Raw genomic sequence first — 57671 nt, 5'->3', positions numbered from 1 at the left:
TCTGGCGGTGATGCAACAAGCGGGTAAATACACCGACACTAATCCCGCGACAATGTTTACCTTAAGTGATATTGGTGTTTCTATGCACAGCTATCTGGATAGGATGGATGTGTTTACCCAATCTTTGGCGCGAGGTAGCAGCTTAAAAGGGGTGGAAATACGGCTGTTGGATGAGAAAGGGCAATTATTGTCAAAGGCGACGACGGACGATGATGGACACGTCAGCCTGGAGAAAAATGCGAAAGCGAAACTATTGCTCGCTACTCGTGACCACCAAACCAGTATGATTGATTTGGTATCACCGGCGCTGGATCTGTCTGAGTTCGATATTTCTGGCTCACAAGGGTACAGCAAACAGTTTTTTGTTTTTGGGCCTCGTGATCTCTATCGTCCGGGTGAAACGTTGATTGTTAATGGCCTATTGCGTGATGGCGATGGCCGCGCAGTGAAAAGTCAGCCGGTTAAAGTGGATGTACTGAAAACTGATGGTCAGGTAGTCCATAGTTTTGTCTGGCAACCTGAAAACGGATTGTATCAATATCGTTATGTGATCCCTCCCTCAGCGGCTACCGGCCTCTGGTCGCTACGTTTTGATTTGGGTGATAACAAACCCCGTTATTACAAGTTTAATGTCGAAGATTTTCTGCCGGAGCGTATGGCGCTGGAAATTAGCAGTGAGTCGCAACCGGTGATGAAAGACCACGATGTGGATTTCGCGATTAACGGCCGTTATCTATATGGAGCGCCTGCTGCATATAACCGCCTGCAAGGGCAATTATTCCTGCGTCCAGCTCGTGATGCGGTAGCAAAATTGCCTGGCTATGAGTTTGGGGCGGTTACAGAGGACAATCTTAGTCGCACATTGGATGAGTTTGATCTGGTTTTAGGGAATGATGGTAAAGCCGTAATTAATGTCAGTGCCGACAACTGGAGTTCAGTCTCTTCGCCGGTAAATGTCATTGTACAGGCCAGTTTGCTTGAATCGGCCGGCCGCCCGATAACTCGGCGGGTTGAACAGGCCGTTTGGCCGACAGAAAAGCTGGTGGGTATCCGTCCGCTGTTTAATCAGAAAGAGATTTATGACTATCGCGTAGGTCGTTATCAAAGCCGTTACAATGTGGATGAAAATTCACTGGCGCAATTTGCGCTGGTGTATGCCGATGCCAATGGAAAAAAATATGCTGCTAAAGATTTAACCGCCCGTCTGGTTTATGAACGCCGTGACTATTATTGGCGTTGGTCGGATGGTGAAGGTTGGCAATCAGGCTATGACCAGAAAGATTTGGTGATGGCGGATGAGCATATCCAGATTGCTCAAGATGGCACCGCAAAGGTTAGTTTTCCGGTTGATTGGGGTTCGTACCGTATTGAAGTGGTTAATCCAGAAAATCAATTAGTGACCAGCGTTAATTTCTGGGCCGGTTACTCATGGCAGGACAATACGGGTGGCACAGGGGCTGTTCGCCCTGATCAGGTGAAATTGTCTCTGGATAAACCGGCTTATCGGGTAGGCGAGAAAATAAAACTGCATATGGTCGCGCCACAGGCCGGTAAAGGTTATCTGTTGGTGGAATCCAGCGAAGGGCCGCTTTGGTGGCAAAAAATTGATGTGCCAGAACAAGGTTTGGATGTGGAAGTGCCAGTGAATAAAGAGTGGCGTCGTCATGACCTTTATTTAACCGCTGTGGTGGTGCGTCCAGATGATAAATCTCGTCAGGCGACACCGAAACGGGCCATTGGCGTGCTGCACCTGCCGTTGGCTGATGAAAAGCGTAAACTGGATTTAATGCTATCCGCACCGGAAAAAATACGTCCGAATCAAAATTTGACCGTTAAAGTCAAAGCGACGCCACAGCAAGGGCGGAAATTACCTAAGCAGGTTAATGTGCTGCTTTCTGCTGTCGATACAGGGGTGTTGAATGTCACGAATTTTAAAACCCCGGACCCCTATGAGGCTTTCTTTGGTCGTAAGCGTTACAGCGTCGATCAATATGATGTCTATGGTCAGTTGATTGAAGGTGAAGGCCGTCTGGCGAACCTGCGTTTTGGCGGTGATGGTGATGATAGCGCCCTTGAGCGTGGCGGTAGGAAACCATTAACCGAAGTTAAGATTATCGCTGAACAGGCACAGTCAGTGACATTGGATGAAAACGGCGAAGGGCAGATCGTTTTGCTAATCCCTGATTTCAATGGTGAGTTGAAGCTGATGGCTCAAGCATGGAGTGAAGATGAGTTCGGCCACGGAGAAAGTAAAGTTGTCGTTGCGGCGCCGGTGATTGCACAGATGGCATTACCTCGCTTTATGGCCGGTGGTGATAGCGCATTGTTGTCGTTGGATTTGACTAACTTAACTGAGCAGACGCAAAACTTGACCTTGAACTTTGCTGCTGATGACCTGATTAGGTTAGAGGGGGATGCTAGCAAAGAGATAGTACTGGAAAAAGGCAAACGTACCACCGTGGAGATCCCGGTCACAGCGCAGCACGGTTTTGGTCAAGGAGAGGTTTCCCTGACGATTAATGGTCTGAATCTGCCGGGTGAAAATGTGAAGCCGTACCAAAATAGTTGGAAGATTGGCGTGCGTCCGGCGCAGCCAGCGGAAACTGTTCTGTTCGCTAATGTTATTCATCCGGGGGAGGAGTGGCAGATGCCGTCGGATGCCTTGTCGGGTTTATCACCAGAAGGAGCCGAGGGGCAGTTGTTACTGAGCAGCCGTCCGCCGTTACAGATTTCACGCTATATTCGTGAATTGTACGCTTATCCGTATGGCTGCCTTGAGCAGACGATCAGCGGGCTTTACCCGTCACTCTATTCGAACAAAGCAGAGCTGAATAGCTTGGGCATCATGACGGAAGATGATGATAAACGCCGGGCAAGTATTGATGAGGGAATTATTCATCTGGTCAGTATGCAACGTCATGACGGTAGTTTTGCTTTATGGGATAAAACCGGTGATGAAGAGTATTGGTTAACGGCCTATGCTGCCGATTTTCTATTCCGTGCAAGTCAACGGGGTTATAGCGTACCTAAAGATGTGTTGACTTCTGCCAATAATCGTCTGTTACGTTATTTACAGGATAAGAGTGTTATTAACTATCCCTACAGCCAGGATCAGGAAGCAATGCGATTCTCGGTTCAGGCTTATGCCGGCCTGGTGCTTGCAAATCAACAGAAAGCGCCATTGGGTGCTTTGAGACAAGTTTATGAACGCCGTCAGCAAGCAGGTAATGGCTTGTCGCTGGTACAACTGGGCGTCGCACTGAAACTGATGGGGGATAATACCCGAGCAGATGAAGCGGTTCATTTGGGGATCAGCAAAAACCGTAATGATGATTTAGATTTAGGTGATTACGGTAGCGCCATCCGTGACAACGCAATGATTGTCGCGCTGTTGACTGAAAATAATATGTTGATAAAGGAACGTGATGAGAAATTACTGGCGCTGTCTGATGAATTATCATCTCGCCATTATTTTTCAACTCAAGAGAGTAATTCACTCTATCTGGCGGGACGTTTCTTTATCGATGTATTGGTGCAACCGTGGAAAGCGGTGTCTAATCAGTGGGATTCACCGATAAGTAGGGACAAACCTTATAGTGAGACGCTGTATCCACAGGATATTTTGCAAGGCGTCAATATCGATAACCTTGGCGACAGCACGCTCTATTCACGAGTGAATGTGGTGGCCTACCCACTGCGTTCTCCGCAACCTTACGCTAATGTGCTGAAAATTGAGCGTAGCTATTTGGATATAAAGGGTAATCCAGTTGCTATTGAACGTCTGAAAAGCGGTGAAATGGTGGTTGTGAAATTGGTGGTTAGTTCAGATAAACCCGTATCGGATGCTTTGGTTGTTGATTTATTGCCTGCCGGTTTGGAACTAGAGAACCAAAATTTGGCTAACAGTAGTGCTAAGTTGAGTGAGAGTGCCGCTAATCTGCAAGAGTTGATTGGCGATATGCAGCAGGCGACGATTCGCCATATGGAATATCGTGATGATCGATATGTGGCGGCAGTCGCGGTTGATCCTTCTCAGCCAGTGACGTTGCTCTATTTGGCACGTGCTGTAACTCCGGGTGTTTACACCATTCCTGCGCCACAGGTTGAATCTATGTATGTGCCTTACTGGCGTGCGGTGGGTTCTACACCAGAAAAACTGGAAGTTGTTCGCTAAAGTCTATCCGCCCTTATGCTTTGGCGTAGGGGCGGATTTCTCACCAGGTATCCATTGATGAAGAAAACGCATCGCCTTATATGGCTGATCGTGCTGTTGTTGTTTCTGATCCCGGCGGGTTTATGGTTGGCGGATAAAATTTGGCCTCTGCCACTGCATGAAGTCAAAATGGCGCGTATTGTCGTGAGTGAGGATGGTACGCCGCTTTGGCGTTTTGCCGATGATGAAGGCGTTTGGCGTTATCCGGTGACGTTGGATCAAGTATCACCGGAATATATTCAGGCATTGCTGACTTATGAAGATCGCTGGTTCTATAAACACCCGGGTATTAACCCGATTTCTCTGCTGAGGGCTGCCTGGCAGGATATTCGGGCAGGTAAAATTTTATCCGGCGGCAGTACTCTGTCAATGCAGGTCGCCCGGTTGATTGATCCCCATTCACGTACTTTTGGCGGCAAGTTGAAACAGATCTGGCGTACTTTGCAGCTTGAATGGCACTATTCTAAAAACGAAATTCTTGAGATGTATCTGAACCGTGCGCCGTTTGGAGGGACGTTACAAGGCGTCGGTGCGGCGAGTTGGGCGTATTTAGCGAAACCGCCCTCTGAACTCTCTGCGGGAGAGGCGGCTTTACTGGCTGTTTTGCCACAGGCTCCCAGTCGTTTAAGGCCAGATCGCTATCCTGAACGGGCACAGGCTGCTCGTGATAAGGTGTTGCAACGGTTGGCGCGGTATAAAATCTGGCCGGAAGAGAAGGTTGCTGATATTCGCCAAGAGACGTTGTGGCTGGCTCCTCGTCAGGCGCCACAGCTTGCCCCGCTTCTTGCCAGACGAATGGCGAAAGGCTCTCGTCAGGAGATCATTAAAACAACCCTTGATGTGGGATTACAGCGCCAGCTTGAAGATATGGCGGTGAATTGGAAGTACCAGTTACCAGAAAAAACGTCGATTGGCGTGTTAGTGGTTGATCATACAGACATGGCGGTGAAAGCTTATATCGGTTCGTTGGATCTGCGGGATGATAGCCGTTTTGGTCATGTCGATATGATAAGTTCATGGCGTTCGCCGGGATCAACCTTGAAACCATTTCTGTATGCAATGGCGCTGGATGATGGGTTAATTCATGGGGAATCACTGTTACAGGATGTGCCTCGCCGCTTTGATTATTACCGTCCGGGAAATTTTGACAGCGGCTTTCATGGACCGGTGAGTGCCAGTGAAGCGTTGGTTCGTTCACTGAATTTACCCGCCGTGCAACTGCTTGAAGCCTATGGCGCTAAGCGGTTTACCGCCAATATGCGTAATGTGGGAACGGTATTGCGTTTTCCTCCCGCTAGTGAACCTAACTTATCATTGATTCTTGGCGGCACGGCAGTTCGGATGGATCAACTGGTGGCGGCTTACACGGCGTTTGCTCGTCAGGGGAAGGTTTCTCCTCTCAGATTCACTCCACAACAGAAATTGCGTGATAGACAACTTTTTTCCCCCGGCGCGGCATGGATAGTGAGACGGATTATGGCTGGAGAGGCTTTGCCGCAACCTGATGATGTGTTGCCGGCACAGGTGCCGCTGGCCTGGAAAACCGGTACCAGCTATGGCTACCGTGATGCTTGGGCTATCGGTTTAAACGCGCGTTATACCATTGGTGTTTGGGTTGGCAGGCCGGACGGCACACCGGTTGTCGGGCAGTTCGGCTACGCGACGGCGATTCCCATCATGAATCAGATCAATAATCTGTTACTCGCTAATATGCGAAATGGGGCTAAACGAATCCCTGTTGATCCCCGCCCAGTAACTGTTAGTCAGGCCGTTATCTGTTGGCCGGGAGGGCAGAGTTTGCCGAAAGGAGATAATAATTGCCGTCAGCGTCGTCTGAGCTGGATACTGAATAATACCATTCCGCCTACGTTGCCTGCGGTAGGGCAAGAGGCCATTTCGGGTATTAATGAACAGGTATGGTTGGATAAAAAAGGTTTGCGTGTGGCCCCGGATTGTCCCGATGCTCAGCCTAAAAATATCGCTTTATGGCCAATTACTCTTGAATCATGGTTACCAGCACAAGAGCGTCGGGCGCAGCGTCTGCCACCGGCTAATACCGAATGTCCACCGTTGAAATCAGATGAGGCGCCCTTGTTGATCGTGGGTATTCATAATGGAGATGTGTTAAAGCGACTCCCCGGTTTTAACAGCCTTGATTTACGTATGACGACTCAAGGCGGTAGTGGTGGGCAGCAATGGTGGTTTCTAAATGGAGAGCAGGTAATGATCACAGAAAAAAATCAGGGATTTGTTCAGACTTTAACTCAACCGGGTAAATATCAGCTTAGTGTTTTGGATTTGGGTGGACAGGTTGATGCTGTCAATTTTACCTTGAAGTAAACGATTCAGGTAAAAGTGTGATTTGTACGAAAAAATGGTAATTTTCGCTAAGGAAAATTTAATGGAATGTTATGTTTTCTGTAGGCAACTGCTATTCGTGCCCCTATAATCAACGCCGCTTTTACCTCCGCTAAGGTTGCGGAATGAGTATTAACCGATTAACTTATCGGGAATGAAAAATTAAAATTATCAGTTGCTGAACGAAGAGCCAAGAGGTTATCCATGACGGTTGAACGTACTTTTTCTATTATTAAGCCTAACGCTGTGAAGAAAAATGCCATCGGGGCGATTTATGCTCGTTTTGAAAGCGCCGGGTTTGAAATTATTGCCGCCAAAATGCTTCACCTGACCCGTGAACAGGCTGAGGGCTTCTATGCGGAGCACAAAGGCCGTCCTTTCTTTGATGGTCTGGTGGAATTTATGACTTCTGGCCCAATTATGGTTCAGGTGTTGGAAGGCGAGAATGCAGTACAGCGTCATCGTGACCTGATGGGAGCAACTAATCCTGATAATGCATTAGCAGGTACTCTGCGTGCCGATTACGCGGATAGCTTCACTGAAAACGCGGTTCACGGCTCGGATGCGGTTGAATCTGCAAACCGTGAAATCGCCTATTTCTTCACAGAAGATGAAATTTGCCCACGTTAATTGATTTGCCGTTACCCGTAGCATCATTGCATTAAAGTTTGTACAATGCGGCGCCCCGTTGTTAATTCGACGGGGCGTTTGTTATTTGTCACTATGCTAAACTGATAGTGATATTCGAATTGAACTTCGCGTTGAATTCATCAACGCAGAGCCGAAAGTGTCACAACGAGGCAATATACAAAAATGTCCCAACCAAATACTGCGGCACAATTTGCTGCACCTGTCGTGTCTGAAACTCCAGAAAAGAAAGGCGGTAAAATTAACCTGCTTGATCTGAATCGTAAGCAAATGCGTCAGTTTTTCATTGATATGGGAGAAAAACCCTTCCGAGCTGATCAGGTGATGAAGTGGATGTATCACTACTGTTATGACGATTTTGAGCAGATGACCGATATTAATAAAATTCTGCGAGCAAAATTGCAACAAGTGGCGGAAATTCGTGCACCTGAAGTTGCGGAAGAGCAGCGTTCAGCCGATGGTACAATTAAATGGGCAATTACGGTTGGCGATCAGCAAGTTGAAACGGTTTATATCCCGGAAGATGATCGAGCGACCTTGTGTGTCTCTTCTCAGGTAGGTTGCGCACTGGAATGTAAATTTTGTTCTACCGCTCAGCAAGGGTTTAACCGTAATTTACGGGTTTCTGAAATTATTGGTCAGGTTTGGCGTGCCGCGAAAATTATTGGTTCACTGAAATCCAGTGGTCGCCGTCCTATCACCAATGTGGTGATGATGGGCATGGGAGAGCCTTTGCTTAACCTGAATAATGTGGTGCCTGCGATGGAAATCATGATGGATGATTTTGGTTTTGGTCTGTCAAAACGCCGCGTGACCTTATCCACCTCCGGTGTGGTGCCGGCACTGGATAAACTTGGCGATATGATCGATGTTGCTTTGGCGATTTCCTTGCATGCGCCGACAGATGATGTGCGGGATGACATTGTTCCTATCAACCGTAAATATAATATCGAGCAGTTCCTTGCCGGTGTGCGCCGCTATTTGACTAAATCCAATGCGAATCAGGGGCGTGTGACGGTGGAATATGTCATGCTGGATCATATTAATGACAGCGTGGAACAGGCGCATCAATTAGCTGAATGCTTGAAAGAGACACCGAGTAAGATCAATTTGATCCCGTGGAACCCGTTCCCGGGGGCGCCATATGGTCGTAGTTCCAACAGCCGGATTGATCGTTTTGCCAAGGTGTTGATGGAATATGGTTTCACCACTATTGTCCGCAAGACTCGCGGTGATGATATCGATGCCGCATGTGGTCAGCTTGCCGGTGATGTCATTGATCGTACCAAACGTACATTGAAAAAACGTCAGGCAGGTGAACCTATTCAGATAAGAACAGTCTGAATGGGAATGTGGGTATGTCGCTTCATGCAGTCACTGAAATGCATAAGTGAAATGCATAAGTAAAATAATAGTTACAATTGCGTATCTTTGGTCGGTGGGGATGGAATGATAAGGAAATCGTTATCGGGAATGATGGTGGTTGCTATGTTGTTGGCTGGATGTTCCAATCAACCAACAAACGGCGATCAACAGCGAAAAGTCGCGGCAGAAACCCGGATTCAACTGGGAATGGCCTATCTGGCTAAAGGTAATTTGTCCGCCGCCAGATATCACTTTGATAAGGTTTTACTGGCAAAGCCAGACCATTATCAGGCTCAATTAGGTATGGCGTTGTATGAGCAATATTCTGGTCAGCCGGAAGCTGCCCGCCAACGTTACAAAATGGCGATGCAGTATGCGCCAGGAAATGATACGGTATTGTATCATTACAGCGTTTTTCTCTGTGAGCAGGGGCAGTATGAAGAAGTTAAAACTCTGTTTACTGAGAGCCATGCTAACAGGCGTGTTTGTTATCAGTGATTTGCCGCTAGTAAAATAGCAAATCTATTTCGCCGCGCAGGCTATTGTGTAATTTAAAGATTATAGCAGGAGCCGGCGCGAAGTTTTTCACAACCTGAACAGTACCGCGTCTTCTTGCTAATGAATACTGAAACGACTCCAGAACAAGCTCATTTAACCGCAGGTCAGCTCCTGCGTCAGGCTCGTGAACAGCACGGGTTAACCCAGCAGACTGTAGCTGATCGCTTGTGTTTAAAACTTTCTACTATCCGTGATATTGAAGAGGACAATATTCCAGCCACGATGGTACCGACTTTCCTGCGTGGTTATGTTCGCTCTTATGCTAAGTTGGTGCAAATTCCAGAAACGGAAATTCTGGCAATTTTGGATAAGCATACTCCGGCAAAAACAGCGAAAGTTTCACCGATGCAGAGTTTTTCATTGGGTAAAAAACGTAAAAAACGCGAAAGTTGGTTGATGTGGATTACGTGGTTGATTATTTTAGTTGTAATTAGTTTGACGGGAGCATGGTGGTGGCAAAACCACACGGCTCAACAGAAAGAATTGATTTCGATGGTTGATCATTCGGCGGCTCAGATTGCTCAGAAAAAAGCTAAGGTGACTGAAAGTCACAAGTCGGCGCCACAGTTGCCGGCCAGCGAACAGGCAACAAGTGAGCCGTCAGTATCTGCGGCTGAAAATGCAGCGGCAGCGGATACTCATAGTCCGAATACTCATAGTCATAATAGTGAGGAAGTGACTCAATCTGTGCCATCAACTCAAAACCAAGTGGTGAAAACACCTGAAACTCAACTAGCAGGTAACGGGCCGCAAACTCAGACTGCGCCGTTGCCAGCTAATCAAGGGGCCATGCAAGTACCTAATGTGCCTGAAAATAATTCAACGGCAGTGGTTGACAGTAATAAATTGGTGATGAATTTTAAAGCATCCTGTTGGTTGCAAGTTGTGGATGCAAATGGAAAAACGTTGTTTAGTGGAACTAAACATAAGGGTGACCACCTGAGTCTTTCTGGCTCGTTACCTTATAATTTAACTATCGGCGCTCCGGCTGTAGTGGATGTACAGTTCCGGGGGCAAGTCGTCGATTTAAGCCGCTTTGCTAAAGCAGGCCGTATCGCGCGTTTTAAAGTACCAACAGCACAATAAAATGCCTGTTGCAGTAGGGCATAGTTGTAGTTTTATCAGTAAACACATGGAAGTATGGGAGATACACCTATATGCATAATGAATCGCCGATAAAAAGACGCAAATCTACGCGTATTTATGTAGGCAATGTGCCAGTCGGAGATGGTGCGCCCATTTCGGTGCAGTCAATGACAAACACACGTACTACAGATGTGGAAGCGACTGTTAAACAAATTAAATCGCTCGAGCGTGTTGGCGTTGATATTGTTCGCGTATCAATACCAACAATGGACGCCGCAGAAGCATTTAAGTTGATTAAGCAGCAAGCGAGTGTTCCTTTGGTCGCAGATATCCATTTTGATTACCGTATTGCGCTTAAAGTTGCAGAGTATGGGGTCGATTGTCTGCGTATTAACCCTGGCAATATCGGTAATGAAGCGCGTATCCGTGAGGTTGTGGCTTCTGCTCGTGATAAAAATATCCCAATCCGCATTGGTGTAAATGGCGGATCATTGGAAAAGGACATTCAGGAAAAATATGGTGAGCCAACTCCAGAAGCGCTGGTGGAGTCGGCTATGCGCCATGTGGATATTCTTGACAGACTTAATTTTGAACAGTTTAAAATCAGCGTAAAAGCGTCGGATGTTTTTCTGGCGGTTGGTGCCTATCGGTTGTTGGCTCAGAAGATTGATCAGCCGTTGCACCTTGGTATTACCGAGGCGGGTGGCGCACGTGCAGGCTCTGTAAAATCAGCCATTGGCTTAGGTATCCTCCTGTCAGAAGGTATCGGTGATACTTTACGTATTTCTCTGGCTGCTGATCCTGTCGAAGAAGTTAAAGTGGGTTTCGACATTCTGAAAGCATTACGTATTCGTTCCCGTGGTATAAACTTTATCGCTTGTCCAACCTGTTCCCGTCAGGAATTTGATGTTATTGGCACAGTTAATGCCTTGGAACAGCGCTTAGAGGATTTACTCACACCGATGGATGTTTCCATTATTGGCTGTGTGGTTAACGGGCCAGGTGAGGCGGAGGTTTCTACTTTAGGCGTCACCGGCGCCAGAACGAAAAGTGGTTTTTATGAAGATGGCGTTCGGCAGAAAGAGCGCCTCGATAATACTGATATGATTGATCAGCTTGAGGCTAAAATCCGTGCTAAAGCATCAATACTGGATGAAAATAAGCGCATTGGCATAAGTCAACTGGACAAATAATGTATCGATACTGGCTCATCGTTATGATGAGCCAGCATTGTTTTGTTTGTTAATTGAAGCTCGTCGGTATTCGCTTCTATAATCGACATCATTTTTGAATCATTAACTAGAGATAAAACGTGGCAAAAAATATCCAAGCTATTCGAGGCATGAATGACTACTTGCCGACAGATACGGTTATCTGGCAGCGTATCGAAACTATTTTGAAACGGGTACTGGCGGGTTATGGTTATAGTGAGATCCGCACACCGATTGTAGAGCAGACCCCGTTATTTAGACGGGCTATTGGGGAAGTCACTGATGTGGTTGAAAAGGAGATGTATACCTTTGATGATCGCAATGGTGAAAGTGTGACCCTGCGCCCTGAAAATACCGCAGGTTGTGTGCGTGCCGGTATTGAACATGGTCTGCTGTACAATCAGGAACAGCGCATGTGGTATTTGGGGCCCATGTTCCGTTATGAACGACCGCAAAAAGGTCGTTACCGCCAATTCTACCAGTTAGGGGCGGAAGTTTTTGGTCTTCAAGGGCCTGATATTGATGCCGAACTTATTTTATTGACTGCCCGCTGGTGGCGTGAGCTCGGTATTTTTGAGCATGTGACGCTTGAACTGAATTCCATTGGTTCGTTGGCGGCACGCGCCAATTACCGCGAAGCGTTGGTGGCATTTCTTGAGCGGCACAAAGATAAGCTGGATGAAGATTGCAAACGCCGTATGTACAGCAATCCATTACGTGTTCTGGATTCAAAAAATCCAGAGGTGCAGCAACTTCTTAATGATGCGCCGGAACTGTTTGATTATCTTGATGCCGAATCAAAGGAACATTTTGACAGCCTGTGTGCACTTCTTGACGGAGCGGGTATTAAGTACCGAGTTAATCCGCGTTTGGTTCGTGGTCTGGATTACTATAACCGCACGGTATTTGAATGGGTGACAACGGCACTCGGGGCTCAAGGGACGGTTTGTGCCGGTGGTCGGTACGATGGGCTGGTTGAGCAACTGGGAGGCCGGCCAACGCCTGCTGTGGGTTTTGCTATGGGGCTGGAGCGTCTGGTTTTGCTGGTGCAAGAAATTAATCCAGCATTTGCTGCGGAGCGGTCAGTTGCGGATGTTTATTTCGCTTCTTTTGGTGAAGGTAGTCAGCAGGCCGCATTGATTTTGGCTGAACAGGTACGTGATAGGTTGCCGCACTTGCGCCTAATAACAAACCACGGTGGTGGTAACTTTAAGAAGCAACTGGGGCGTGCGGATAAACAAGGCGCTAAAATTGCGCTGATCCTCGGTGAGGATGAGGTTCGTTCTGGTCAGGTAGCCATTAAAGATTTACGTACGGGTGAACAACAAACGTCGCTGCAAAGTGAAATTGCAGCTCGTTTGGCTGAACTGTTAGGTTAAGGAGAGACTCTGTGGAAGTCTATACCAATGAAAACGAACAAGTAGACGCAATCCGTCGCTTTTTTGCCAATAATGGTAAGGCCCTGGTTTTTGGGCTGGTATTGGGTGCCGGGGCGCTGATTGGCTGGCGTTATTGGCAATCTCATCAGACAAATCAGTTGCAGGAAAGCGCAGAAGCTTTTGAACGGGTAGATCGAGGATTAATTGCCAGTACAAAAGAGGGTCATGCTGCTGCTGAAAAATTTGCCAGTGAAACGAATAACAGTTATGGCGTGATGACGCACATGCATTTGGCACAACTTGCTGTTGAAAAGAGTGAGTTAACTAAAGCGGATCAGTTTTTATCTGCGGCTGCTGGTCAGGCAAAAAATGAGGATTTGCAGGCTCTGGTGAATATTCGCTTAGCCAGGGTTCAATTGGCAGAAGATAAAACGGATGCTGCATTGAAAACATTGGAACAGGTCAAAGGTTCCGGTTGGGTTGCCGTCGCAGAGGATATCCGCGGTGATGCACTGTTGAAAAAAGGTGATATTGCCGGTGCCCGCGCAGCGTACACCAAAGGTTTGAGTTCAGATTCGCCACAGGCGATCAAATCGATGTTAAATCTTAAATTGAATAACTTATCCAGCTAAGGGGAATTCTTTCAATGCAACTGCGTAAAACACTCTTGGTTGGTTTGGTAGCTTCTGTTCTGCTAGCTGGTTGTTCAAGTGAGCAAGACACGGTAACGATGTCACCGTTGCCAAAGGTCGAAAATCAATTTAACCCAAACGAGGTTTGGGATAAATCTGTAGGTGATGGTGTAGGCCGTTATTATTCTCATTTGACGCCAACCTGGCAGGGTTCCGCTGTTTATGTTGCTGATCGTCATGGCATCGTTAAGGCGTTGGACATTGATAGTGGTAAAGAGATATGGTCGGTGAATCTGGCTGAAAAAGCAGGTCTCCTCTCTTCCCGTATACCTGCATTGCTCTCTGGTGGTCTGACTGTTGCTGGGGATCATTTATATGTAGGCACTGAACGTGCCAAAGTTATTGCATTGGATACCAAAGACGGCCAAGTTGCCTGGCAATCTGACGTCGCCGGTGAAGCGTTGTCGCGTCCTGTGGTGAGTGATAGTTTGGTATTGATTCATACTAGCAATGGGATGTTGCAGGCATTAAACGAGTCAGATGGTAAAGTGCAATGGTCTGTTAATTTGGATTCGCCATCATTATCATTGCGTGGTGAATCAGCGCCTGCCGTGGCTTACGGTGCTGCCATCGTCGGTGGGGATAATGGTCGTGTCAACGCCGTCTTGATTTCTCAGGGGCAGTTGATTTGGCAACAACGTATTTCTCAGGTAACTAGCTCTACAGAAATCGGTCGTCTTAATGATGTTGATACGACACCGGTTATTTCTGAGGGCGTGATATATGCAATAGCTTATAATGGTAATCTGGTGGCGCTTGATATGCGTTCAGGCCAGATCCTCTGGAAGCGCGATTTGGGTTCAGTGAACGAGATGGTTGTTTCTGGTGATAATATCTATATTGTTGACCAAAACGATCGGGTTATGGGGTTGCGTCAAAGTGATGGCGTCACTTTGTGGACTCAGACAAAATTGCAGCACCGTAATTTAACCGCGCCTGAAATGTATAATGGCTATCTGGTTGTCGGTGACAGTGAAGGTTATCTGCACTGGCTGAATATGGATGACGGTAAGTTTGTCGCTCAACATAAAGTTGATAGTTCCGGTTTAATGAGTCGTCCGGTTGTAGCCAGTGATAAATTAATGGTACAGGCGAAAGACGGTACGGTTTATCTGTTTACTCGTTGAGTATTGCTTACTGCCTGTTTACCGGAAATAGAGTAAAGCGTTAGTTATAGTCCTACGGCTCCTGACGAGAACAGGAGCCGTTTCGTCTTTTTAGTGTTCTGTTGTAGATGAACAGTGGAGTACTAATTTCAAATTAAGTCATGAGGCATCAACAAATGATACCTGTCGTCGCTCTGGTAGGGCGCCCAAATGTGGGTAAGTCCACATTATTTAACCGTTTAACCCGTACAAGAGATGCGCTGGTAGCGGATTTTCCAGGTCTGACTCGCGACCGTAAATATGGTCGAGCTGAGGTTGAAGGGCAGGAGTTTATCATCATTGATACTGGTGGTATCGATGGCGCTGAAGAGGGTGTGGAAACCCATATGGCAGCTCAATCTTTGATGGCGATTGAAGAGGCCGATATTGTTCTGTTTATGGTAGATGCTCGCGCCGGACTTATGCCAGCAGACCACGCAATAGCAAAACATCTACGTAGCCGCGAAAGAGCCACTTTTTTGGTCGCGAATAAGACCGACGGTGTTGATATTGATACCGCTATTGCTGAATTTTATTCCCTCGGATTGGGGGATATCTATTCTATCGCTGCTTCTCATGGGCGTGGCGTCACCCAACTTATTGAACGAGTATTGTTACCTTTCTCAGGTAAAGGTGAAGAAGAAGAGGTTGAGCTGACTGAGGAAGAAGCCAACGCAGCTTATTGGGCAGAGCAGGAACAGAATGAAATTGAGATGGTAGAAGAGGAGGAGGATTTTGATCCGTCAACTCTGCCATTGAAATTAGCCATTGTCGGTAAGCCAAATGTGGGTAAGTCTACGTTGACTAACCGTATCTTGGGTGAAGAAAGGGTTGTGGTTTACGACATGCCCGGCACGACCCGTGACAGTATTTATATTCCAATGGAGCGCAATGGCCGTGAATATATCCTTATTGATACCGCAGGAGTACGTAAGCGCGGTAAGATCACTGAAACGGTTGAAAAATTTTCAGTCATAAAAACCCTTCAAGCGATTGAAGACGCTAACGTTGTATTACTGGTGATTGATGCACGTGAAGGTATTTCCGATCAAGATTTGTCACTATTGGGTTTCATTCTTAATAGCGGGCGTTCATTGGTCATTGCGGTCAATAAGTGGGATGGCATGTCGCAAGAAGATAAAGAGCGTGTGAAAGAGATGCTGGATTATCGTCTCGGTTTTGTTGACTTTGCCAGAGTACATTTTATCTCTGCTCTACATGGTAGTGGGGTAGGGAATCTGTTTGACTCGATTCTTGAAGCTTATGATTGCGCCACTCGCCGTGTCAATACTTCACTGCTAACCCGTATCATGCATATGGCCGAAGAAGATCATCAACCGCCAATGATCCGTGGTCGCAGGGTGAAAATGAAATATGCTCATGCCGGTGGTTATAATCCACCAATTGTTGTGATCCACGGTAATCAGGTAACCGATTTGCCTGATTCTTATAAGCGTTATCTGATGAACTATTTCCGTCGATCCCTAAAGGTGATGGGGACGCCCATTCGGATTCAGTTTAAAGAAGGGGCAAATCCCTATGCTGACAAGCGTAATACGTTGACACCAAATCAAATGCGTAAACGTAAACGTCTGATGGCGCATCTGAAAAAGCGTTAATACTAATTAGGAAAAGGGGGTGGTGATTAACCACCCTTTTTGTCGGCATCCCATATCTGGGCAATGATTTCTGGTGCATCTGACTCAGGAAGGGTGAAGTGGTGTTCTTCATTTCCATTGACGATACTAAGCAGATAATAATCTTGGTCAGGATATGGCTCTGATGGCATAGAATCGGAAAAGTCTTGTTCTATGGCTTGAAGAAATAACTGTTGTTGGTGTGAAGACAATGATTCTAAATTCACTGTTTTATCTTGGTTAAGGCCAGGTGTAGCGGCAAATCCTCCTTGTAGGGAAATTGTGATTTTACTATCAGTTGTGAGTTTGAGAGTTTTATTATTCATGATATACCAAATTTTTACGGTTATTTTTCAGGTCTCTTTAGTATAGCGTGAAATTCTTCGTTAACAATTTTGGTATCTTCTATTAGATATATTTTTTACAAGTCAGGTATTACAAATAATAAAATATCGCTGGCGTTAAACCAGCGATATATTTATGGATTACTCTTCAGTTTTATCTTTATCGCCGCCTTTATCGTCTTTATCGCCGCCTTTATCGCCTTTGTCGCCGCCTTTATCGCCCTTGTCGCCGCCTTTATCGCCTTTGTCGCCGCCTTTATCGTCCTTGTCGCCGCCTTTATCGCCTTTGTCGCCGCCTTTATCGCCTTTGTCACCGCCTTTATCGTCTTTATCCTCCTTCACTTTAACGCCCACTTCTGTCCAGCTATCAATCGCTGCTTTTTCAACATCCTCATCAAATAACTCACGAGCATGTTTAATTGTTAATTTAGCGAAAGCTACGAAGTTAGCATCACGTGCAAGATCTTTATCCAACAATGTGTTGTACCATATTTTTCCTGCTTTCTCCCAGGCATATCCACCTAATTTTGTCGCCAGATTATAGAAGGCTTTATTAGGAATACCTGAATTAATATGAACTCCACCATTGTCTCTATAAATCGGCAGATCTTTATAATTATCCATATGACCAGGCTGTGGATCTTTACCGAGAGCTTCATCATCATATGCGCTGCCGGGGTTTTTCATTGAACGAATCCCTACACCTTTAATATCTTTGCCCAGTAATCCACTACCTATAATCCAATCTGCTTCGTCAGCTTTTTGTTTTAGATAATGTTGTTTTACTAATGAGCCAAAAACATCTGCTATTGATTCATTCAACGCGCCAGACTGGAAGAAATAGACCAGATCCGCGGTTTTCTCAATAACGCCATGAGATAATTCATGGCCTATCACATCAATAGATGTCGTGAAATCATTGAAGGTTTTGCCATCTCCGTCGCCAAATACCATTTGTCCGTTGCCCCAGAATGCATTCATATATTCTTCGCCATAATGCACAGTGGCAATCAATTTCATTCCTTTATCATCTAATGAGTTGCGATTGAAAACTTCTTTATAGAAATTGTAAGTTGCTTCTAAATATCTATATGCGTTATCAACTGATTTATCTCCGTTATCTGGATCTCCTTCATCTCGTACTAATTTTCCTGGCAACTTGCGTTTATTTTCTGCATCGTGAATAGAACGATGTATAGTTGTATTGGTAACTTTATCGTCATCGCCGGAATCATCGGAAGATTCTCTAATAACATTGTCCAACATTAAACTCTGAGTGTGATTTAATGTCATTAATACTTTCTTCTTTTCATTGTCATTATTATAAATATTTTGAAGAATGTACGGCGGTATTACGCCTCTGTAGTTATTGTTTTGTATTTGCATAAAATATCTCCTGGAATAAATTTTTAGTTATTAATTAGAGGTACTCTTTAGGTACGGATTCATATTAAACATGTTTCCAGCAGATAGTCATCAGGTCCAACCTGCTTCTTTTATGTTAAGGGGTTGTTAACAATTTGTTAATGTTTTTTGTGTGAGGGATTATTGCATTGGCTGTAATAAAAATATAAATAGTTAGGAATAGTTTTTTATAATATTCCTAACATTGATAAAAGAATCATATCCAGTCTTTTACTGGTAGAAAGTCAGTATATAAAGCGGCTTCCGCAGATCCTGGTTCAGGGTGATAATCGTATTCCCAGCGTACTAATGGTGGCATGGACATTAAGATAGATTCTGTTCTTCCTCCACTTTGTAATCCGAACAAGGTTCCTCTGTCCCAAACGAGGTTAAATTCTACATAGCGACTACGGCGATATAGTTGAAATTGTCGTTCACGTTCACCCCATAATATGTTTTTCCTTTTTTCTACAATAGGTAAATAGGCAGAAAGAAAACCTTTACCTACATCTTGAGTTAAATTAAAACAATGTTCAAAGTCAGGCGTATTTAAGTCGTCATAAAATAAGCCACCAATTCCACGGGCTTCGTCACGATGTTTAATATAAAAATAATTGTCACACCATTTTTTATATTTTGGATAAACATCTTCTCCGTAGGGTTGACATATATTTTTGGCGATGGTGTGCCAGTGAATAGCATCTTCCTTGAAACCATAATAAGGCGTCAAATCAAAACCTCCACCGAACCACCATACCGGCGCTTCACCTTCTTTTTCTGCAATAAAGAACCGAACATTAGCATGACTGGTTGGTATATAGGGATTCAAAGGATGAATGACCAGAGAGACGCCCATTGCTTGATAATGCCGACCGGCCAGTTCAGGACGGAGAGCTGTTGCTGATGAGGGGAGTATGTCTCCTGATACATGAGAAAAATTAGCGCCTGCTTGTTCGAATATCGCGCCTTCTTTCATAATTCTACTACGGCCTCCACTTCCTTCTTCTCGTTGCCAGCATTGCTCCGTAAATTTCGCTTTGCCATCTGCCTGTTCCAGTTGTCGGCAAATTTCATCCTGTAATGAAAGGAAAAAAGACTTAATCTGATTAATGTTTGGTGTATTCATGATTCTTTCCCTATTATGATATGGTAAGCGTTATATTATAGATGTTAGTGGAAGAGAACGCATTTTCGTATTGATTCCGGTGTTAAAGCGGAGATAATGAAAAAATAGTTTTTTGATAAAAACAGGTTGGTTAGGGATGGAAGTTCGAGTATTTCGACAAGATGATTTTGAGGAAGTGATCACCTTATGGGAACGCTGCGATTTACTTAATTCTGGTGTTGATCCTGAAGTGGATATTGAGCGCAAATTAACTCATGATCCTGACCTGTTTTTAGTCGCGGAAGTGGCTGGTGAAGTGGTTGGGACGATTATGGGTGGTTATGATGGTCATCGTGGCTCTGCTTATTATTTGGGAGTTCATCCTGAATTCCGCGGTAGGGGAATTGCGAATGCATTAATTGCCCGATTAGAAAAGAAATTGATCGCCCGTGGTTGTCCAAAAATAGTTCTTATTGTTCCTGAAGATAATGATGCCACTATCTATATGTGTGAAAAACTGGAATATGAAGATCGTTATCAAGAGAGCGTTATTTTCAGTAAGCGTTTGATTGGCGATCAGGAATATTGAGTTTAGAATATGGCTGAGTGAAAGAATCCCACTCAGCCACAAGCCATTAGTTCAATTTAGTGACTTTTTTCACATCAATAGTCATGCCATTCCAATCTTTATCGACTTCACCTTCAAGACGGACTCTATCTTGGGGCGTTATCGTTTGGCCATTCCAGTATTTATGATCAACTTCGACTTCAATAATTCCTGCATTATCGCGGAATATGAAGTGATCACTGTGGATACGGGATTCAATATGTCCTTCCAGTACGACCCAACTGTCATCTCTCATATTTTTAACTTGTTGGGTGGTGGAAACTCTTGCATTGTGATCGACAAAACCACCTTGTGGTGCTGCTTGGACGGGAGGCTGTGTTGAATCGGGACCGGAAAAACCACCAAATTGCGTCTGTGAGGTTTGAGCTATTGACGGCATACTAAACAAAGTAATCAAGGCGGTGGTTATAAATATTTTTTTCATCATATTGACCTTACTAATAGTGATGATTTTTAGGGGGAGGTAATAATACCGCTAAGTTGTATTTTATCAATAAAATATTAATCTAAAGTGATTAATTTAAATATTCTCTGAAACTAACAATCAGATGTGATGTCTCAGTGCCTATCGCTGTATTGAGCTATAAGGGAACCAGTTATGCAGAAGTATATTTTAACTAACATGTTGTCAGGATTGCGTTTTATCACCATAAGTGGTGCATTGTTACTGGCCGGTTGTACGGGGTCATCGGGTTTTTCATGGTCGAATTTGTCTCCTTTTAGCTGGTTTGGTAGCCCCTTAAAAATCTCAGATCAGGGTGTAGGAGAAATAAATAGTCTGACAGCAATGAATAAAGAAGCAATAGAGAAGGGGTTGGATAGAAAGTACCACTTACGCAGCGGCATGGAAACAAAAAATGGTCAATTGGTGACACTCTTTCAAGCAATGGACGGTGATCAATTGAAGATAGCGCTATTTGGTCAGGCCGATGGAAAAATCAGTCATATTGAAGTGTTGGATGAAAATATTGAAACCGTCTGGGGAACAAAGGTTGGTATGCCATTTTCGGCACTTTATAGCAGGGCATTTAATGCTTGCCAAAACACGGTAGGTGAATCAGAGAAGAGCGCTATTGTCTGTGCATCCCCACAGAGCAGACATGTTAGTTATCTGTTTACAGGCCATTGGAGTGGTCCTGAAGGTTTGATTCCTTCTGATGATGTGCTGAAAAATTGGAAAGTGGAACGTATCATTTGGAAGCGATAAGCGTTCCTAATTAAAGCACCAACTGAGTCGGTTTAGGTTCCTCTTGCGGTGCCGTAACAGGCCCGCATTTTCCATTTAAAAGCCTTACTATTTCGCCAGCTTATTGCGTTTCATGCTTTCTAATTGCAATTTAGTATATTAAACGGTGATAGTTATCTACCCTGTTATAAATAAACTGGATACATTAGTTACTGGCGCGTTATTTGATGAAATAACGGATAAGGTGAGAAATGAAAAAGTATTCAGTAAAAAATACAATACTAAACGGACTGGTAGTAGTAACTTTATTAGGCAGCAGTCATGTCTTTGCTGTAGAGCTGTTAAACAGCTCTTATGATGTTGCGCGTGAGTTATTTTCTGTACTGAATTCTGAATTTGAAAAACAGTGGAATGAACAGTATCCACAAGACAAATTGATAATCAAACAATCCCACGCCGGTTCCTCCAAACAAGCACTGGCGATTCTTCAGGGATTACGGGCTGACGTGGTGACTTACAATCAGGTAACGGATGTGCAAATTTTGCATGATCGCGGCAAGCTGATCCCGGCTGATTGGCAGAACCGTCTGCCAAATAGCAGTTCACCTTACTATTCCACGATGGCGTTTCTTGTACGTAAAGGCAACCCCAAAAATATTCGTAATTGGGATGACTTGGTGCGTCAAGATATCAAATTAGTCTTCCCAAACCCTAAAACCTCCGGTAATGGCCGTTATGCTTATTTGGCCGCTTGGGGGGCTATTCAACAGGAAAGTGGTGGAGATCAGGGTAAAACTCGCGAGTGGATGAAGCGTTTTCTGAAAAATGTCGCTGTGTTTGATACTGGCGGTCGTGGGGCGACAACTTCATTTATTGAACGTGGTTTGGGTGATGTATTGATTAGTTTCGAATCCGAAGTAAACAATATTCGCAAACAGTATGGTGATGATAAATATGAAGTGATCGTTCCACCAGTAGGTATTCTGGCAGAATTTCCTGTAGCTTGGGTTGATAAACATATTGCGAGAAACGGTACAGAGAAAGCGGCTAAAGCTTATCTAAATTATCTTTATAGCCCACAGGCACAGCAGATTATTACCAACTTTAATTATCGTGTCAGTGATAAAAACGTGATGGCTCAGCAGAAATCCCGTTTTCCAGAAACTAAGCTGTTTCGATTGGAAGATCAATTTGGTGGTTGGCCGCAAGTGATGAAAACTCACTTCAATACTGGCGGTATACTGGATCAATTGCTGGCCGAGGGGCATAAGTAATGTTTTCGAGATCCAGTAAGCGAGTATTGCCTGGTTTCGGGTTAAGCTTAGGCAGTAGTTTGTTCTATACCTGCTTGATCTTATTGTTACCTCTGAGCGCATTAGTTGTGCAGCTTTCTAGTATGACCTGGGAACAGTATTGGCTAGTGATTGCTAATCCCCAAGTCGTGGCGGCTTACAAAGTGACATTGTTGGCAGCAGCGGCTGCCAGCTTGTTTAATGCGGTGTTTGGTATGCTGATGGCATGGGTTTTAACTCGCTATCGTTTCCCAGGCCGTAGCTTATTAGATGGTTTGATGGATCTCCCTTTTGCGTTACCTACTGCGGTAGCGGGATTGACATTGGCGACGCTATTCTCTGTTAGTGGCTGGTATGGCTCTTTGCTTGGGCACTTTGATGTGAAAGTAGTCAATACTTGGTTGGGTATTGTAGTGGCGATGGCGTTTACAAGCCTGCCATTTGTAGTGCGAACTATTCAGCCGGTACTTGAAGAGTTAGGGCCGGAATATGAAGAAGCAGCTCAAACATTAGGCGCTAATCGTTGGAAAACTTTCTGGCGGGTTGTATTGCCGGAATTGTCTCCCGCTTTAATTGCGGGCACCGCACTCTCTTTTACTCGCAGCTTGGGGGAATTTGGCGCCGTGATCTTTATTGCCGGTAACATTGCATGGCAAACAGAAGTAGTATCGCTGATGATTTTTATCCGCTTACAGGAGTTTGATTACCCAGCAGCCAGTGCTATCGCATCGGTTATATTGGCAATATCCCTGATATTACTATTTAGCATTAATACTCTGCAAAGCCGCTTTGGTAAGCGGATTGGGGGGCATTAATGGTTGAATTATCTGAATCTTATGTAGCGCAACGACCACCTGTAAATTGGGGTAAATGGACGTTGATCATAACAGGCGTATTGTTTTCAATCTTACTGTTAGTGATCCCCATTGTCTGGATATTTATGACCGCCTTTTCTAAAGGAGTTGAGGTAGTCGCTGAGAATCTTTTAGATCCTGATATGTTGCATGCCATCTGGTTAACGATACTGATCGCATTAATTACTGTTCCGGTGAATCTAATTTTTGGCGTCATGCTCGCTTGGCTGGTGACGCGTTTTCAATTTCCGGGGCGGCAATGTTTATTGACGTTGATCGACATTCCGTTTGCTGTTTCGCCGGTCGTAGCGGGTTTGCTCTACTTATTGTTTTATGGTTCGAATGGTTGGGCAGGGAGTTTGCTGGAACCCTATGATATCCAATTGATGTTTTCCTGGCCGGGGATGGTCTTGGTGACGATATTTGTGACTTGTCCGTTTGTTGTGCGAGAACTGGTGCCGATGATGCTTAGTCAGGGGAGCCAGGAGGATGAAGCTGCAATTTTATTGGGGGCGTCTGGCTGGAAAATGTTTTGGCGGGTGACGTTACCTAATATTCGTTGGGCGTTGTTATACGGTGTGGTTTTGACCAATGCCCGGGCGATTGGTGAATTTGGCGCTGTTTCAGTGGTATCCGGCGCTATTCGTGGTGAAACTTACACATTGCCGTTGCAGGTTGAATTACTGCATCAAGATTACAACACCGTAGGGGCATTTACCGCGGCGGCGTTGTTGGCATTGATGGCAATTATCACTTTGATAGTTAAAAGTGCTTTGCAGTGGCGGTTAAGTCGCCAACATGGTTAGGGTAGGAGCAGAATATGAGTATTGAAATTAACAATATCAGTAAATATTTTGGTCGGACTCAGGTTCTGAGCGATGTCACTCTGAATATTTTTTCTGGAGAAATGATTGCTCTGCTTGGTCCGTCAGGCTCCGGTAAAACAACCTTGTTGAGGATTATTGCTGGTCTGGAACAACAAACCGAGGGGAAACTGAGTTTCCACGGGCAAGATGTTAGCCGTATGCATGCTAAAGATCGGCAAGTTGGATTTGTATTTCAGCATTATGCACTGTTTCGGCATATGACTGTGTTTGATAACGTTGCTTTTGGATTGACAGTACTGCCACGACGTAAGCGTCCGAATATGGCGGCTATCCGCCATAAGGTTATGGAGTTGCTGGAGATGGTGCAATTAACGCATCTTGCTGAACGCTATCCATCGCAACTTTCCGGCGGGCAGAAACAACGAGTAGCGTTGGCAAGAGCATTGGCTGTTGAACCACAAATTCTATTACTCGATGAGCCATTTGGCGCACTGGATGCTCAGGTAAGAATGGAATTACGCCGTTGGCTACGCCAGCTCCATGAAGAACTTAAATTTACCAGTGTCTTTGTCACTCACGATCAGGAAGAAGCGATGGAAGTGGCTGATCGGGTTGTTGTCATGAGACAAGGGAATATTGAACAGGTTGGTACACCACAAGAGGTATGGCGTTATCCGGCAAGCCGTTTTGTGATGGAGTTCCTGGGGGAAGTTAACCATTTTAATGGTGAAATTAAAGGTTCCCAGCTATTGATTGGCGGACAACACTTGCCTCTCAATGTGACGCCAATCCATCAGGGGAATGTCGATGTATTCTTGCGTCCGTGGGATATCATGATGAACTCGCAATCGACACTTTCCAGCCCGTTGCCGGTACAGGTGATTGAGGTCAGTCCTAGAGGGCATTTCTGGCAGCTTTCGGTTCAGCCTCTAGGCTGGCATCATGAGTCGATTGCTGTTATTTGGTTTGATGAAACTTCAGTACCCACAAGAGGAAGCCGTTATTTTATTGGTGGCACTGAAGCACGTTTATATGCGGGCGATAAGCAATTGCAAACACTGAGTTTAGCTCAAACTGCCTGATAATTACTTAAGATTTGGTTGGTACCATTTTGCTCATCTCCTTACCGCCAGGGATGGGCATTTTTTATTTAAGTCTTGCGATATATTCCTGAATATGGTTATTTCGCTTTTCTATTAAATAAAATTTGGGTAATAGCTGTGGCAAGCTTGGAACATTTTATAGGTAATACCCCGCTGGTAAAATTACAACGAATCACCGATAAGCTAGGGGGAGAAATATGGGTGAAACTTGAGGGTAATAATCCGGCAGGCTCAATAAAAGACAGAACAGCGCTATCAATGATTCAGCAGGCTGAATTGCGCGGTGAAATTTCTCCCGGTGACGTGTTGATTGAAGCCACTAGCGGAAATACGGGTATTGCGTTGGCAATGATTGCCGCAGTAAAAGGTTATCATCTCAAATTATTGATGCCTGATAATATGAGCCTTGAGCGTCAGGCTTCTATGCGAGCTTATGGTGCAGAATTGATTTTGGTGAGTAGAGCAATGGGCATGGAAGGCGCACGTGATTTAGCCCAGCAAATGGAGCGTAATGGCGAAGGTAAAGTTCTTGATCAATTCAATAACCCGGATAATCCTTTAGCGCATTTTACGACGACAGGGCCGGAAATTTGGCGACAGACGAAAGGGCGTATTACACATTTTGTTTCCAGTATGGGAACGACGGGAACCATTACCGGTGTTAGCCGCTATTTAAAAAGTCAGTCTAATAGTGTACAGATTATTGGCTTACAGCCGGCGGCGGATAGCCATATTCCAGGTATTCGTCGTTGGTCGCCGGCTTATTTGCCTGGTATTTTCCGCAAGGAGTTAGTTGATCAAGTGTTGGATATCACTCAGCAGGAAGCTGAAGATACCATGCGTTTATTAGCTCGGAAAGAAGGCATTTTCTGTGGGGTCAGTTCCGGCGGTGCTGTTGCTGGAGCATTAAGTGTTGCAGCACAAAATCCAGGTTCTGTTATTGTTGCCATTATCTGTGACCGTGGCGACAGATATCTTTCTACCGGAATATTTAATTAATCTGGTTATACATTCAGCGTGAGTAGAGTAAAAGAGGCGGCAAGCTCTGCTCACACTAGCTAATTTTCACTGGAAAATGGGGTAAATCGAAGATAAAGGATAAAAAAAACAGCCGTGATTGTCGGCCGTTTTTTAAGATGAAAGTGGTATTGTGACAGTTTAGTGTCGCTACTTTTTAATCCGCATAATGGGGGTTTCACCAACAGTGACAGAACCGCTCAACTTGGATAACTCTTTAATCTCATCCATGTTGGAAATAACAACAGGCGTCAGGGTCGATTTTGCTCTTTCTTCAAGGAGTTTAAGATCGAACTCTAAAACTAAATCACCTTTTTGTACACGCTGACCTTCTTCAGCAATACGCTTAAAGCCTTCGCCTTTAAGTTCAACCGTATCAATACCAAAATGGACAAATAGCTCAATACCGCTGTCCGATTCGATAGAAAATGCATGGTTGGTTTCAAATATTTTACCGATTGTTCCATCAACTGGCGCGACTATTTTATTGCCGGCGGGTTTTATAGCGATACCGTCGCCCACAATTTTCTCGGCGAAAACAACATCTGGAACATCTTCAATATTGACAATCTCACCAGATAAAGGTGCGATAATTTCAATAGTGCCGCTGTTTTTTTTATCATCTGAAACTAGAGATTTCAGTTTATCAAACAGACCCATGAATCTTCTCCTAATTGTTTATACTGGACCGCGTTTTAACCGATATTGTTAGCAAAGTGTTTTTTCTTTGATGAAGGTATCAACCAATTCTATCAACCCCTGAGCGGTAGACTGAGACAGGGCTTGTTCAGCTAGCGCTTTTGCATCTTCGTAACGCGTATTACGAATGATTTTCTTGATGCGGGGAATAGAAATCGCACTCATACTAAACTCATCCAGCCCCATGCCTAATAGCAACAATGTAGCACGTTCATCACCTGCAAGCTCGCCACACATCCCCGTCCATTTACCTTCAGCGTGTGAAGCATCAATGGTTTGCTTAATCAGGCTCAATACTGCTGGTAGCATCGGGTTATAAAGATGAGAAATCAACTCGTTACCGCGGTCTACAGCAAGAGTATACTGAGTTAGATCGTTTGTCCCAATACTGAAAAAGTCAACTTCTTTTGCCAAGTGATGAGCAATAACTGCGGAAGCTGGCGTTTCTACCATCACCCCCACTTCGATCGCTTCATCGAATTTTTTACCTTCTTCACGAAGCTGACCTTTCAGCAATTCAAGTTCTGCTTTCAGTTCCTGTACTTCTTCTACAGAAATAATCATTGGAAACATAATACGTAGTTTACCGAAAACAGATGCACGTAAGATAGCACGTAACTGAGAATGTAAGATCTCTTTTCGATCAAGGCAAATACGAATTGCACGCCAACCTAGGAATGGATTCTCTTCTTTCGGTAGATTCATATAGGGCAGATTTTTATCACCACCGATATCCATAGTACGTATAATAACCGCCTGACTGCCCATTGCTCCGGCAACAGCTTTATAAGCTTGGAATTGTTCTTCTTCTGTTGGCAGCGAATCACGATCCATAAACAGAAATTCTGTACGGTATAAACCGACGCCTTCAGCGCCATTGCGTTCAGCGCCAATCACATCACGGACGGTACCGATATTGGCACAGACTTCAACCTGATGACCATCGAGAGTCATTGCCGGGAGATCTTTCAACTTTGCAAGTTCAGTTTTTTCCGCCAGATATTCGTTTTTGGTCTTTTTTAACTGTTCAATTTCCGCATCAGATGGATTGATATAAATGTGATTATTTACCGCGTCCAGAATTAGATAATCGCCATTCTGGATTGTCGTCGTCGCCTGGGTGGTACCGACGATCGCCGGCAGTTCAAGAGAGCGGGCCATGATTGACGTATGAGAAGTTCGGCCGCCTAAATTGGTAATAAAGCCGAGTACTTTTTCCAGATTGAGTTGTGCGGTTTCCGATGGAGTCAGGTCGTTGGCAACCAAAATGACTTCCTCTGAAATTGAGCCAAGATCAACAATGGGCATACCCAGAATATTTTTCAATAAGCGTTTACCGATATCACGCACGTCTGTGGCACGTTCTTTCAGGTATTCATCATCTAATTCTTCAAGGGCTTGGGCCTGAGTTTCAATAACGGAATAGACTGCGGCATCCGCAGTTCTGAAATCGTTTTTGATTAACGAAATAATTTCTTGCTCAAGTTCTTCATCTTCCAATAGCATGATATGTCCTTCGAAGATTTCAGCTTTTTCTTCTCCGAGGTTTTTTGCGGCTATATTCTTGATGATTTCTAGCTGGGATGAAGCTTTTTCACGGCCTTGCTTGAAATGGAAAATTTCTTGTTCGACTTGCTCTTGGCTGATTTTTTTCTGATTGACAATGATTGGGTCTTCTTTCAGTAATAGTGCTTTACCGAAAGCGATGCCTGGTGATACTAATATGCCTGAAATCATGATGTTACCTAACTACTAATAATTATTCTTTAAAGAGCCAGCCCGCAGATGGTTTGCTGTTTTAGAACATGCATTTAAACTGACATCCCCAGATAAAAGTTTATCCGGGGATCAGGAACGGCTAAGTGAATACCTGTTTATACCCGTCATCTTTCAAGTTGCCTCTTTGTTGGCGGCACTCGCTCACCCCGGTCACATAGTTTGCTATGCTCCCGGGGATTCACTCCCTTGCCGTCGCGATGCATCTTGAAATCCATAGGGTATATTCACAATCTCTGAATCTTGACTGGCTTAGTGGTCAACGGAAAATTAAGTGGTCACCGGAAAATTATTCCAGTTCCGCCATCAACTTAACCAGATGCTCGATTGCTTTTTGCTCATCTTCGCCTTCAGCAGAAATGGTCACTACAGTGCCTTGAGTGAGTCCCAAAGTTTGTAGCTTAAACAGGCTTTTGGCACTGGCAGTTTTACCACCGGAAGTCAGTGTAATGTCGGAGGAGAAACTTTTGGCTTCTTTAACAAACTGTGCAGCGGGACGGGTGTGTAGGCCATTTGGCGCAGTAATAGTGACTTCTTGCTGGAACATAACGTTTCCTCAATAACTTAGATTTTTGCTATGTAAGTTAAGAACTTGTCATGGACAAATTTTAACTTGAGTGTTTATTCAATGCCTATCCTATTTAAGACGATTTTATTTACCTAAAGAGCGAACTGAGTAATGTTCTGGCAAAAGCGCTAAATGGCCCCTGAACGTTCTTTAGTACGACCCATAAGTTCCGGGCCATGTTGTGCTGTCTGTATTTACTTTTACTGGTAAGAATAAACAGCACTAACGACGTCTACTGAGATAGACTCTCAGGTTGATAATATAATAAAAACTTTTTATTCATTATCAAAAAAGTTGTTCTTTCCGATGCTTCTGATTGATAGTTTGAAGTAAAGATAGATCGTGGAACTACTTAACTGAAACTACTACTCCTGTTAATTAATTTCGAGCATCGAAATAATTATTATTGGTTAAATACTAGACCCATTGTAAGAAATCATCTGGCAAAGTGAAAAAGTTTGATCTACCACACAGAAAAAGCACCATTTAGGTGCTTTTTTATCAATAAATCTAAGTAACTTACTTAAAAACTTTTATTCATCAGATAAGTCAGTAAACAGTGGGCTGCTTAAATAACGTTCACCTGATGAAGCCAGAATGACGACAATATTTTTGTCTTTATATTCCGGTTCCTGAGAAAGTTTTACCGCTGCCGCAACGGCGGCACCAGAGGAAATACCTACCAAAATACCCTCTTTCACCATGATTTCACGTGCGGTTTTAATCGCTTCCTCGCTACTGATTTTGAAAACGCGATCAACCAGTTTCAAATCAAGGTTATCTGGAATAAAACCCGCGCCAATACCTTGAATCTTATGAGGGCCCGGTTTTACTTCTTCACCGGCCAGAGTTTGGCTGATGACGGGTGATTCTTCGGGTTCTACGGCAACCGCGGTGACATTTTTACCTTTGGTGTTTTTCAGGTAACGGGTAACGCCTGTTAGTGTACCGCCGGTCCCTACACCGGAAACAAATGCATCCACTTCACCGTCTGTATCTTCCCAGATTTCCGGGCCTGTAGTTTTTTCATGGATTTCCGGGTTAGCCGGATTACTGAACTGTTGCAGGATAATGTAGCGATCGGGATCGCTAGCTTTAATCTCGTTAGCTTTCTCAATGGCGCCTTTCATACCTTTAGCGCCTTCCGTCAGTATCAACTGAGCACCCAATGCTTTCAAGAGCTTGCGGCGTTCAATACTCATGGTTTCTGGCATTGTCAGCGTTAATTTATAGTCCCGAGCGGCGGCGACATACGCAAGCGCTATTCCAGTGTTACCACTGGTGGGTTCTATTAATTCTTGTCCCGGTTTTAGGATACCGCGTTTTTCAGCATCCCAAATCATGTTGGAACCAATGCGACATTTTACACTAAAACTTGGGTTACGGGATTCCACTTTTGCCAGAATACGCCCATTGCCAAAGTGTTTTAGGCGAATTAACGGGGTACGACCAATAGTCAAAGAATTATCTTCGTAAATTTTACTCATACTCGTCTTTCAACTCCCTTTAGTGATATCCGGTCAACAATACGCCAACAACCGGTTAATGGAAATATAACTTAAATATATTTTTATTGTCTAAAAGAATAACTTAAATGAATATCATGGCATAATACGAAAGGCATGTTGATCTCGGTAGCGATCGACCCACATTGCCGTCGCCGCGCATACGGCAATAGGCATAATCACCAAATTGACAATGGGTATCATGGTTAAAATACTCACTGTTGCGCCAAATTGCAGATTAATTATTTTGTTTTGGCGAAGAGCGCTACGCATTGTTGGAAAACTGACTTTGTGGTTATCAAAGGGATAATCACAATACTGAATCGATAGCATCCAGGCACTGAAAATAAACCAGAGCATGGGTGCGACAGTCTGCCCGATAACAGGAATAAAATAGAGTAACAATAAGACCAGAGCGCGTGGAATATAGTAGCACAGTTTAGCTAATTCCCGTTTCAGGATACGTGGAACATCTTTGAAGAGTGCGATAACGCCGGTATCTGGTGTGGGGTTCCCTGTTAAATCCGCCTCCAGTTTTTCTGCCAGCAGACCATTGAATGGCGCCGCGATAAAATTCGCTATTGTGCTGAAGAAGTAAGTAAAAATCAGCAAAACAGAGAGCACGGCTATTGGCCATAAAATATAACTGAGCCATTGCATCCAATCCGGTACTTTGCTCACTATCCAAGGGACCCAGTTCCCCAGTTTCTGATAGAGCCACCAAAATGAACCGCCGAGAAACAAAATATTTGCCAACAAAGGCAATAGGACAAATCTTTTAATGCCTGGGCGAGTAATTAATTTGCAACCTTGCATCAAATACTGAAAGCCGCTCAAATTTCTTGGCAATTTTGTCAAATTCAGCATACTTCCTATTCTCTCCTGTGTGATTGAAACGCTATCATATAGGTAGGATTTTCGACTGACTAGTATTGTTCTGTATAAAAAGAACGCAAAAGGGGCTTATTAGGCATCTTTCTGATAAGAAAAGTGTGTATAAGCTTGCACTTGTGTTATTTGACAAATACAGTTAATACAGAAAATATTCCGCCGTGGTGGCATACTTAATTAAACAACAGAGATAGCAATGATGCAGGATTTGCGTCTGATATTAATCATTGTTGGTGCGATAGCAATAATAGCTTTGCTGTTACATGGGTTGTGGACCAGCCGTAAAGAGCGTTCTTCGCTTTTTCGTGATCGCCCAGTCAAACGTCATAAACATGATCGTCAGAACAGTTTCGTCGATGACAGTGACGATGAAGCGTTCGGCAATCAGCAAAAGCCTTATGCCCATAAACAGGTGAAATCTCATCAGGAGTATAAAGCTGAGCCAGCTATCGAGCGCCGTCAGCAAAAGTTGACTGAAATTGATGCTGCAACGCTTGAAGAAAGCGATGATCCGTTGCTGACGGGTCATCAGCCTGAGACGATAGCGAGAAAAGCCGTCATAGAAGAGCAGGAACCCCAACTCGGTCTGTTTGAATTCGAAGAGCAGAACGAGCCTGAAAAAAACAGATCTGCGATTGAAGAAAAGTCTCAGGAGGCGGTTGGCGAACAAGAAACTCAGACCAAAGTGAAAGAAATTGTTTTGGTTCTTCACGTAGCAGCACACCACGGCCAGGAATTGAATGGTGAATCCTTGCTGCAAAGTATTCTGCAATCTGGCTTCCAGTTTGGGGAAATGCAGATTTTTCACCGTCACGTGAACCCATCAGGTAGTGGCCCGGTACTGTTTAGTTTGGCGAATATGGTGAAACCGGGTTCATTTAATCCTGAAACAATGGCTGATTTTACGACTCCGGGGATTTCCATGTTTATGGTAGTCCCTTCTTACGGAGAATCTAATCAGAATTTTAAACTGATGTTACAGGCAGCTCAGCGTATTGCCTCTGATGTTGGGGGCGTGGTGCTTGATGATGAGCGAAAAATGCTGACACCGCAAAAAATCGAATTGTATAAAGCGCGTATTCGCAGCACACTTGGTGTTCAGGTATAATCAATTTATCGAATGTTCAAGCCTCCGCCAGCCGGGGGCTTTTTATCGCTGGTTATAAATCATGAAATCAACGGCTCAACAAATAGAAAAGCTCAGAACAACACTGCGTCATCATGAATATCTGTATCACGTCATGGATGCGCCAGAGATCCCTGATGCAGAATATGATCGGTTAATGCAGGAATTGAAGGACCTTGAAGAACAGTACCCTGAGTTGATTACATCGGATTCACCAACACAGCGGGTTGGGGCTGCTCCTCTGACGGCTTTTGAACAAGTTCGCCATGAAATTCCGATGTTGTCACTGGATAACGTATTTGATGAAGAGAGTTATCTGGCGTTTGATAAGCGAGTGCGTGACCGCCTGAAAGAGACTCAGGATTTAGTTGTATGCTGTGAGCTGAAATTAGATGGTTTGGCGGTTAGCCTGTTGTATGAACATGGTGAGTTGGTACGGGCTGCAACCCGCGGTGATGGTACAACCGGGGAAAATATTACATCAAATATACGGACTATCTGTGCAATTCCCCTGCGTCTATTCGGCGAAAATATTCCAGCGCGTATTGAAATTCGCGGTGAAGTTTTCATGCCGCAAAAAGGGTTTGAGAAACTGAATGAGGATGCGCGTCGCACGGGGGCAAAAGTATTTGCTAACCCACGTAATGCGGCGGCTGGCTCGTTGCGTCAGCTCGATCCCCGTATTACGGCTAAACGCCCATTGGCTTTCTTCTGTTATGGTGTTGGCGTATTGGAAGGGGGAGAATTACCAGCCAGTCACTACGAGCGATTGATACAGTTTAAGAAATGGGGATTGCCGGTCAGCGATAAAGTTAAAGTTTGTACTGATAGTCAACAGGTTATTGATTTTTATCATGATATTGTAAACCAGCGTTCCGCGTTGGGGTTTGATATCGATGGTGTCGTTGTCAAAGTTAATTCGCTGGAATTACAGGAAACATTAGGCTTTGTCGCTCGTGCGCCACGTTGGGCAACGGCGTTCAAGTTTCCCGCTCAAGAGCAAATGACGATTGTTCGTGATGTTGAGTTTCAGGTTGGTCGTACTGGTGCGATCACTCCGGTAGCACGTCTGGAGCCAGTATTGGTCTCTGGTGTGACTGTCAGTAATGCAACATTACACAATGCGGATGAGATTGAACGTTTAGGTTTGCGGATTGGCGATACGGTTATTATCCGCCGTGCTGGAGACGTGATTCCACAAGTTGTCGGTGTTTTGGAAGAGAGAAGGCCGCAGGACAGCAATGAAGTTGTTTTCCCTGAACATTGTCCGGTATGTGGGGCAGATATTGAAAGGATTGAAGGGGAGGCTGTAGCGCGTTGTACGGGGGGATTGGTGTGTGGCGCTCAGCGTAAAGAGGCGCTTAGACATTTTGTTTCCCGTCGGGCGATGGATGTTGACGGCATGGGAGAAAAGATTATCGATCAGCTAGTCGATAAAGAGTATGTCGAAACCCCGGCTGATCTTTTCAGGCTGACGGCAGGCAAGTTGACTGGGCTTGATCGCATGGGGCCGAAATCTGCCCAGAATGTGGTGGATGCGTTGGAAAAAGCGAAAAAAACCACCTTTGCCCGTTTCCTTTATGCGTTGGGTATCCGTGAAGTTGGGGAAGCGACCGCTGCTAATTTGGCTGCTCACTTTGGCGAACTGGATAAATTACGTTCCGCTGATGAGGAAGCATTGAAAGAAGTTCAAGATGTTGGCGAAGTGGTGGCAAAACATGTCGTTAACTTCTTCAATGAACCCCATAACCAAACAGTCATTGACGATCTGATCGATAATATCGGTATCGACTGGGAACCGGTTGTCGTAACAAAAGCTGAGAAAATTGACAGCCCATTTTCGGGTAAAACAGTTGTGCTGACAGGTTCATTGCATCAGTTATCTAGGGATGAAGCCAAAGCTAAACTTGTTGCACTTGGGGCAAAAGTGACGGGCAGCGTTTCTAAGAAAACAGATTTGGTGATTGCGGGTGAAGCTGCCGGTTCAAAGCTCGCTAAAGCTAATGAATTAAATATTCCGGTTATTGATGAAGAAGAAATGATCCGTTTATTGGGTGAATAACTTTTTGTTTACATACTGATTATTGAGAGTTTTTCTCAATAATCAGTCATATGCTATTAAGGTATTTTTAAAGCTTATCTTATTCGATTCAACTAAAAATGTGATCAGATACATTAAGTAAAGATTTACAGTAAGAATTATTTCAGTCTAATGTGATATCTATACCCTATGGATTTCAAGATGCATCGCGACGGCAAGGGAGTGAATCCCCGGGAGCATAGAGAACTATGTGACCGGGGTGAGCGAGTGCAGCCAACAAAGACGCGACTTGAAAGATAACGGGTATATCCTTATTTGATCGCCTTTTATTGCATAGAATGCGTTGATAAAAACTCGCTTTCTATCGTGTTTGGAGTGTGATATGTCTCAGATCCTGCATTTCTTTTTAGCTTTGATTGTCATTGGCGGCCTTGCTATTTTGGCGAGTAGCGACCGTAAAAGTATTCGTCCTCGCTATGTTATTCAATTGCTTGTTATTGAGCTTATCTTGGCTTGGTTTTTCCTGAATTCTGGTGTTGGTCAGGAATTTGTCATGGGATTTGCCGGCTTGTTTGAGCATTTACTGAAATATGCGGGTGAAGGGACTGAATTCATTTTTGGCGGCATGATGGATGCAAAGCTGGCATTCTTCTTTTTGAATGTATTGTGTCCGATTATCTTTATTTCTGCGCTGATTGGTATTTTGCAGCATATCAAACTATTGCCAATTATTATCCGGGTTATTGGTACTCTGCTGTCTAAAGTCAACGGTATGGGTAAACTGGAATCATTTAACGCGGTCAGTTCTCTGATACTTGGGCAGTCTGAAAACTTTATTGCTTATAAAGACGTACTGGGAAAAATGTCTGAGCGTCGCATGTACACGATGGCTGCGACTGCAATGTCAACGGTTTCTATGTCGATCGTTGGGGCCTACATGCAAATTTTAGCGCCTAAATATGTTGTAGCGGCATTGGTGCTTAATATGTTCAGTACCTTTATCATCCTATCGCTGATTAATCCGTATGCTGTTGACAGTGAAGAAGATATTCAGATGAGCAATCTCCACGAAGGCCAAAGTTTTTTCGAAATGCTAGGTGAATATATTTTGGCGGGTTTCAAGGTGGCTCTCATTGTGGCTGCGATGTTGATTGGTTTCATTGCCCTGATTGCGGCTATTAATGCGCTGTTCAGTATGGTGTTTGAGAAGAGTTTTCAGGAAATGCTCGGCTACGTGTTTTATCCATTTGCTTGGGTGATTGGGATTCCCACAGATGAAGCATTACGGGTTGGTAGTGTTATGGCAACCAAATTGGTTGCTAATGAATTTGTGGCAATGCACAGCTTACAATCCATTGCGACAGAACTTTCTCCTCGTTCACAGGGTATTTTGTCGGTATTCCTGGTTTCTTTCGCTAACTTCTCTTCCATTGGGATTGTGGCGGGTGCGATTAAAGGCTTGAATGAGATGCAAGGTAATGTCGTTTCACGCTTTGGTTTGAAACTACTATTTGGTTCAACGCTTGTCAGCTTCTTATCTGCGGCTATTGCAGGTTTGGTGCTGTAAAAAATGATGTTTTATCGTGGAATATTGCATCATGGATGATGCAGATTCCCTTTCGCATATTCCTCCTTATAGACGTGTAAATTATGGAAAAAGAGAACCTGATAGAAATTGCTAATACTGCAATGCCGTTCGGTAAATATAAGGGGCGTATGCTCATTGACTTACCGGAAGAGTATTTGTTGTGGTTTGCTCGTAAGGGGGAGTTTCCACAAGGTAAATTGGGGGCGCTGATGGAAATGACTTTAGCAATAAAACTAGAGGGACTAGATTCGTTGGTGAAACCATTGAAAAAAGGCTAGCTAAAGCTGGAGTTTGTTTTTCAATCGATGATGGTGGTTAGGAATGGAAATGACCAAAAGGCCCTGAAAGCATGGCTTTCAGGGCCTGATAATTTTGGTGGAGCTAAGCGGGATCGAACCGCTGACCTCTTGCATGCCATGCAAGCGCTCTCCCAGCTGAGCTATAGCCCCACGAGTGTGGTATTTCCTAATTTTAGTACCAAATACCTTGATTCAATATAAAGGATTTGGTGGAGCTAAGCGGGATCGAACCGCTGACCTCTTGCATGCCATGCAAGCGCTCTCCCAGCTGAGCTATAGCCCCAATCAAAATTAATGGAACGGGGCGCATAATATGAAACCCTGCAAATACTGTCAACGGCTAACTTATCATTCTCACAACAAGCGTTGAAAAAGCCATCAATTTTATGATCACAAAGACTGAGCAATGGGTTGAAGAGAAATAGAAGGTGTTTGGGAAAGTGGTAAAAAGGCAGCAATTAAATGAGATTTTTTGAAAACAGAAAGGCATCACCTGCGATAAGTGATGCCTTTGATGCATTAATTAAGATTGAGTTTCGCGTTGAGTAATGAACTCCAGCGCTTGATTAATACGGGATAAAGTGCGGGTTTGCCCGATAGCGTGAATAGTGACATCCACACCTGGGGATTGACCTGCACCGGTAGCAGCAACCCGCAATGGCATACCGATTTTACCCATACCGACTTCCAGCTCATCAGCGGTGGATTGAATGGCATGATGAACATTTTCTGGCGTCCAGTCAGTAATTGAAGCCAGCTTTGCACGGACAACTTCAAGAGGTTGACGGGCAACTGGGCGTAAATGTTTCTTCGCCGCATCGGCATCAAATTCAGCAAAATCTTCATAGAAGTAGTGGCAGGATTCGGCCATCTCTTTCAGCGTCTTACAGCGTTCGCCCAGTAATTTAATCAGATCAACCAACTGTGGACCGTTACGGGTATCAATACCTTGTTGCTCCATGTGCCATGCTAGATGAACGGCAACTTTCTCTGGAGGCAGAGTATTAATATAGTGATGGTTCAGCCATTGCAATTTTTCTGTATTGAATGCGCTGGCGGATTTATTAATAGCATCCAGGCTAAACAGCTCAGTCATTTCTTCAATGCTGAAAATTTCTTGATCACCATGCGACCAGCCCAAACGAACCAGATAATTCAGCAGTGCTTCTGGCAGGTAGCCATCATCACGGTATTGCATCACGCTCACTGCACCATGACGTTTGGACAGCTTTTTACCGTCATCACCGAGGATCATCGAAACGTGTGCATATTCTGGCACGGGAGCGCTGAGCGCTTTCAGAATATTAATTTGACGAGGTGTATTATTAATATGGTCTTCACCGCGGATGACATGAGTGATTTCCATATCCCAGTCATCGATGACAACACAGAAATTATACGTTGGTGAGCCATCGGTACGGCGGATAATCAGATCATCAAGTTCCTGATTACTGAACTCAATGGGGCCGCGGATACGATCATCAAAAACAACAGAACCTTCCTGTGGATTGCGGAAACGGACAACATGGGGCTGAGCTGGGTTATGTTGACATGAATTATCACGGCAACGGCCGTCATAACGTGGTTTCTCGCCATTTGCCATTTGAGTTTCGCGCAATGCTTCCAGATGCTCTTTAGAACAATAGCAGCGATAGGCGCTTCCTTGCTCCAGCATTTGATCAATCGCCTGATTATAGCGATCAAAACGTTTCGTCTGATAATAAGGGCCTTCATCCCAATTCAGATTTAACCAGTTCATACCGTCCATAATGGCATTGATAGCTTCCTGAGTTGAGCGTTCAAGGTCAGTATCTTCGATACGCAATACAAATTCGCCTTTGTTATGGCGGCTATATAACCAGGAATAGAGTGCGGTACGAGCACCGCCAACATGGAGATAGCCGGTTGGGCTTGGTGCGAAACGGGTTTTAATTTTACTCATCGGGGATTGCCTTAATTACGTTTCACTTTTTCAGTGAACGTTATCGGTGATTTAAGTAATAAAATAGGGGGGTTATTTTATCACTGCACCTTAATTCCTCAATGCTGTTAACGGGGAGTTGTTGAGAAAAGTCAGTGTATTTGTCTAAACTGTACCCTATAGTGACGATAATTATCTCACCCTTGTTTAATTTTGAGACGAACGATATTTTTCTCTAGAAAAAGCGTTGACTCATTCTGAACTATCCCTATAATGCGACCCCATCACGACGGGGCGATTAGCTCAGTTGGTAGAGCATCTCCCTTACAAGGAGGGGGTCATCAGTTCGAATCTGGTATCGCCCACCATCTCGTTGTGATAAAAAAGATTTTATGATTGGGCGATTAGCTCAGTTGGTAGAGCATCTCCCTTACAAGGAGGGGGTCATCAGTTCGAATCTGGTATCGCCCACCAATCATAGATTCAGTGGTATAGAAGCAGTAATAGTCATCATGAAGTGGGCGATTAGCTCAGTTGGTAGAGCATCTCCCTTACAAGGAGGGGGTCATCAGTTCGAATCTGGTATCGCCCACCACTTCATTAAGATTGTTTCAGGCGGTATCACATATCTTTGGTGCGGGTCGTTAGCTCAGTCGGTAGAGCAGTTGACTTTTAATCAATTGGTCGCAGGTTCGAATCCTGCACGACCCACCAATCCAAAAGATATTCAGAGTGGTTCTCCTATAGATGGGTCGTTAGCTCAGTCGGTAGAGCAGTTGACTTTTAATCAATTGGTCGCAGGTTCGAATCCTGCACGACCCACCATCTCAAAAGACGTAATTAGAATATTTTTCCTACAGTCAGGTTGTTAGTTCAGTCGGTAGAGCAGTTGACTTTTAATCAATGGGTCACAGGTTCGAGCCGAGCGAAGCGAGACAACAGCGCGTGAGCGCTGGCCCGAAGGGCGAGGCCGTAGGCCGAGTCATCCTGCACGACCCACCATCTCAAAAGACGTAATTAGAATATTTTTCCTACAGTCAGGTTGTTAGTTCAGTCGGTAGAGCAGTTGACTTTTAATCAATGGGTCACAGGTTCGAGCCGAGCGAAGCGAGACAACAGCGCGTGAGCGCTGGCCCGCAGGGCGAGGCCGTAGGCCGAGTCATCCTGCACGACCCACCATCTCAAAAGACGCAATTAGAATAGTTTTCCTACAGTCAGGTTGTTAGCTCAGTCGGTAGAGCCGTTGGCTTTTAATCAATGGGTCTCCAGGGCCTTATAGAAATCAGGGTTTTCTTGAATGATAGCCAACACCTTTGCCGCTAGTCCTGTCGGGTTTCGGCGCTTGTATCAAGGCTAGTGCTTAAAGCCTCCGCCATCTCTGCCTGTGAAATGTTAAGTTGAGCACGGATGGCTTTAACGTCGGCAACTTCATATCGGGTCACACGCGCTGCGGCTTTATTACCTTGTTTAATTTCAACTGCTTCTTCTAGGGATGCTTTCAATTCGTCAAGAAAACTCATGTTACACCTCATCTTTTAGTAATTTTATTACCACAGCTAGATTCTCGTGTACTGTATTTGTGCTGTGAAATTGCAGAATAGCATCAATATTCTTAGCATGAGCTTCATCATTATGTGTATATACAAATCTCACGTTCAAATAATATATCTTATCTATTAGTGATACAAAGTCCATTGATATTTTGTGAGTCATTTTGAGTTGTTTAGATCTGTCTAGCGGAGTATTCTGTATATACAGATTAACCATGAGTTAAAAACGCCGAAGCACATGAAGCTCTTGATATCATCAAACATCAGATTGAAATTAACAGGTAAAAACCCGCCTGTTAATGAAGAGGATATACTCCAGTGTTTTTCTAATCGGGTTGGGCGTTTTCTTGAGGATACAAGGGAAGATAACAGAACTGATCCTCCTACTAAATGGTTTATATCCGAAACTGATTATGGTGTTAAGTTAAAGATAGTCTTTATCTATTACCCTGAAAAAGGGGTTGCTATAAGGACAGCTTATGCACCTAACGAAGATGAATTGAGAATTTACCGAAAATACGGCGTAGGAATAGAGAAATGAGTAAGCAAACTGATAAGCGAGCAAATAACCTGATAGCTTCCACTGATGAAGCATGGGAGAACGGTGAGCTTGGTTGTAGTGAAGCTCATGTTAAAGTATCTGATGATGTAACAGAAGATCTGATTAACGAAGCGCTGGAGTTACAGCCCATTTCAATCAGATTAAATCGGTCTCTGATTGAAGACTTGAAAATGATAGCAGACCTTAATGGCCTGGGTTATCAGCCATTAATCAGACAAGTTTTAAATCGTTTTGCCAATAGTGAGAAAAAACGGGTACTTGCCGAAGCTCACAGCAAAGCAATGAAAAGTGAAAAAAGAAAATCCAATAAACGTCATAAGGTTGCTTAACCATATAGTCTTAGCAGCATAGTATATAAATGTAAAAAACCAACTGGTAAGGTTGGTTTAACGATCTATACCAATAATGCCAGATGGGATAAGCTTTACCTAATTGTTGTACTAGCTGATTATTAGGATATAAAAATGAATCTCTACGGACTTGTTGCTGATATTGGCGGCACCAATGCCAGATTAGCACTTTGCAATTTGGAAAATGGGGCTATTGAGCGGATCGAAACATATAGTGCAAAACAACACTCGGGATTAGAGTCTATTATCAGTCACTATTTGGCGGAGCAAAAAACAGTAGTGACTTATGCATGTATCGCTATTGCTTGCCCGATAAATGGTGATTGGGTAGAAATGACCAATCACCAATGGGCATTTTCGATTAGTGAGCTGAAACAGACGCTTGGGCTAGAAAAATTAGATGTGATCAATGACTTCACGGCTGTATCTATGGCTATTCCAATGCTGACAGAAGAACACAAGGTTCAATTAGGCGGAGGAGAAGCGGTTAAAGACAAACCGATAGCGGTTTACGGGGCGGGGACTGGCCTTGGTGTAGCTCATTTGATCAAGGTAGACAAACAATGGGTAAGTTTGCCTGGTGAAGCTGGTCATGTAGATTTTGCCGCGAATAGTGAAGAACAAGATGCAATATTGGCTGTTTTACGGCGTAAATTTGGGCATGTTTCGGTAGAAAGAATCTTGTCCGGTAGTGGGCTAGTAAACCTTTATCAGGCGATTGCCATTTTGGATCATCGTCAGCCAGAAGATTTAGAACCAGAAACTGTGACGCAACGAGCATTGGATGAAAGTTGTCAATATTGCCATCGTGCCTTGACACTATTTTGTGAAATTATGGGGCGATTTGGCGGAAATTTGGCGTTAAATATGGGGACTTTTGGTGGTGTGTATATTGCTGGTGGTATAGTGCCGCGGTTTCTTGAGTTCTTTAAGCAATCGAACTTTCTTCATGGATTTGAAGATAAAGGGCGTTTTAAACCGTTAATACAACAGATTCCTGTTTATTTGATTACTCATCCACAACCAGGATTATTAGGTTCAGGTACCTATTTGCGGCAACAGCTTTCACTTATTAATTAAATTACAAGGTCAGATATAGACATTTCAAAATTAATGATTGTATATATCTGACTGTAATTTTTTAAAATATCATCATTGTAACTATATATTAATGATTTTATTATTTATTAAATTAATGGATAAAAATTATTGTCGTTATAATTCACATTGAAAACAGGAGATGAAATTTTATTTTAAAACCTTAATTCTATAAAATGGAATAATAATGACATTGACATTTTTTTCATACAATTTATATGGTTACGATTTGTTTTGGCAAATCGTGAATATTATATGTAAATAAAAGGTGTGTAATTTATTAAAACACATTTCCTGTCAAGATTTAATGTCGATAGACATACATCTCCATGAATTTAAACTATTTTACCGTCTATAATCAATCTTCCCATTCGCGGATTAAATTCCCTTATTATCGGTGACTTAGAATAAATCATTATGTGATTATCAACGCCTAAATAGGTGGTATTAAAAGATTGATATGATATTTTACAATGAATAAATAGGTTTTGTGACATTCTTTACTATCATCATAAAAACTTTCTGCAATATAGCGACAATTTATTCTCCTGCTTGTGGGAAGTTTTTAACATGATAATGAGATTTATATTCACAATGTTTATGTAACTGATTGATTTATTTTAAATGAAAAGTGGATATTTTATTATGCTGTTTTTCATGTTTAAATACTTTTAAGTTATTGAAATTTTAATTGTTTTGTTTTCTCTTTTTATACTTTATAATCGGTCAAAATTTTTTATTTAGAACAGTACTGGATAGAAATGAAAACGATAGAAGTTGATGAAGACCTTTACCGCTATATTGCCAGCCATACACAACATATTGGTGAAAGTGCATCTGATATTTTACGGCGAATGTTGAAATTTAACGCCGAACAGCCAGTACAAAACGCACAGCCTATCAGTGCCGTGGAGAAAGCGCCGGTAGCCCGCCAGCGTGATTCTGTCCGTGTGATGCGTGAATTGTTACTTTCAGATGACTATTCTGATAAGAAAAAATCTGTTGAGCGTTTTATGTTGATCTTATCTACATTATATAGCTTGAACAGCGAAAGTTTTTCCCAGACGACTGATGCTATGCATGGTCGTACCCGTGTTTATTTCGCTGGTGATCAACAGACATTACTCGCCAGTGGTAAACAAACTAAACCTCGTCACATTCCGGGCACACCTTTTTGGGTGATTACTAACACCAATACTGATCGTAAGCGTAATATGGTTGAGCAAATTATGCAGGATATGAAATTCTCAGCCAATTTTATCGACAAGGTGTGTGGCACGATTTAACTGATTAAGGCTGTGCTGACACAAAGTACAGCGCAGCTCTTGTCCAGGGGAGATTTAAAGTGGTAAATCATCCGCGTGCGGGACAGATTGCCCGCCAAAGTGATCTGATAAATGTAGCGCAACTTACGTCACAATATTACACCTTACATCCTCAGCCTGAAAATTCAGAGCATAAGGTTAAATTTGGTACATCCGGTCATCGTGGTAGTTCTCAGCGTCACAGTTTTAATGAAGCGCATATTCTGGCAATTACTCAGGCTGTTGCAGAAGTTCGCAAGCAACGGGGAATCAATGGCCCTTGTTATGTAGGTAAAGATACCCATGCTTTATCAGAATCGGCATTTATTTCCGTATTGGAAGTCTTGACTGCTAACAGCGTCAATGTGATTGTGCAGGAAAATAATGGATTTACGCCAACACCTGCGATTTCTCATGCCATCCTTTGTTATAACCGCTTGGGGCAAGCGTTGGCTGACGGGATTGTTATTACCCCTTCCCATAATCCACCAGAAGACGGAGGGATTAAATATAATCCACCTGATGGTGGCCCGGCGGATACGGATTTGACCGCAATTATAGAACGTCGTGCTAATGAGTTGCTTGCAGAAGGTCTGAAAGGCATTAAACGCTTGCCATTTGTTCAGGTATTGAACAGCGAATATTTGCATCAGCAGGATTTAGTTGAGCCGTATGTCAGCGCGTTGGGCGATGTGGTTGATATGGCTGCTATCCAGCGGGCCGGGCTGAAAATCGGTATTGATCCTTTGGGAGGTTCTGGCATCGCGTTTTGGCAGCGTATCGGTGAGCGCTACAATTTGGATCTGACATTGGTTAATGATCAAGTCGATCAGACATTCCGTTTTATGCACTTGGATCATGATGGCGTCATTCGTATGGATTGCTCGTCCCCTTGGGCAATGGCGGGTTTGTTAGCCATGCGCGATAAGTTTGATTTGGCTTTTGCCAACGATCCTGATTATGACCGCCACGGTATTGTCACTCCAGCCGGTTTGATGAATCCGAACCACTATTTGGCAACCGCGATAAATTACCTATTCCGCCATCGTCCGCAATGGTCAGAGAGTGTTGCGATAGGTAAGACATTGGTATCTAGTGCCATGATTGATCGGGTTGTCGCTGATCTTGGTCGTAAATTGGTGGAAGTGCCCGTAGGTTTTAAATGGTTTGTTGACGGTCTATATAAAGGTGAGTTGGGCTTTGGCGGAGAGGAGAGCGCAGGGGCTTCTTTCCTGCGTTTTGATGGTACGCCGTGGTCTACAGATAAAGATGGGATTATCTTGTGTTTACTGGCGGCGGAAATGACCGCGGTAACAGGGGAAAATCCGCAGCAGCATTACAATAAGTTGGCGGCTCGTTTTGGTACGCCAAGTTACAGCCGCATTCAGGCGTCGGCAACGTATCAGCAGAAGGCGTTATTAGCCAAGTTATCACCAGAAATGGTGAAAGCGGATAAGCTTGCTGGTGATCCAATCACAGCCCGGTTGACAAAAGCTTCTGGTAACGGAGCGTCAATAGGCGGTCTAAAAGTGATAACAGAAAACGGCTGGTTTGCCGCTCGCCCATCGGGGACAGAAGAAGCTTACAAAATTTATTGTGAAAGTCTCCTAGGCCCTGAGCACCGGCAGAAAATTGAGCAGGAAGCACTGGATATTGTTAACCAGGTTTTTGCCGCCGGTTGATTTTTGTCCGATTAAAAAGAATCCGCAATGGTGAAATGGCTTTTGCGGATTTTTTATTTTTCAGCCCAAGGCAACCATTAATGCACCGGCAGTGATCAGTGCAACACCACCTGCGGCCATAAATGATATCTTTTCACCAAATAAGATAACGGCCAAGATAACAGCAAACACGACACTGAGTTTATCAATCGGGGCAACCTGAGAAACATTGCCGTTTCTGATTGCCAGAAAGTAGAACAGCCATGACAATGCCCCCGCCACACCGCTTAAAACGATAAAAAGCAACGCTTTGCGATTTGCCAGTACTTCACTGACCAGATTTAATTTTCCCTGAACTACAACGACGCCGACAAGAAACAACGCCATAATGACTGCGCGTATTGCTGTTGCTGTATTGGCATCAAGATCTTGCAAACCGATTTTCCCGAAGATAGCGACCAAAGCGGCAGTAAATGCTGATAATAAGGCATAGATAAGCCAGGTACCCATCGTGAATAAATCCTGTTGTTAATATCAAATGAGCTGAGATGATAAGACAGTTCTCTTTGCTTGAATATACCATTACTCTCATTAAGGAAATTAAAGAATAAACTCATTACTAATCCCAATTTTAGTTAGTGAATATTTTGGGCCTGTGAAATGGTTTCCAGTTTTAATCTCAGATGGCTTCATAAAAATCTATAAATAATAATTATCCCCACAGGAGTTTAGCAATTAAACTAAAATACAGTTTTATTTATTTATTTCACTTTGAATATAATATTACAGTTTATTTTTGGTTAAATTAAGCTGGATTTTTCAGTTGATTGATCATTATTTGAATAGATAAAGATTGAACTAAAAGATTTTTATCTGCTATTAAGAGCCCTTTTTACCTGTGTTTTTGCCTGTTAAAGTGTAAAATACTTATGCCATTATGTTGCTTACTCACATCACCAGCATTTGATCTACGTTTAACATGTAACAAAAGTGTCATATTTAGTTTGCAATTAAAATCTGTTTTGATAATATATTAAGAATAAATCATATATCATTGAGTTTACTTTATCGTACAGATCATCCTAGTGATTTCCTCTACATTTTATTTTTTATAGAGGAAAGTGGATTTTATGTGCTTTCATAAGTATTTTAAATACCTGGTTTAGAAGATATCAATATAAATAATATAAGTACATAACAATGAAAAATTTTTCTCTTAAGAGTTATACAGCCATACCGGCATGTATATGGGGTTTATTTATTGGGACTTTTGTAACAAGATCAACATCAATGATGGTATGGCCTTTTATATCTATCATATTATATACAAAGTTCCATTTTACAGCGTCGATGATTGGATTAGTTCTCTCTTTATCGATTGCGATTTCATCGATATTAAGTTTTTATGCAGGTTACTTCTCTGATAAAGTCGGTCGGGCTAAGATAATTATCATTGGATGTCTTATATCTTCATTGGCATATTTAATATTATGGTTATCTGAACATCAGTCTGGTTTTATTATTGGCACTTTATTAGCGAATATTTCCTGGGCGCTGGTGAATAATCCAATAAAAGCGGTTATCGGTGATATTATTGAAGAAAAACAGGTAAGAGAGAATGCCATGTACTTAAGATATTTATTTCTAAATGCGGGTGCGGTAGTCGGGCCTTATTTAGGAGTAAAATTAAGTCTGGATATTAATTCTATCTCTTTTCTGATTGTTTCGATATCCTATGTAATCTTTATGATCCCTGTTTATCTGTTTGGTAAGAAAATAAAAATAAACTTGACAAATAATGATGACTTTAAAGGAACGATGAAGGTTTTATTGAATGATCGGGTATTTTTAATGTTGGTCATCAATAATATTCTCATGATGTTTATTTTTGGTCATTTTGATTCAACTTTACCACAGTTAATTGCTTCATTAGGGTTTAATGGGTATGCTGAGTTTATTGCTTCGCTTATTATGTTACATGCGATAACCATTGTCGTTATGCAGTTACCGTTTTCCATGTTAACGCAAAAAATGGAATTGGAAACGAAAATAAATATAGGATCTGTATTACTCATTTTATCTGAATTTATGTTCTTTATTTCATTCAAGTATTATGATGTTTATTTATTGTGGTATATAGCTGCTTTTACCATGAGTATCAGTCAAACTATTTTGTTTCCATGTGTGAATGTTTTTATCGATCGTTTGGCGCCAAATGATTTACGTGGAGCATATTTTGGTGCGGCGTCACTTTATAGTATTGGTTTTTCTATATCTCCATTGGTTGGTGGTGCTGTTATCCAATTATTTGATGGTGGAGTGTTGTTTCAATTATTGGCGATATTAAGTGTGTTGATGTTGGTAGTTTTCTATCGGATGTTTAAACTAAGGGATAAACATGAAATTAATATTAGAAGAAGTCTCAAATCTTAGACCAACTGAATTACATTGTCCTGTTCGTGTCGAGCAGTTAATCGAAAAAGTTAAATTTGAAGGTTTTTGGACTCAACCAATTTGGATTGATGAAGCAACGAATGTGGTTATTGATGGTCATCATCGGCTTGAATTAGCCAAAACACTAAAATTAAGTTGCATTCCTTGTCTGGCATTTGATTATGAGAAGGAGCTGTTAGTTTATTCCCGCAATGAGAATAAAACAATTAGCCATTGTGATGTTATTAAGGCGGGTCTGGATGGGCAACCTCTTGGTTATAAACAGACTCGTCATGAGTTTGCCGGAAATGTTATTGAAACACAAATTTCGTTAAAAATGTTAGGGTTTGTCAATGAATAAACAGTTTTATGATGTGGTAATGTGTGGTGCGGGGCCTGCGAATATTTCATTAATCCCGGATTTATTAAAAGATGAAGCCATAAAAAATTGTCTGATTTTAGAAAAAACAGAGATGGTGGGTTCTGGCTCATTAAAGAAATATAAAATTACCGCGAACTCTTTAGGTAGTGTATTTTTAGAGAAGTTTGACGGTTGTGATGACGAACTTAGTCAATATATAAGATCGACATCAGAGTGGGAACATTTTAGCGCCAATAGAGATAAGCCAGTTGAATTGAGATTTGTCGGCCAATATTTGGAGAGAATCGCCCGCTTTATTCAGGAAAACAAATATGGAGATCGGTTTAATATTTGGACTGATGCGGAAGTAAAAAAGATTAAGCAGAATGAAGATGGTAACTACGATATAACTTATCATAAAAATAATGAAGATTATATTGTATCAGCGAGAAAAGTACTGTTTAATATAGGTGGAACTCCAAACGAATCCAAATTATTGCATACTAGCAACAATATTACCTCAGGTGATTTCATTAAAGGTTTCTATGATGAGGTTATAGATAAAGGTGATATAAAAAGTATATCAATATTGGGTTCGTCACATAGTTCTGTTTCTTGTTTAATTCGGCTGATAGAGCAATTAAAGTTTACCGGTAAGATAAATGTTCTGGTTAATAAAGATTTTAAATTGTTCTTTGATTCACCTGCAAGTGCGGAATCTTACGGTTATGCTTTCACTCAGGAAGATATCTGTCCTCTAAGTGGGCGGGTTAACCGATATTCAGGTTTGAGATATGATTCTTTTGTATTTGCTCAACAACTTAAACAAAGAAGACATAAAAATATTTCTATTTTAAATATCTCAGAAATATCGAGTGATGAAGTTATGCAACGTATTAATGGTGATGATTTATTGATTCACTGTACGGGATATCACTCAAAACTTGTTGAAATTATTGATAAAAATAACATTACTCTTGAATTTAAAAGTGATAAATATGGTTTATTGATCAACGAAAAATTAAATCCTGTATCAACGTCAGGCGAAGCGCTCAATAATTTTCATACATTTGGTCTGGGGGCTGGTGTAAAGACGGGTGGTGAAAATGGTGGTGAGGCAAGTTTCCACGGAAGAATTGATGGGGTTTGGGTATATCAGCATGTTATATATGACCTCTTATTTAATTAATATTTAATTCAATATCAATTTTATATCATTATTAACGGACTATATTTTAGGTTAATTATTATTTAAGAATAAAATAACCTTTTAACATCAATTTAAAATAATTTATTAAGACTATGAATAAAAAAACAGCAATCCTTCTCTGTGCCGGAAGAGGCAGCCGGTTATCTACCAGAACAGCAAATAAACCAAAACCTTTGGTAGAAACAAATCAAACATCATTTATCGATAATGCGCTGAAAAATATCGAAGCTGTCGGTATTAAGAAAGTGATTATTGTGGTGGGTTATAAAAGTGATATTTTAATGTCTCATATTAAACAAAAGACATATAATCTGGATATTGAATTTGTTAATAGTGAAAAGTGGGAATCAACCAATAATATCTATTCTTTATATCTTGCCAGGAATTGGATTAAGCAAGATACGCTGATCCTTGAAGGGGATATCTTCTTCACCAAGAAATGTTTGGAAACAGTGATGTTAAAAGCAGGAGATCTCAATGTCCTTGTTTCTCCTCTTAGTGGCAATATGGAAGGGACTTATGCAAGAATAGATAAAGATAATATTATTGCATTAAATTCTACTAAGGATAGCCATTATCAGGTTGAAGAAGGTCAATATAAGACGGTAAATATTTATAATATTTGCACCGCTAATTTTGCTGAACATATTACTAAGGAATTGGAAAATTATGTTAGTAATGGGTCGACAGGGCTATATTATGAGGATATATTTAAACAGTCTTTACTGAATAATATCGCTGAATTTAAAGCAACTATTGTTGATCATTCTCAATGGTATGAGGTAGATAATACTTATGATCTTACTATTTGTGACTTTATCTCAAGTAATAATAAATTAGATCTTATTCAAAATAGGCACGGTGGTTACTGGCGTTATCCTATTATTGACTTTGGCTTAATTTATAATTTCAACTTTCCACCTAAGAAATTGAAAAATGAAATAAAGAATAATTTTGATGAAATATTTTTAAATTATCCTGGTGGGAATCGTTTAGTCGAACATGCTTTATCTGAATTTATTGGGATAGAGAGAACACAATTATGTATTGCAAATGGTGCTGCTGAGATAATTAAACGGCTTCCTGACCTTTATAAAGGTAGAGTATTAGTTACTGTGCCATCATTTAATGAGTATGCTAATTGCTTTGGTAAAGACAGAACAATATTTAGCTATAGTAAAGAGAGCCGAGATTTTGAGATAGATATTGATGAACTATTAACGTTGGCGAAAGAAGAGAAGCCAAATGTGGTGGTGATTGAGTCACCTAATAATCCGACAGGTAAACTGACACCTATTGATAGCCTGTTATATTTGGCTGGAGAATTGTTAGCATTAAATATCCACTTAATTGTTGATGAATCTTTCTTAGATTTCTCTAAAATGCGTGATGACACAATGTTAATGCATTTAGATAACTATAAGAATTTATCTGTCATTCGCAGTATGAGTAAAACCTTCGGGATTGGTGGTATTCGTATAGGATATATTGCCACTGCAAATCAGGAGTTACTTGGTAAAATAAGAGCTGTGTTACCCATTTGGAATATTAATGGTTTTGCTGAAGAGTTTTTATTGAGATTACCTCAATATAGAGAGAGTTATAAATTAAGTTGTGAACAAGTGATTATTGATACGTTAAAATTACAGCAAGAATTAAATTCAATCGAAGGTATTACTGCCTATGAAACGGATTCTAATTTTGTTTACTGTAAATTGCATGTTTCTGATGCAAAAACGATATCACGGTTACTTTTAGATATTCATGGATTATATGTAAAAGAGTGTTCTGGTAAAGGAAATATAGACTCTGATAGGTATTTGCGTATTTCCTGCCGAACACCAAGCGATAATGAAATTTTAATACGTTCATTGCGTATGGTAATGCAGGGACTAATTAATATTAGTGATATTAGTGTGGTTAAGAAAGTTAATGAGGTTTGCGAATGAGCCATCCAAAAACAGTGGTAATTTGTGGTAAAGGAGAATTGGCAATTTTCATTTGTCAATATTTCTTAAATCATAAAGAGTATAAAATATTGCATGTGGTGGCAGATAAATTCGAACCCGTAAGCACTGATCAGACGTTAATCGACTTCTGTTATCAAAATAATATTTCTGTTATTGAGGATAATAAAGTTGAGAATCTGCCTGGTTATGAAAGTGGTGATTTCACTTGTGATTTATGCTTTGTCGTGTTTCATAAGCGGATATTACCGTTAAAATTCATTAATTCTTGTAAGAGAATATTGAATATTCATTTGTCCTATTTGCCTAAATATCGCGGCGTAAGGCCGGTAAACTGGGCATTGAAAAATGGAGAACAGTCCCACGGTGTGACGATCCATGAAATTAACGAAGGTATTGACGCGGGGCCGATTGTCAATCAGATCTCATTTTCTATTTACCCTGAATTTGAAGAGGTTATTGATACTTATACAAGGGCTATTAACTATTCCAGACAATTATTCCTTGACACAATGCCAATATTGGAAAGAATAACACCAAGACCTCAGGTTAATTCAGAGGCAACGATTTATTATGAAAAGGACAATCATAGTCTGGAAGAAAGGATGACATTTACCAAGAAAGCATCGCTTGAATTGCTGAATCAAGCGTAGATAATAATGGTTCTTAATGTACCGGGAAGCGCTTATGTATAATCTTATTGCTACAGATCTTGATGGAACTCTATTACTTCACGGGGATACGATAGGTAAATTTACCCATCAGGTGTTGACTGATTTGTCAAATAAAGGCAAGCAGATCGTATTTGCCACCGGCAGGCATCATACTGATGTTAACGCTATTATTGGTGATTTTGATATACCGGTACATCTGATTACGTCTAATGGCGCCAGATTGACTAGTGCCTGTAAAAAATTGGATATCAGACAATATCTACCGGGTGATGTAGTCAAAAGAGTGATTGAGGAAACACAGGCGGATCAGGATTTAGTGATTAATATGTATTGTGGTTCCCAATGGTTAACCAGTGAGCTACACCATAGTTTCAGTGATTTTAATCAGAATGATAATTTTAATCCCGTAGTTAGACAGGCTGATGAAATGCCTTGTGATGCGGTTGAGAAAATCTTTTTCATTCATAAGAAGAGAGATCATGATGCGTTGGTTAAATTAGAACGTCATTTAATTGATCTATTTTCTGATAATGTCAGTGTCGCTTTCTCATTTCCTTGGTGTCTGGAGGTAATGGGTAGTGGTGTTTCGAAAGGACGGGCTTTAATTCAGTTAGCTGAGTTTCTTGGCGTCCCAATCAACCAAACTATTGCGTTTGGCGATGGTATGAATGACGTAGAAATGCTTTCAACCGCCGCTAAAGGGGTCATCATGGGCACGGCACAGGATAGGGTTAAACAAGCGCTTCCTCATGCAGATGTTATAGGTTCTTGCCGCGAAGAGTCTGTCGCTTATTATTTGTCTGAATATGTGTGTCAGGTGAAATAAGCTAAGCTTTGCTGAGAGATGTTAATTGCCTGAGACATGAAGAGATTTGATTCGTGTTTCAGGCATTAAGGCATAAACCGATAACCAATGCCGGTTTCAGTCAGTAAATGTTTTGGTCTGGTTGGGTCAGCTTCCAATTTTTGTCGTAAATGCCCCATATAAATCCGTAAATAATGGTTGTGTTCAACATAATTAGGGCCCCAAACTTGGTTGAGTAATTGGCGTTGGGTGAGTACTTTGCCGCTATTCGCCAATAATTCACCTAATAATCGGAATTCAATCGGGGTGAGATGCAGTTCTTCATCGTTTTTGGTGATTCGGCGGTTAACCAAATCGACAACGACATCAGAAAAATGAATGATCGACTCTTCTTTATTGGTTCTGGCAAAACGACGTAAGGCAACCCGGACTCTTGCCAATAGCTCACTGATGCCAAAGGGTTTACTCAGGTAGTCATCAGCGCCGACATCCAATGCCGCAACTTTATCCGCTTCTTTATCACGGGCAGAGAGAACAATAACGGGAATTGAACTCCATTGGCGCAGATCACGGATTAAATTAATACCGTCACCATCCGGCAAGCCCAAATCGAGAATAATTAAGTCAGGCTTACGGGTTCCCGCTTCAATCAGGCCCCATTTCAGCGTATCACTGTCAAATACGCGATAGCCTTCACCTTCCAACGCTAACCGGACAAAGCGTCGGATCTCTTTTTCATCTTCAATAATTAAGATGGTGCTATTATTGGTAATAATCACATCTCCTCAGTAATAATTTCTGGCGGTTTCTCTAACGGTAGAACAAAGTGAAAACTTGCTCCACCTTTTTCGTTATTGGTCGCCCAAATCTTTCCTTGGTGGATTTCAATAATTGCCCGGCAAATTGCCAATCCAAGGCCCACGCCCGGAATGGCGGACTCTTTACGAGCGCGGGAGAATTTATCGAAAATTAATTGTTCTTGTTCCGGGGGAATGCCTTTACCCGCATCCCAAACTTCAATATGAATTTGATTTTTCTCGGTTGTCGCTTTGATGCCCAGTGGTGTTTGATCATCGGTATATTTGATTGCGTTTTCCAACAGGTTGATAAATACCCGCTCCAGTAAACTCGCATCACAATGCAACAGCAAATCGGATGGCAGGGAAACCGCGACTGGGTGACGATTGAGCGCATATTCCAGAGAACGTAAGGTGCTGCCGACGATCTCTTCCAGCGATTGCCATTCCAGATTGAGCTGAATTCCTCCCGATTGGATACGCGCCATGTCCAGTAAGTTGTTAACCAGACGGGAAGTGCTGAGAATTTGTTGGCGGATCTGATTTACCTGTTTGGTATGCGGAGAGCCTTCGGCAGATAGATCTAACATCAGAATTTCTGCTTGTCCGAACAGGACTGTCAACGGCGTGCGTAAATCGTGAGACAGGGCCGCCAGAAGCGAGTTACGTAACTGTTCCCGCTCTGTATCCAGTTTCGCCGATTCTGCCCGACGAGAGAGTTGCAGTCTTTCCAAGGCATTGGCGATGAGGCCGGTAAATGTTTGCAGTAATCGCTGTTGTTCAGGGATCAGTAACTGGCGTAAATAGGATGGTTCAATAGCCAATACAGCCAGTGTCTGAGAAGGTGTAGCAATAGGCTGTAGTTGATAAGGTACGCTAGGTAGCGTGTCGGTTCCCGCTCCGGCCGGCAGATTTTTATCAAAACTCCATTTTGCAATGGCGTCATCAATCAGCATGTGACCGCCATTATTTGTCGTCAATTGATATAAGTTGCCATCGTCGTTGGGTAAAAAGAGCCCAGTTTTAGCCTGAAAACCATTGGTAAGAAAATGGTAGCTGGTGCGGGCGATATCTTCTTCATTCAGCGCTCGGCTCAGCTCACGGGTCATTTCATAGAGATTGCGGGTTCGTTGTTCACGGTAACGGGCAATTCGCGCCTGATATCTCATTCCCGCGGTTAAGTTTCCAACGACGACGCCCACGATCAGCATGACACTAAAGGTCAGCAGGTACTGCATATCGGTAACAGCAAGGGACCAATGAGGCTGTACAAAGAAGATATCGAAACTAATGACATTAATAAAAGCGGCAAAGATTGATGGTCGGCGTCCGTAAAATAGCGCAATGATGACGACGCCAAGCAGATAGAGCGTGACAAGATTGGCTTTATCAAGGGTCAGCAAGAATGTTCGGGAGAACAAGGTGATAAGTGTACAGAGCGCGATAGCGATCAGGCAGCCTTGAATCTGTACTCGCCATTTTTCACTCACAGGGCGGTTATCATGCTCTTTATCCCAGTGGCTGCGTTCTTCTAATGCGACAATGACCAAATCTAAATCTGGCCCGAGTTTTCCCAATCGGTCAGCAAAACCAGGACGCCATTGCCAGCCAAACAACTTCTGTTTGGAGGTACAGCGACGGCCTATCAGAATTTTGCCAAGGTTATGTTCTCTGGCATAACGTAATACCGCTTTTTCTTTGTTTGAATCGGAAAGTGTCGCGGTTTCAGCCCCCAATTCATGCGCTAATCTGAGTGCTTTTAAAATAGTGCGCCGTTTACCTTCGGGTAATTGGTACAGCTTTGGGGTTTCAACATAGATGGCATGCCAGATACAGCCTAATCGGGCCGCAAGGCGAGCGGCAGTGCGAATGAGTTTCTCATTACCTGAGCTATTACCGATGCATAGTAGAAGATTATCACGGGTATGCCAGACCGGTTCAGGTCCTTGTGTGTCGCGGAAAGCACGCATTTGATCGTCAACACGATCAGCCGTCCGGCGTAAAGCGAGTTCCCGTAATGCAATCAAATTCCCTTTGCGAAAAAAATTTTCGATGGCACGTTCTGCCTGACTAGGAATATAGACCTTACCTTCATTGAGCCGTTGGCGCAGATCATCTGGAGGTAGATCAACCAAAACAATTTCATTTGCCTGATCAAAGATATGATCAGGGATAGTTTCCCTGACCCGGATGCCGGTAATATCACCCACAACATCATTGAGGCTTTCCAGATGCTGAACGTTGATGGTGGTTAGCACATCGATGCCGGCTTCAAGTAATTCTTCAACATCTTGCCAGCGTTTGGGATGACGGCTGGTGTGGGGATTAGTGAATGCCAACTCATCCATCAAAATGATGGCCGGGTGGCGGGCAATGGCGGTATCAAGATCAAAGGCGGTGGTTCTGCGCCGTCGGTAGTGGATCTGTTTAAGTGGCAGTTGTGGCAAACCATCAAGTAAAGCGGCAGTTCCTTGCCGCTCATGAGTTTCTACCACGCCGATAACCACATCCAACCCCTGAGCACGCAATCTTTGCGCTTCCTGCAACATGGCGTAGGTTTTTCCCACGCCGGCGCAGGCACCGAAAAATATTTTTAATTTACCGCGCTGTTTCTCGTTAAGCAGTATCAGTAATTCATCCGGGTCAGGGCGCTGTGGTTCGTGTTGATCCATGTTCAGCCTTTCTGTTTTTTCTTATGCAAATTATCAAGGGCAAGATTAAGTTTTAACACATTAATCACCGGCTCACCGAGGAATTCCGATGGGGGCAGCTCAATATTATCCCTGATTAATTGTTTTATCACTTTAACCGGTAAACGGCGTGCGTCAGCGACTCTCTGTGCTTGAAAGTCAGCGGCGGCGGGTGAAATGTGAGGATCGAGGCCGCTACTGGATGCGGTGACTAGATCAACGGGTACAGGAGTGTCTGGCTGGCGGTTAAATTGGCGCAGTTGCTCAACTCTGCGTTTGATTTCATCATCCAATATCGGGTTGGAGGGCGCTAAATTGCTGCCGCCAGAGGACAGAGCGTTATAGGGATAATCTACGGTGGCAGAAGGGCGACCGTGAAAATAGATTGCTTTAGCAAAGGGTTGACCAATCAGTTCAGAGCCAACGGTTTGACCATTTTGTTTGACTATGGAGCCTTGTGCTTGATAAGGGAACATCAGTTCTGACAAACCTGTTGCCAGCAATGGATAAGCTACGCCGGTAATCAGTGTCAGAAATATCAACAACACAACGGAAGAACGTAACCAAATCATTTTCATCACCTTTATTTAAGTATCAGCAAAGTGAGCAACATATCTATTAGTTTGATGCCGATGAAAGGCGCTATCAGACCACCTAAGCCATAAATCCACAGGTTGCGGCGTAGAAGCGACAAGGCATTCATTGGTCGATAGCTCACGCCTTTTAGCGCCAATGGGATCAAGAAAACAATAATCAGTGCGTTAAAGATAACGGTCGATAAAACCGCCGAAGTGGGCGAATGCAGATGCATGATATTCAAGATATTTAATTGTGGGTAAGTGACGGCAAACGCCGCCGGGATAATGGCGAAATATTTTGCGATATCATTGGCGATACTGAATGTGGTCAAAGAGCCACGTGTCATCAACATCTGTTTACCAATATGGACAACTTCAATCAGTTTGGTTGGGTTGGAATCCAGATCCACCATATTGCCGGCTTCCTTGGCTGCCTGAGTGCCTGAATTCATAGCGACAGCAACATCGGCTTGAGCAAGTGCAGGGGCGTCATTAGTGCCATCGCCTGTCATGGCGACCAGACGGCCTTCGGATTGATATTGGCGGATCAGGGCTAGTTTGGCTTCGGGGGTGGCTTCCGCCAGAAAGTCATCCACTCCAGCTTCTGCGGCAATCGCGGCTGCGGTCAGACGGTTATCGCCGGTAATCATAACGGTTTTGATTCCCATACGGCGCATTTCACTGAATCGCTCTTTAATGCCGCCTTTTACGATATCTTTTAGCGCGACAACGCCCAGTACCTGTTGATTTTCTGCGACAACCAGCGGCGTACCTCCTTTACGTGCTACTGTTTGCACCAAAATTTCCACGGCTTCAGGGAACTTTCCGTGATTGACTTCAATATGGCGGCGGATTGCATCGACAGCGCCTTTGCGGATCATGCGGTTTTCCACATTAACGCCACTCATTCGAGTCATGGCTGAGAAAGGCACAAAAGTCGCGTTCAGTGAACGCAGATCACGTTCACGCAGATTGAATCGCTGTTTTGCCAGAATGACAATGCTGCGGCCTTCTGGTGTTTCATCGGCTAAAGAAGAGAGTTGAGCGGCATCCGCCAACTGCTGTTCCGTTATGCCGGGCACGGGCAGAAACTGAGAGGCTTGGCGATTCCCCAAGGTGATGGTACCGGTTTTATCCAGTAGTAACACATCCACATCACCCGCGG

47 protein-coding genes, 7 tRNA genes, 2 other RNA genes and 2 pseudogenes (1 of these 58 only partly in view) are annotated in these 57671 nt (G+C 43.0%); 40 read left to right on the top strand and 18 right to left on the bottom strand.

Going from position 1 to position 57671, the window contains the following annotated elements; all coding sequences use genetic code 11:
- The 11 genes from Phpb_RS12440 to der all read left to right on the top strand — a co-directional run.
- On the top strand, positions 1-4174 hold the 3' portion of the coding sequence (locus Phpb_RS12440; RefSeq protein ID WP_065390603.1) for an alpha-2-macroglobulin family protein. It extends 857 nt beyond the left edge of the window; only the last 4174 of its 5031 coding nucleotides appear in the window; its start codon lies beyond the left edge, outside the window; its stop codon occupies positions 4172-4174.
- A 57-nt stretch (positions 4175-4231) separates the two neighbouring features.
- Complete coding sequence (gene pbpC, locus Phpb_RS12435; RefSeq protein WP_065390596.1) at positions 4232-6553, top strand: peptidoglycan glycosyltransferase PbpC; 2322 nt, start codon at positions 4232-4234, stop codon at positions 6551-6553.
- 222 nt (positions 6554-6775) lie between these two features.
- Positions 6776-7201, top strand: coding sequence for a nucleoside-diphosphate kinase (gene ndk, locus Phpb_RS12430; protein ID WP_046397558.1), 426 nt, complete (start codon positions 6776-6778; stop codon positions 7199-7201).
- A gap of 183 nt (positions 7202-7384) precedes the next feature.
- Positions 7385-8563 carry a dual-specificity RNA methyltransferase RlmN gene (gene rlmN / locus Phpb_RS12425; protein WP_036781629.1) on the top strand — a complete coding sequence of 393 codons (1179 nt, stop codon included), beginning with the start codon at positions 7385-7387 and terminating at the stop codon, positions 8561-8563.
- Between the two features lie 105 nt (positions 8564-8668).
- Positions 8669-9082, top strand: coding sequence for a tetratricopeptide repeat protein (locus tag Phpb_RS12420; RefSeq protein WP_065390595.1), 414 nt, complete (start codon positions 8669-8671; stop codon positions 9080-9082).
- Between the two features lie 120 nt (positions 9083-9202).
- Entirely contained in the window at positions 9203-10228 is a 1026-nt protein-coding gene (rodZ, locus tag Phpb_RS12415) for a cytoskeleton protein RodZ (protein WP_065390594.1), read from the top strand.
- A gap of 71 nt (positions 10229-10299) precedes the next feature.
- Positions 10300-11421, top strand: a complete 1122-nt coding sequence (ispG, locus tag Phpb_RS12410; protein ID WP_065390593.1) for a flavodoxin-dependent (E)-4-hydroxy-3-methylbut-2-enyl-diphosphate synthase — start codon at positions 10300-10302, stop codon at positions 11419-11421.
- 119 nt (positions 11422-11540) lie between these two features.
- Entirely contained in the window at positions 11541-12818 is a 1278-nt protein-coding gene (gene hisS, locus Phpb_RS12405; RefSeq protein ID WP_065390592.1) for a histidine--tRNA ligase, read from the top strand.
- Between the two features lie 11 nt (positions 12819-12829).
- Positions 12830-13450: a YfgM family protein gene (locus Phpb_RS12400; protein WP_065390591.1), complete on the top strand. Its 621-nt coding sequence runs from the start codon at positions 12830-12832 to the stop codon at positions 13448-13450.
- A gap of 14 nt (positions 13451-13464) precedes the next feature.
- The gene (bamB, locus tag Phpb_RS12395; protein WP_065390590.1) at positions 13465-14637 is read left to right on the top strand and encodes an outer membrane protein assembly factor BamB; all 1173 of its coding nucleotides are present in this window, start codon (positions 13465-13467) and stop codon (positions 14635-14637) included.
- Positions 14638-14792: 155 nt separating this feature from the next.
- On the top strand, positions 14793-16274 hold the full coding sequence (der, locus tag Phpb_RS12390) for a ribosome biogenesis GTPase Der (RefSeq protein WP_065390589.1): 1482 nt from the start codon (positions 14793-14795) through the stop codon (positions 16272-16274).
- Between the two features lie 26 nt (positions 16275-16300).
- On the opposite strand, the gene Phpb_RS12385 is transcribed toward der, so the two are convergent.
- From Phpb_RS12385 to hemF, 3 genes and pseudogenes are all read right to left on the bottom strand, one after another.
- Positions 16301-16618: a protealysin inhibitor emfourin gene (locus Phpb_RS12385; RefSeq protein WP_065390588.1), complete on the bottom strand. Its 318-nt coding sequence runs from the start codon at positions 16616-16618 to the stop codon at positions 16301-16303.
- Between the two features lie 294 nt (positions 16619-16912).
- Positions 16913-18022: pseudogene (gene prtS, locus Phpb_RS12380) on the bottom strand (metalloprotease PrtS); the annotation flags it as partial.
- Positions 18023-18257: 235 nt separating this feature from the next.
- Positions 18258-19166, bottom strand: a complete 909-nt coding sequence (hemF, locus tag Phpb_RS12375; RefSeq protein ID WP_065390587.1) for an oxygen-dependent coproporphyrinogen oxidase — start codon at positions 19164-19166, stop codon at positions 18258-18260.
- Positions 19167-19302: 136 nt separating this feature from the next.
- Between hemF and Phpb_RS12370 the strand changes: the two genes are divergently transcribed.
- Positions 19303-19734, top strand: a complete 432-nt coding sequence (locus Phpb_RS12370; protein ID WP_065390586.1) for a GNAT family acetyltransferase — start codon at positions 19303-19305, stop codon at positions 19732-19734.
- Between the two features lie 46 nt (positions 19735-19780).
- On the opposite strand, the gene Phpb_RS12365 is transcribed toward Phpb_RS12370, so the two are convergent.
- Entirely contained in the window at positions 19781-20197 is a 417-nt protein-coding gene (locus Phpb_RS12365; protein WP_065390585.1) for a YgiW/YdeI family stress tolerance OB fold protein, read from the bottom strand.
- Between the two features lie 174 nt (positions 20198-20371).
- Between Phpb_RS12365 and Phpb_RS12360 the strand changes: the two genes are divergently transcribed.
- From Phpb_RS12360 to cysM, 6 genes are all read left to right on the top strand, one after another.
- The gene (locus Phpb_RS12360) at positions 20372-20980 is read left to right on the top strand and encodes an RpoE-regulated lipoprotein (RefSeq protein WP_065390584.1); all 609 of its coding nucleotides are present in this window, start codon (positions 20372-20374) and stop codon (positions 20978-20980) included.
- Positions 20981-21210: 230 nt separating this feature from the next.
- Positions 21211-22233 (top strand): sulfate ABC transporter substrate-binding protein, encoded by a 1023-nt coding sequence (locus Phpb_RS12355; protein ID WP_065390583.1) that lies wholly within the window; start codon positions 21211-21213, stop codon positions 22231-22233.
- Entirely contained in the window at positions 22233-23066 is an 834-nt protein-coding gene (gene cysT / locus Phpb_RS12350; protein ID WP_065390582.1) for a sulfate/thiosulfate ABC transporter permease CysT, read from the top strand. The genes Phpb_RS12355 and cysT overlap by 1 nt, the downstream gene beginning before the upstream one ends.
- The gene (gene cysW / locus Phpb_RS12345; protein ID WP_065390581.1) at positions 23066-23911 is read left to right on the top strand and encodes a sulfate/thiosulfate ABC transporter permease CysW; all 846 of its coding nucleotides are present in this window, start codon (positions 23066-23068) and stop codon (positions 23909-23911) included. The genes cysT and cysW overlap by 1 nt, the downstream gene beginning before the upstream one ends.
- Before the next feature lie 14 nt (positions 23912-23925).
- Positions 23926-25014, top strand: a complete 1089-nt coding sequence (gene cysA, locus Phpb_RS12340; protein ID WP_065390580.1) for a sulfate/thiosulfate ABC transporter ATP-binding protein CysA — start codon at positions 23926-23928, stop codon at positions 25012-25014.
- A gap of 138 nt (positions 25015-25152) precedes the next feature.
- Positions 25153-26034: a cysteine synthase CysM gene (cysM, locus tag Phpb_RS12335; RefSeq protein ID WP_065390602.1), complete on the top strand. Its 882-nt coding sequence runs from the start codon at positions 25153-25155 to the stop codon at positions 26032-26034.
- Between the two features lie 168 nt (positions 26035-26202).
- Here the strand turns inward: cysM and crr are convergent, their stop codons facing one another.
- The 5 genes from crr to cysZ form a co-directional block, all read right to left on the bottom strand.
- A complete protein-coding gene (gene crr, locus Phpb_RS12330) occupies positions 26203-26712 on the bottom strand; it encodes a PTS glucose transporter subunit IIA (protein ID WP_015833547.1) in 510 nt (169 codons plus the stop codon).
- Between the two features lie 48 nt (positions 26713-26760).
- On the bottom strand, positions 26761-28488 hold the full coding sequence (gene ptsI / locus Phpb_RS12325) for a phosphoenolpyruvate-protein phosphotransferase PtsI (RefSeq protein ID WP_065390579.1): 1728 nt from the start codon (positions 28486-28488) through the stop codon (positions 26761-26763).
- Between the two features lie 328 nt (positions 28489-28816).
- Positions 28817-29074, bottom strand: coding sequence for a phosphocarrier protein Hpr (gene ptsH, locus Phpb_RS12320; RefSeq protein WP_021323875.1), 258 nt, complete (start codon positions 29072-29074; stop codon positions 28817-28819).
- Positions 29075-29628: 554 nt separating this feature from the next.
- Complete coding sequence (gene cysK / locus Phpb_RS12315; protein WP_046397729.1) at positions 29629-30582, bottom strand: cysteine synthase A; 954 nt, start codon at positions 30580-30582, stop codon at positions 29629-29631.
- 114 nt (positions 30583-30696) lie between these two features.
- The gene (gene cysZ / locus Phpb_RS12310) at positions 30697-31437 is read right to left on the bottom strand and encodes a sulfate transporter CysZ (RefSeq protein ID WP_205634774.1); all 741 of its coding nucleotides are present in this window, start codon (positions 31435-31437) and stop codon (positions 30697-30699) included.
- 250 nt (positions 31438-31687) lie between these two features.
- On the opposite strand from cysZ, the gene zipA reads away from it, so the two are divergent.
- From zipA to Phpb_RS12290, 4 genes are all read left to right on the top strand, one after another.
- Complete coding sequence (gene zipA / locus Phpb_RS12305; RefSeq protein WP_065390577.1) at positions 31688-32599, top strand: cell division protein ZipA; 912 nt, start codon at positions 31688-31690, stop codon at positions 32597-32599.
- A gap of 61 nt (positions 32600-32660) precedes the next feature.
- On the top strand, positions 32661-34679 hold the full coding sequence (gene ligA / locus Phpb_RS12300; RefSeq protein ID WP_065390576.1) for an NAD-dependent DNA ligase LigA: 2019 nt from the start codon (positions 32661-32663) through the stop codon (positions 34677-34679).
- 361 nt (positions 34680-35040) lie between these two features.
- Positions 35041-36225, top strand: a complete 1185-nt coding sequence (locus Phpb_RS12295; RefSeq protein ID WP_065390575.1) for a NupC/NupG family nucleoside CNT transporter — start codon at positions 35041-35043, stop codon at positions 36223-36225.
- Positions 36226-36308: 83 nt separating this feature from the next.
- Complete coding sequence (locus tag Phpb_RS12290; RefSeq protein ID WP_011145708.1) at positions 36309-36524, top strand: DUF3820 family protein; 216 nt, start codon at positions 36309-36311, stop codon at positions 36522-36524.
- Positions 36525-36619: 95 nt separating this feature from the next.
- Here Phpb_RS12290 and Phpb_RS12285 read toward each other — a convergent pair.
- From Phpb_RS12285 to gltX, 3 genes are all read right to left on the bottom strand, one after another.
- Positions 36620-36695: transfer RNA gene (locus Phpb_RS12285), tRNA-Ala, on the bottom strand.
- Positions 36696-36752: 57 nt separating this feature from the next.
- Positions 36753-36828, bottom strand: a tRNA-Ala gene (locus Phpb_RS12280).
- Positions 36829-37068: 240 nt separating this feature from the next.
- A complete protein-coding gene (gene gltX, locus Phpb_RS12275; RefSeq protein ID WP_065390574.1) occupies positions 37069-38487 on the bottom strand; it encodes a glutamate--tRNA ligase in 1419 nt (472 codons plus the stop codon).
- A gap of 271 nt (positions 38488-38758) precedes the next feature.
- Between gltX and Phpb_RS12270 the strand changes: the two genes are divergently transcribed.
- The 7 genes from Phpb_RS12270 (at position 38759) to Phpb_RS12240 (ending at position 39645) form a co-directional block, all read left to right on the top strand.
- Positions 38759-38834: transfer RNA gene (locus Phpb_RS12270), tRNA-Val, on the top strand.
- Between the two features lie 30 nt (positions 38835-38864).
- A tRNA-Val gene (locus tag Phpb_RS12265) sits at positions 38865-38940 on the top strand.
- Positions 38941-38985: 45 nt separating this feature from the next.
- Positions 38986-39061: transfer RNA gene (locus Phpb_RS12260), tRNA-Val, on the top strand.
- A gap of 43 nt (positions 39062-39104) precedes the next feature.
- Positions 39105-39180, top strand: a tRNA-Lys gene (locus tag Phpb_RS12255).
- A gap of 35 nt (positions 39181-39215) precedes the next feature.
- Positions 39216-39291: transfer RNA gene (locus tag Phpb_RS12250), tRNA-Lys, on the top strand.
- A gap of 44 nt (positions 39292-39335) precedes the next feature.
- Positions 39336-39468: non-coding RNA, RtT sRNA (locus Phpb_RS12245), on the top strand.
- A gap of 44 nt (positions 39469-39512) precedes the next feature.
- Positions 39513-39645, top strand: a non-coding RNA gene (locus tag Phpb_RS12240) — RtT sRNA.
- A 75-nt stretch (positions 39646-39720) separates the two neighbouring features.
- Here Phpb_RS12240 and nadS read toward each other — a convergent pair.
- A pseudogene (nadS, locus tag Phpb_RS12235) lies at positions 39721-39986 on the bottom strand (NadS family protein).
- 268 nt (positions 39987-40254) lie between these two features.
- Here nadS and Phpb_RS12225 point away from each other — a divergent pair.
- The 5 genes from Phpb_RS12225 (at position 40255) to pgm (ending at position 45012) form a co-directional block, all read left to right on the top strand.
- On the top strand, positions 40255-40557 hold the full coding sequence (locus Phpb_RS12225; RefSeq protein ID WP_065390572.1) for a hypothetical protein: 303 nt from the start codon (positions 40255-40257) through the stop codon (positions 40555-40557).
- Positions 40554-40907 (top strand): hypothetical protein, encoded by a 354-nt coding sequence (locus Phpb_RS12220; RefSeq protein ID WP_065390571.1) that lies wholly within the window; start codon positions 40554-40556, stop codon positions 40905-40907. Before Phpb_RS12225 ends, Phpb_RS12220 begins: the two co-directional genes overlap by 4 nt.
- A 135-nt stretch (positions 40908-41042) precedes the next feature.
- On the top strand, positions 41043-42008 hold the full coding sequence (gene glk, locus Phpb_RS12215; protein ID WP_065390570.1) for a glucokinase: 966 nt from the start codon (positions 41043-41045) through the stop codon (positions 42006-42008).
- Positions 42009-42787: 779 nt separating this feature from the next.
- The gene (seqA, locus tag Phpb_RS12210) at positions 42788-43312 is read left to right on the top strand and encodes a replication initiation negative regulator SeqA (protein ID WP_036782502.1); all 525 of its coding nucleotides are present in this window, start codon (positions 42788-42790) and stop codon (positions 43310-43312) included.
- Positions 43313-43371: 59 nt separating this feature from the next.
- Positions 43372-45012, top strand: coding sequence for a phosphoglucomutase (alpha-D-glucose-1,6-bisphosphate-dependent) (pgm, locus tag Phpb_RS12205; protein ID WP_065390569.1), 1641 nt, complete (start codon positions 43372-43374; stop codon positions 45010-45012).
- 60 nt (positions 45013-45072) lie between these two features.
- On the opposite strand, the gene Phpb_RS12200 is transcribed toward pgm, so the two are convergent.
- Complete coding sequence (locus Phpb_RS12200; RefSeq protein ID WP_065390568.1) at positions 45073-45501, bottom strand: EamA family transporter; 429 nt, start codon at positions 45499-45501, stop codon at positions 45073-45075.
- A gap of 690 nt (positions 45502-46191) precedes the next feature.
- Here Phpb_RS12200 and Phpb_RS12195 point away from each other — a divergent pair.
- The 6 genes from Phpb_RS12195 (at position 46192) to Phpb_RS12170 (ending at position 52462) form a co-directional block, all read left to right on the top strand.
- Positions 46192-47424 carry an MFS transporter gene (locus Phpb_RS12195; RefSeq protein ID WP_065390567.1) on the top strand — a complete coding sequence of 411 codons (1233 nt, stop codon included), beginning with the start codon at positions 46192-46194 and terminating at the stop codon, positions 47422-47424.
- Complete coding sequence (locus Phpb_RS12190) at positions 47390-47785, top strand: ParB N-terminal domain-containing protein (RefSeq protein ID WP_065390566.1); 396 nt, start codon at positions 47390-47392, stop codon at positions 47783-47785. Before Phpb_RS12195 ends, Phpb_RS12190 begins: the two co-directional genes overlap by 35 nt.
- Positions 47778-48974, top strand: a complete 1197-nt coding sequence (locus tag Phpb_RS12185; protein ID WP_065390565.1) for a SidA/IucD/PvdA family monooxygenase — start codon at positions 47778-47780, stop codon at positions 48972-48974. Before Phpb_RS12190 ends, Phpb_RS12185 begins: the two co-directional genes overlap by 8 nt.
- A gap of 113 nt (positions 48975-49087) precedes the next feature.
- Positions 49088-50944: an aminotransferase class I/II-fold pyridoxal phosphate-dependent enzyme gene (locus tag Phpb_RS12180; protein WP_065390564.1), complete on the top strand. Its 1857-nt coding sequence runs from the start codon at positions 49088-49090 to the stop codon at positions 50942-50944.
- Complete coding sequence (locus tag Phpb_RS12175) at positions 50941-51615, top strand: formyl transferase (protein WP_065390563.1); 675 nt, start codon at positions 50941-50943, stop codon at positions 51613-51615. Before Phpb_RS12180 ends, Phpb_RS12175 begins: the two co-directional genes overlap by 4 nt.
- A 34-nt stretch (positions 51616-51649) precedes the next feature.
- Entirely contained in the window at positions 51650-52462 is an 813-nt protein-coding gene (locus Phpb_RS12170; protein ID WP_065390562.1) for a Cof-type HAD-IIB family hydrolase, read from the top strand.
- A 65-nt stretch (positions 52463-52527) separates the two neighbouring features.
- On the opposite strand, the gene kdpE is transcribed toward Phpb_RS12170, so the two are convergent.
- From kdpE to kdpB, 4 genes are all read right to left on the bottom strand, one after another.
- Positions 52528-53220, bottom strand: coding sequence for a two-component system response regulator KdpE (kdpE, locus tag Phpb_RS12165; protein ID WP_205634771.1), 693 nt, complete (start codon positions 53218-53220; stop codon positions 52528-52530).
- A complete protein-coding gene (gene kdpD / locus Phpb_RS12160; RefSeq protein WP_065390561.1) occupies positions 53217-55910 on the bottom strand; it encodes a two-component system sensor histidine kinase KdpD in 2694 nt (897 codons plus the stop codon). Before kdpD ends, kdpE begins: the two co-directional genes overlap by 4 nt.
- Positions 55911-55912: 2 nt before the next feature.
- The gene (gene kdpC / locus Phpb_RS12155) at positions 55913-56500 is read right to left on the bottom strand and encodes a potassium-transporting ATPase subunit KdpC (RefSeq protein WP_065390560.1); all 588 of its coding nucleotides are present in this window, start codon (positions 56498-56500) and stop codon (positions 55913-55915) included.
- An 11-nt stretch (positions 56501-56511) separates the two neighbouring features.
- Positions 56512-57671 (bottom strand): potassium-transporting ATPase subunit KdpB (gene kdpB / locus Phpb_RS26860; RefSeq protein WP_240492539.1); only part of this gene is annotated, 1160 nt, incomplete at its 5' end.

The organism is Photorhabdus namnaonensis (assembly GCF_001684335.1).
GTDB classification, from domain to species: domain Bacteria; phylum Pseudomonadota; class Gammaproteobacteria; order Enterobacterales; family Enterobacteriaceae; genus Photorhabdus; species Photorhabdus namnaonensis.
This window is presented reverse-complemented; position numbering and strand designations above follow the sequence as displayed.

Bases quoted from the DNA above. Each gene is read 5' to 3' on its own strand.
- hemF (WP_065390587.1), bottom strand. From the start codon at position 19,166: ATGAATACACCAAACATTAATCAGATTAAGTCTTTTTTCCTTTCATTA.
- der (WP_065390589.1), top strand. From the start codon at position 14,793: ATGATACCTGTCGTCGCTCTGGTAGGGCGCCCAAATGTGGGTAAGTCC.
- Phpb_RS12225 (WP_065390572.1), top strand. From the start codon at position 40,255: ATGAAGCTCTTGATATCATCAAACATCAGATTGAAATTAACAGGTAAA.
- Phpb_RS12420 (WP_065390595.1), top strand. From the start codon at position 8,669: ATGATAAGGAAATCGTTATCGGGAATGATGGTGGTTGCTATGTTGTTG.
- Phpb_RS12200 (WP_065390568.1), bottom strand. From the start codon at position 45,501: ATGGGTACCTGGCTTATCTATGCCTTATTATCAGCATTTACTGCCGCT.
- Phpb_RS12190 (WP_065390566.1), top strand. From the start codon at position 47,390: ATGAAATTAATATTAGAAGAAGTCTCAAATCTTAGACCAACTGAATTA.
- bamB (WP_065390590.1), top strand. From the start codon at position 13,465: ATGCAACTGCGTAAAACACTCTTGGTTGGTTTGGTAGCTTCTGTTCTG.
- rlmN (WP_036781629.1), top strand. From the start codon at position 7,385: ATGTCCCAACCAAATACTGCGGCACAATTTGCTGCACCTGTCGTGTCT.
- crr (WP_015833547.1), bottom strand. From the start codon at position 26,712: ATGGGTCTGTTTGATAAACTGAAATCTCTAGTTTCAGATGATAAAAAA.
- ptsH (WP_021323875.1), bottom strand. From the start codon at position 29,074: ATGTTCCAGCAAGAAGTCACTATTACTGCGCCAAATGGCCTACACACC.
- glk (WP_065390570.1), top strand. From the start codon at position 41,043: ATGAATCTCTACGGACTTGTTGCTGATATTGGCGGCACCAATGCCAGA.
- Phpb_RS12370 (WP_065390586.1), top strand. From the start codon at position 19,303: ATGGAAGTTCGAGTATTTCGACAAGATGATTTTGAGGAAGTGATCACC.
- rodZ (WP_065390594.1), top strand. From the start codon at position 9,203: ATGAATACTGAAACGACTCCAGAACAAGCTCATTTAACCGCAGGTCAG.
- pbpC (WP_065390596.1), top strand. From the start codon at position 4,232: ATGAAGAAAACGCATCGCCTTATATGGCTGATCGTGCTGTTGTTGTTT.
- ispG (WP_065390593.1), top strand. From the start codon at position 10,300: ATGCATAATGAATCGCCGATAAAAAGACGCAAATCTACGCGTATTTAT.
- Phpb_RS12170 (WP_065390562.1), top strand. From the start codon at position 51,650: ATGTATAATCTTATTGCTACAGATCTTGATGGAACTCTATTACTTCAC.
- Phpb_RS12180 (WP_065390564.1), top strand. From the start codon at position 49,088: ATGAATAAAAAAACAGCAATCCTTCTCTGTGCCGGAAGAGGCAGCCGG.
- Phpb_RS12295 (WP_065390575.1), top strand. From the start codon at position 35,041: ATGTCTCAGATCCTGCATTTCTTTTTAGCTTTGATTGTCATTGGCGGC.
- ndk (WP_046397558.1), top strand. From the start codon at position 6,776: ATGACGGTTGAACGTACTTTTTCTATTATTAAGCCTAACGCTGTGAAG.
- cysT (WP_065390582.1), top strand. From the start codon at position 22,233: ATGTTTTCGAGATCCAGTAAGCGAGTATTGCCTGGTTTCGGGTTAAGC.
- cysW (WP_065390581.1), top strand. From the start codon at position 23,066: ATGGTTGAATTATCTGAATCTTATGTAGCGCAACGACCACCTGTAAAT.
- Phpb_RS12185 (WP_065390565.1), top strand. From the start codon at position 47,778: ATGAATAAACAGTTTTATGATGTGGTAATGTGTGGTGCGGGGCCTGCG.
- cysA (WP_065390580.1), top strand. From the start codon at position 23,926: ATGAGTATTGAAATTAACAATATCAGTAAATATTTTGGTCGGACTCAG.
- cysK (WP_046397729.1), bottom strand. From the start codon at position 30,582: ATGAGTAAAATTTACGAAGATAATTCTTTGACTATTGGTCGTACCCCG.
- Phpb_RS12175 (WP_065390563.1), top strand. From the start codon at position 50,941: ATGAGCCATCCAAAAACAGTGGTAATTTGTGGTAAAGGAGAATTGGCA.
- Phpb_RS12360 (WP_065390584.1), top strand. From the start codon at position 20,372: ATGCAGAAGTATATTTTAACTAACATGTTGTCAGGATTGCGTTTTATC.
- kdpC (WP_065390560.1), bottom strand. From the start codon at position 56,500: ATGATTTGGTTACGTTCTTCCGTTGTGTTGTTGATATTTCTGACACTG.
- Phpb_RS12195 (WP_065390567.1), top strand. From the start codon at position 46,192: ATGAAAAATTTTTCTCTTAAGAGTTATACAGCCATACCGGCATGTATA.
- Phpb_RS12385 (WP_065390588.1), bottom strand. From the start codon at position 16,618: ATGAATAATAAAACTCTCAAACTCACAACTGATAGTAAAATCACAATT.
- Phpb_RS12220 (WP_065390571.1), top strand. From the start codon at position 40,554: ATGAGTAAGCAAACTGATAAGCGAGCAAATAACCTGATAGCTTCCACT.
- zipA (WP_065390577.1), top strand. From the start codon at position 31,688: ATGATGCAGGATTTGCGTCTGATATTAATCATTGTTGGTGCGATAGCA.
- Phpb_RS12290 (WP_011145708.1), top strand. From the start codon at position 36,309: ATGGAAAAAGAGAACCTGATAGAAATTGCTAATACTGCAATGCCGTTC.
- ptsI (WP_065390579.1), bottom strand. From the start codon at position 28,488: ATGATTTCAGGCATATTAGTATCACCAGGCATCGCTTTCGGTAAAGCA.
- kdpD (WP_065390561.1), bottom strand. From the start codon at position 55,910: ATGGATCAACACGAACCACAGCGCCCTGACCCGGATGAATTACTGATA.
- Phpb_RS12365 (WP_065390585.1), bottom strand. From the start codon at position 20,197: ATGAAAAAAATATTTATAACCACCGCCTTGATTACTTTGTTTAGTATG.
- gltX (WP_065390574.1), bottom strand. From the start codon at position 38,487: ATGAGTAAAATTAAAACCCGTTTCGCACCAAGCCCAACCGGCTATCTC.
- seqA (WP_036782502.1), top strand. From the start codon at position 42,788: ATGAAAACGATAGAAGTTGATGAAGACCTTTACCGCTATATTGCCAGC.
- ligA (WP_065390576.1), top strand. From the start codon at position 32,661: ATGAAATCAACGGCTCAACAAATAGAAAAGCTCAGAACAACACTGCGT.
- Phpb_RS12355 (WP_065390583.1), top strand. From the start codon at position 21,211: ATGAAAAAGTATTCAGTAAAAAATACAATACTAAACGGACTGGTAGTA.